The organism is Vasconcelosia minhoensis LEGE 07310 (assembly GCF_015207255.1).
Lineage (GTDB): Bacteria > Cyanobacteriota > Cyanobacteriia > Phormidesmidales > Phormidesmidaceae > Vasconcelosia > Vasconcelosia minhoensis.
The window spans coordinates 1-43,077 of the sequence record NZ_JADEXG010000048.1; the positions used below are offsets into that span (position 1 = coordinate 1).

Sequence of the window (43,077 nt, forward strand, 5' to 3'; positions counted from 1 at the left end):
GCTCTGCCGCACATTGCCCCCATTTGTCGACCTTCACTCTCAGCATGGCTTCCCTGACTCATTCAGTTGATGGATACCTATTTTGACCCATTCTTAAAACTACTGGTTCCAAGTTGGACGGGGTTTATCTAGGGCCAGTGCTGATAGAAAAGTGGACAGACACCAAGCATCCACCCACTCTTTTTATCAAAATGACAGTTGCTGGCCGCTGTCGGCTTAGACAACGACGGCTTCGCTGTTGTCCAGAGCAGCTTCTGAAGACTCTTCTAGATCCTGCACCTGGCTCAGCATCTGGCGCAGGGCGGAGCCTTCGATCACCTCATCTTCGAGCAGCTGTTGGGCAATTGTTTCCAGCAGGTCGCGGTTTTTGCGCAGCAGCGCTAGCGCGGTCTCGTGGGCTGCTTCGACGATGCCTTTGACCTCGGCGTCGATTGCTCTGGCCGTTTCTTCGCTGACCGATCGGCGGGCGTTGGGCATCATGCCGTTGTCCAGGAAGTTGTTTTGCTTACCGCGCTCGTAGGCTAGCGGTCCCAGCACCTGGCTCATGCCGTAGGTCGTCACCATTTGCTCGGCTAGGTCGGTAGCCCGCTGGAGGTCGTTCGAGGCACCGGTGGTAATCGAGCCAAAGACGACTTCCTCGGCCGAGCGGCCTCCCAGCATCATGGCAATCTGCGCCTTGAGTTCGGCCTCATCGCGCAGAAAGCGATCTTCGGTCGGCAGCTGCAGGGTATAGCCCAGGGCGGCCATGCCCCGAGGGACAATCGAGATTTTTTCGATGGTGTCACCGCCTGCGATCACAGCTCCGACCATGGCGTGGCCGACCTCGTGATAGGCGACGATTTCCTTTTCCTTATCGTTCAGCACGCGGCTCTTTTTCTCCAGCCCGGCCACCACTCGCTCGATCGCTTCGGCAAAGTCGGCCTGGGTAACCGACTGGCGGTGGTTGCGGGCGGCCAGCAGGGCAGCCTCATTCACTAGGTTAGCTAGGTCTGCCCCGGCAAAGCCCGGCGTGCGGGTGGCAATGGTCTTCAGATCGACGCCCTCGCCCAGCTTGACTTCTTTCGCATGGATTTCCAAAATCGCCAGGCGGCCCTTCAGGTCGGGCCGGTCTACCAGCACCTGGCGGTCAAAGCGCCCGGGACGCAGCAGCGCCGGATCCAAAGTCTCGGGTCGGTTCGTCGCCGCCAGCACGATGATAGTGTTCTCGCTGGCGTTGAAGCCGTCCATCTCGGCCAGCAGCTGGTTTAGCGTCTGCTCGCGCTCATCATTGCCGCCGTAGAAGCCACCGCTGGAGCGGGACTTACCGATGGCATCGAGCTCGTCGATAAAGATGATGCAGGGAGCCTGCTTTTTGGCCTGCTCAAACAGGTCGCGAACGCGGGAAGAGCCCACACCGACAAACATCTCGATAAATTCAGAGCCGGAAATGCTGAAGAAGGGAACGCCTGCTTCGCCAGCGACGGCCTTGGCCAGCAGCGTCTTACCGGTTCCCGGCGGCCCCACCAGCAGCACGCCCTTAGGAATGCGAGCGCCAATATCCTTGAAGCGCTTGGAATCTTTGAGGAAATCGACGATTTCGACCAGCTCTGTTTTCGCTTCTTCGACCCCGGCTACGTCCTCGAAAGTGGTTTTGGTGGCCTCATCCTCGACGTAAACTTTGGCTTTGCTCTTGCCGATCGACAGCGCCCCACCGGCTCCGCCCGCGCCGCGCGTCAGGAAAAATCGCCAGACCGCGACGAAGATCAGCGGCGGGATCACCCAGCCCAACAGGCTGGTAAACCAGCGGTTGGCCGGGGGCGGCTGGGCCGAAAACTCTACTCCGTTCTCCTGAAGCACGGTCGGCAGCTGTAGGTCAAGAATCGGCGTGGTCGAATACACCTGCCCCGGCTCGCCGCTCTCATCTTTTACCTGGTAGCGAATTTCGTTTTCTCCTACCTGGGCGCGTACCACCTCATGTTTTTCAACCTGATGGATAAACATGCTGTAGGGCGTTTTAGGGACGGATTCCCCAAACGACCCCGGTAGAAACAGGCTGATTACGAGCAGCCCGCTCAGCGCCAAGAAAACCCAGTTGAGAATCTGGCGCGATCGCGGGGGCCGCGAGTCCTTGATTGGCATTGGTTTTGCTCCTGAAATAGATGCTTTTAGCCTAGCAAGTGGGGCCAGGCGGGCAGTCTATCGAAGGGGGATGATTACCGTACCGGCGGCAGAATTGTCTACCTGACCAGCAGCGGGGCTGCCTTCAGCAAAGTTTGCGTGTAGGGATGCTGCGGTCGGCTGAACAGGTCTTCGGTGGGGCCGAGTTCGACAATTTTGCCCTGGTTCATGACGGCGATGCGATCGCACAGAAAACGGGCCACCCAAAGATCGTGGGTAATAAATAGATAGGTCAGGTCGAGTTCGGCTTTGAGCTGGAGCATCAGCGCTAGCACCTGGGCCTGAATGCTGGCGTCGAGCATACTCACCGGCTCATCGCAGATCACCAGTTTAGGATGAGTGATCAGGGCGCGGGCGATCGCGACTCGCTGCTGCTGGCCGCCGGAGAGGTCGCCGGGGTAGCGGTCGTAATAGTCTGCCGTCAGGCCTACCCGCTCTAGCATGGCATGAACCTGCTGCGCCGCCTCGGCAGGCGTAGCTAGCCTATGGATTAACAGCGGGTCGGCAATTCCCCGACCAACGGTCATCATCGGGTTGAGGCAGGCGTGGGGATCTTGAAAGATCATCTGCATCTGCCGCCGCTGGGCCTGGAGGGCGCTGCGGGAAAGATCGATCAGATTGGTGCCCAGGAATTCGACCCGACCTGAGGTGGGTTTGATTAGCTGGAGTACCGTGCGCGATAGGGTACTCTTGCCGCAGCCCGACTCGCCCACCAAGCCGAGGATTTCGCCGGGGTAGAGGTCTAATGAAACATCATCGACGGCCCGGATCGTCTCCGAGGCGGACTGGCCAAAGTAGCGCATCAGGCCGGGCTCAATCCGGTAGTGCTTGGTCAGCTGATCCAGCCTCAGCAGCGGCTGACCGTCCGTAGTGGACTGCGACAGACCAGCCAGGGAGCGCTCGGCCCCTTCGGTTTGCAGCTGGTGAGCGGCTTGCAGCAGCGATCGCGTATAGTCGTGCTGCGGCTGAGAGAAAACTTCCGTCGTCAGCCCCACCTCAACCAGCTTGCCCTGGTGCATCACGGCGATGCGATCGCAGTATTCCCCCACCAGCGGCAGGTCATGGGAAATCAGGATCAGCGCCATCTGGCGGGCCTGACACAGATCCGTCAGCAGCTCTAGAATCTGGGCCGAAACCGTCACGTCCAGGCTGGTGGTCGGCTCGTCGGCCACGATCAGCTTGGGGTCGAGCAGCAGGGCCAGCGCGATCGCCACCCGCTGCCGCATGCCGCCGCTGAATTCGTGGGGATACTGGCCCCAGCGGCTCGCCGGGATGCTGACCGATTCCAGGGTTTCCAGGGCGATGGACTTAGCGGCTTTGGAACTGAGCTCGGGGCGGTGCGATCGCAGTGTCTCAACGCAGTGATCCCCGATTGTCATCAGCGGGTCGAGCCGGGTCATTGGGTCTTGAAAAATCAGCGCCACGGCCTCGCCGCGAAACCGCCGCAGCTGCCGGGGCGAATAGTCAAAGACCGACTGGCCCTCAAACAGGGCGCGACCCTCAATCTGGCTGCTGGCGGGCAGCAGCCGCAGCGCCGCCCGGCCCAGGGTAGACTTGCCGCAGCCCGACTCGCCCACCAGCCCCAGCTTTTCGCCCTGGCGCAGGGCCAGCGAAACCCCATCGACGGCCCAGACCGATTGCCCCGGGTAGGCCACCCGAAAATCTTCGATTGCAAATAGCGACTCTGCCATGGGCCTAGCTTACTTCGGTCTGGCCGGTTTCTAGCTGGATTTCTGGCCAGCTCATTTTTGTAAATGCCGCATCAGGTAGGCGACGCCAAAATCGCCCTGGGGATGAGCCTCTAGCAGCGCCGCCAGCTCAAAGATGCGATTGGCAATCTCCGGCCCCAGCTTTTCTACCGTGGCCTGACGCTCGCGAGCGGCGGTTTCCAGCCGTCGCAGCTGGGCCTGCCGTTCGGGTAGAAAAATCGATCCAATGTGGGTATCGATGCCGAGCTGTTCTAGAATTGGCCACTCGCCGCGATCGCACCAGATTCCCTCGCAGGACCGACAGCGCTCGACGTAAAAGGGCACCTTGCTGAGGTTAATCCGGGCTCGGACTAGGTAATAGCCGCATTCTGGGCAGAGACCGGCCCGGCCATCTAAAGGAGCAGGCTGAAAGTCGGTTTCCAGCGAGCTGGGCAGCACCTTAGGCGCGGGCACCGCGTCGGGATTGGTGCGTTCGGCCTGCCAGCGTTTGTAGTCTGTCGCGGCAATCCAGGCTCCGCCGCAGTCCGGGCAGTCTTGCGTCGGTAGACCGGGGATCATTTGCCCCGCAGTCAGTTCCGTCTCTTCCTTTGGGCAGCGCACCGGCTCAACCCTCCCCCTCTGCTGATGTCCTGATTTCCAGGATTTCTAACGCACTCCCGCCGTGATCAAAGACGGTGATGTTCTTTTTTACTGGCAAAGCGACCGTTTGCGCAACTGCTGGGTTTTAGCCCAGAGCGGTTTGTCCCGCCTGGCAAAGGGTTTGCAGCTGGCTCAACCGCTCCCCAATCTGGGCCAGGCGAGCCTGTAAGGTTTGAGCCTGCCGCGCAGTTTTGAGAAAAGCCGCATCGAGAGCAATCAGCCGTACCAATCGATTGCTCTCAGTTAGATAGGGCCTGATCTGAGACTCGGTCCCCGGCGGCAGAGGCGTTTCCGCCGCTAGTGACAGGATTTTTTGAAACTGCGGCTGGAGCGATCGGCACTGATCCTGGAGGGTTGAGAGGTCAGGCGCGTCCTCACCAGGGCCGGACTGGAGTATAGTCTGGAGCCCCGATTGAAGCTTGACCAGCTGCTGCAAAAATTCGTCTATGCGCGTCCGTAGGATGGAAGTAGAGTCTGTCATCCGCCGGACTTTAGCTGAACTTCAAAGACTGCGCAAGCTGAAAAGGAAGTGCCCAGGGTAACCATAGCAGAATTCAGATTTTTCTTGAGTCGTTTGCCCGCTGTAGGCGCAGTTTTGTCTATGATTGACTAAATGTATTTATTGCAACGTTTAACCTTAAGACAGGCATGACGCAGGGAACATCTGGCGGGCGGTATAGAGCACCCTTACCGCGTCAAAGCCTTTTTTCAGCCCCGCTCGTGTCCTCAAGACAGTGCTCAGCAGTTTAGTACCGGACGGGCGCTGTGCTTTTTTATTTTTAGTTATTTGTAGTGAATTATTGACAGCCTTCTGAACCCTAGTTCCGTCAATCCCGCCGTCAACCCCATCCAAAGGCTATGAACGTAACCGCGCCCGCGCTTCCCTCCGACTGCACCCTGCCGAACTGGCTAGAAGACTGCATCCTGGATCAGCATCAGAGCGCTGACGGCCAATCTGCCGAGGGCGGTGCCGAGGGCTCAGCTCACAAAGACAATAATCAGCTGGTCTGTCGAGCCTTTGAATTTGCCTATCAGCTGCATAAGGGGCAGATGCGGGCGTCGGGGGAGCCCTACATCGCTCATCCGGTGGCGGTGGCAGGGCTGCTGCGCGGGCTGGGGGGCGACAGTGCCATGATTGCCGCGGGCTTTTTGCACGACGTGGTCGAGGATACCGAGGTCACCGCCGAAGAAATTGAGAATCTGTTTGGGGCTGAGGTGCGGCAGCTGGTGGAGGGCGTCACCAAGCTGTCTAAGTTTAATTTTCGCAGTAAGAGGGAACGCCAGGCTGAAAATTTTCGCCGCATGTTCCTGGCGATGGCCCAGGACATTCGGGTGATTGTAGTAAAGCTGGCTGACCGGCTGCACAACATGCGGACGCTGGAGCATCTACCGCCAGAAAAGCAGCGCCGGATTGCCCGGGAGACGGCTGAGATTTTTGCGCCCCTCGCCAACCGTCTGGGGATCGGGCGGTTTAAGTGGGAACTGGAGGATCTGTCCTTTAAGTATCTAGAGCCGGAAGCCTATGGCCAGCTGCGCGGGCTGGTGGTTGATAAGCGGGCCGACCGCGAAAATCGGCTAAAGCAGGTGGCCGCAGCCCTGCGCGATCGCCTCAGCGACATTGGCATTCAATGCCACGAGGTCAGCAGCCGTCCCAAGCACCTCTACAGCATCTATCGCAAGATGGAGCGGCAGCAGAAGGACTTCCATGAGATTTACGACATTGCGGCTGTCCGGCTGATTGTCGGCACCAATGATGAATGCTACCGGGCGCTGGCCGTCGTCCATGACCTCTATCGCCCCATTCCCGGTCGGTTCAAGGACTACATCGGCCTGCCCAAGCCGAATCGCTACCAGTCCCTCCATACGGTGGTGATCGGCAGCCACGGTCGCCCGATCGAAGTGCAGATTCGCACAATCGAGATGCATCACATCGCCGAATACGGGATCGCGGCCCACTGGAAATATAAGGAGACCGGCAATAGCAACATTCAGGTCAGTTCTGACGATGAGAAATTTACCTGGCTGCGTCAGCTGCTGGACTGGCAGAGCGACCTCAAGGACGCCCAGGAATATCTCACCGATGTCAAAGACAACCTGTTTGACGAAGAGGTCTACGTCTTTACCCCTGACGGCGATGTGCTGCCGCTGAGCCGCAATGCAACACCGGTGGATTTTGCCTACCGCATTCATACCGAGGTCGGCAATCACTGCTCCGGGGCCAAGGTCAACGGCCGTATGGTCACCCTCGACACCGAGCTGCAAAACGGCGATATCGTCGAGATCATTACCCAAAAGAACGCCCATCCCAATCTGGACTGGCTCAACTTTGTCGTCAGCGCCGGGGCCAGAAATCGGATTCGGCAGTGGTATAAGCGCTCCCATCGAGACGAAAATCTGGCTCGCGGACGCGACATGCTAGAGAAGGTGATGGGCAAAAACGGTCTGGAGGCGCTGCTGAAGTCAGCCTCCGCTCAGGCCGCTGCCGAACGCTGTAACTACAGCAGCGTCGAAGACCTGCTGGCGGGCCTGGGCTACGGCGAAGTCACGCTCAACTCTACGGTCAACCGGCTGCAAGAAGCAGTCAAAGCGGCCCAGCCGATTCAAACCGAGAGTCAAACCGCCGAGAGCCCGGTCGAGAGTTTAGAAGAAGAGCTGGCGGTGAGTAAGTCAACTCTGCTCAACAAGGCTTCTCGCTCGGCGACGAGCCAGAGCCCGATTATTGGGGTTGAGGGTCTGCTGCACCATATTGCCGGCTGCTGCAATCCGCTGCCCGGCGAGTCGATTATCGGCGTCGTTGCCCTCGCTAGCCGGGGTATTGCCATCCATCGGCAGGGCTGCCCCAACCTGGAGAGTATGCCCGGTGAGCGGCTGATCCCAGTCAGCTGGAACTCGACTGAATTCAACACCGGACGGCCCAACACCTATCCCGTTCAGGTCAAGATTGAAGTGATCGACCGAGTGGGCGTCCTGAAGGATATTCTGTCCCACCTATCGGATCTCAAGATCAACGTCCACAAGGCGGGGGTCAAAACGTTTCCCGGCCAGACTGCCGAAATCGAGCTGGGGATCGACGTCCGGGATCACGCTCACCTGAATAAAACTTTCAATCAGATTCGCAAAATGTCAGATGTGCTGAAGCTGCGGCGGGTGAGCGAGTTAGAGTAGTCACAAGTCGTAACGCTGCCCCCCTGAATGCCCGCCAATCCCCTTTTATCGCTGCCCTACGAGTCTGCCCTGGTCGAGCTGGGCGACGATTATTTTGATCCGGTAGCCGCTGCCAAGTTTCCCCGATGTCATCTGCGCTTTCGTAACGATCGGCTGCTCCAGCAGCTAGGGCTGGAGGCCAGTCAGGTGACCGACGAGGACTTTATTCAAGCCTTTGGCCGCTTCGAGGGCTGCGCCCCGTTCTTAGCCCTGCGCTACCATGGCTACCAGTTTGGCGAGTACAACCCGTTTCTAGGCGATGGTCGCGGCTTCCTCTACGGTCAGCTGCGCAATCCGGCGGGGGTGCTGTACGACCTGGGCACGAAGGGGTCGGGGACGACGCCCTACTCGCGGGGGGGAGACGGTCGGCTGACCCTCAAGGGCGGCGTGCGGGAAGTCCTCGCCGCCGAGGCGCTGCACGCACTAGGGGTGAGAACCAGCCGCTGTCTGAGCCTGGTTGAGACCGGCGAGGCCCTCTGGCGCGGTGATGAGCCATCTCCCACCCGCTCCGCCGTGATGGTGCGCTGGAGCCATACCCACATTCGCTTTGGCACCTTTGAACGGCTGGACTATCTGGGCCGACCCGATCTGATGCGCCAGCTGCTGGATCACGCGATCTCAACTTACTACCCCCACCTCAAAGACCAGCCGGCCGCCGAGCGCGATGCCCAGTTTTTTGCCGAGCTGGTGGCGCGCGTCGCCAGCCTAGTCGCGCAGTGGATGTCCGCAGGCTTCTGCCATGCCGTACTCAACACCGACAATATGTCGATCGTCGGCGAGAGCTTTGACTATGGCCCCTATGCCTTTATTCCAGAATACGACCCCAAGTTTACGGCGGCTTACTTTGACTACTCTGGTCGCTACAGCTACGGCAATCAGCCTGCGGTCTGCCGGTGGAATTTGCAAATGCTGGCGAAAGTGCTGTCGAGCATAGTCGATCGGGCCGATTTAGAAGCCGGGCTGGCCCCGTTTGAATCGCACTATCAGACCGCCTACCGGCAGCGAATGCTGCAAAAGCTGGGCTTTGAGCTCCTGCCGCTAGAATTAGCTGAGTTGCTATTACAACAGACGATTGAGCTGCTGAGCGAAGTTCGGGTGGGCTATCACGAGTTCTTTGCCGGGCTGGCTCAGCAGTTCAGCCCCGACTGGCGATCGCATCCCCAAACCATCCTCCAGGCCACGCTAGAACATTCCGATCCCGCCGCTGTCGCCCTGCTCAAGCAGTGGCGGCAAACCTACCAGCGCGGACTCAGCCAGCTTCCGGCTGATGCCATGGCCGCAGTTGGTCAGCGCCTCCGTCAGCACAATCCGAGCCCGGTGCTGCTGCGACCCCTGATTGAAGCTGTATGGGAGCCAATTACCACAGCCGACGACTGGCAGCCCTTCTACGACCTGATCGAAAGAATTCAGCCTTCATGACTGAAGCCGCCCTTTAAAGCCCTGCCAGACCAACCAGACAAGGCCCAGCCCCCCCAGCAGCGGCGTCAGCCAGTCGCCCCAGCGCACATACAGAGTGCGGGTCTGACGGCGATAAATGGTGGCAATATGTGTGACATACTGATTGGGCTCGGACAGCCAGCGGGTATGGCCGTGGGGGTCCACAATCCCCGAAAGACCCGTGTTAGTTACCCTCACCGCCCAGCGATCGGTCTCTATCGCCCGCATCAGGTCCTGGGCATGGTGCTGGGCCATCATCCGCGGCGGATAGGGGTCGTTATTAGAAGCCGTCAGGATGAACCGGCCGCCATCCGCCACCTGTTGCCGGAAGAGCTGGCTGTAGGGCGACTCGTAGCAAATCCCGACCGCCGCCAGCCCCAAAGAGGTCTCAAAGCGCTGACCAAAGCTACCGGGGCTGAGGCTGCTGTCGATGGGTGAAAGGCGGCCAATGATCTGACCCAGCAGGCTGGCCAGAGGAATATATTCGCCCAGCGGCACCAGCTTCACCTTGTTGTATCGGCCCACCGTTTCGCCATCGGGCGCGATTGCGAACAGACTCTGCGTCAGCGGTGCTTCAGCCGCATTGCTAGCTTTGGCAAATGTCCCCAGCCAAAGCGCCACCCGGTTTTCCAGAACGGCTTGATAAATGGGGCTCCGAGCCTGAACCGAGGGATCCCAGACGGTTGGCAGAGCCCCCTCCGGCGTAGCAACAGCGTCTACCCCCCGAGCGGCCAGACTTTCGTAGCCATTCAGATAGATCTGGTAGGCCCGCAGAACGCCCTGGCGGGTAAGCTTTTCTCGAGTGGGGATGTTGCCCTGAATCAGCCCCACTCGCAGGGCCGTTTCAGCCGGTTCGACCAGCGGCTGGCTGTACAGCCAGCCCCCGAGCAGGTGAGCGACGAGCAGTAACGCGATCGCGGTCCCGCCCCAGCGCGAAACATTTAGCCGGGACTGGGGCCAGCGGACTGCCGCGATCGCCTCGGCCAGCAGCCCGTTCACCACCACGATCGCCGCTGTGACCAGCAGCGGCCCCGAGAGCTGCCCTAGGTGTAAAATCGGCAGGTTGTAGGGGCTTTGGGTATAGGCCAGCGACGTCCACCACAGCGGCCCTCGGCTCCAGAGCGACTCAATCGCGCACCATAGGGCCGTACCGACCAGCAGCCGACCCATAGCATTGCCTAGCCAAGGCCGCAGGAGGCTCATCCCCAACATCCAGCTCCCCCCAATTGCCGTGCCCCAGAGGGTGATAAAGACCCAGGCAAAGGCCGCGATCGCAATGCTGCCCAACCAGGGAATGCCCATCCACATCAGCGGATGCAGGCCGGTAATCCAGAACAGAGCCAGGCCGTGATAGCCCAGCCCCCAGCAGCCCGCGAGCAAAAGTCGGTAGCCGTCATTAATTGGCCCAGCGGGCCGACTTGGGTGAATCAGCAGCCACAGCGGTATCAGCGCTAGCCAGGCTAGCGGCCAGGCATGGAAGGGAGCCGGGGTCAGGCCCATCAGTCCACCGCTGAGAAAAAACAGACTGGCGAGCGGGAGTAATTTTTTGGGACGGGGGTTGAACAAAAATCCCGGGGCCGGTTTGGCCAGTAGCGATTAGCCCCTATGCTAGCGCTGAGCGAACGAATGACGGCTCTCAGCGCCTGATATAATTGCCTCTCAAGGCGACCGTTGGCGCGTCTGGTCACGCATGCGAGGGTTAGAGATGGCAGACTGGCAGGTCGTAGCAGGCGGCGTCACCGCGCCAAAGGGATTTCAAGCGGCGGGAATTGCGGCTAATCTAAAGCCGTCGGGTGCCCCCGACCTGGTGCTGATTGTGTCAGAGAGCGACGCGATCGCGGCGGGGGTTTTCACCAAGTCGCAGGTGCGAGCGGCCTGTGTAGACTATTGCCGCCAGCGGCTAGAGGCCAAACCCAACGCCCGGGCGATTCTGTGCAATGCTGGTCAGGCCAATGCCTGCACTGGAGCGCAGGGCTGGCAAGACGGGCTCGACAGTGCGGCGGCAGCGGCCAAGGCGCTGGGAATTTCAGCCGGGCAGGTGCTGATCGCTTCAACCGGGGTGATTGGCCAGCGGATCAGGATGGAGGCGCTTCAGGCCGGGATTCCTAAGCTGATCGAGCAGCTGTCACCCCAGGGCTCAGCGGCGGCGGCCCGGGCCATTGTCACCACCGACCTGGTCGCTAAGTCTATTGCCCTGGAAGCCGAAATCGGCGGTCGGCCTGTTCGCGTTGGCGGCATTGCCAAGGGCTCGGGCATGATCCATCCCAACATGGCTACGATGCTCTGCTTTGTCACCTGCGACGCGGCGGTCTCACCCCCGCTCTGGCAGGATATGCTGCGGCGGGCGGCAGACCGCAGCTTCAATCAGATCACCGTAGACGGCGATACCAGCACCAACGACTGCATCCTGGCCCTGGCCAATGGCGAATCGCGCACGCCTGCCATCACCGCCCCCGGCCCCGACGCCGACCGGCTGGAAACTCTCCTCAGCCAGGTCTGTATCCATCTGGCTAAGTCGGTTGCCCGCGATGGTGAAGGGGCCACCTGCCTGTTTGAGGTGACGGTGACCGGTGCGGCCAGCGATGCCGCAGCGCGCCAGGTCGCCCGTACGATCGCGGGCTCATCCCTGGTTAAGTCCGCCCTATTTGGCCGCGATCCGAACTGGGGCCGACTTGCCGCCGCCGCTGGGCGAGCGGGCGTTCCCTTCGAGCAGGACAATCTTCGCATTCAGCTGGGCGATATTCTGCTGATGGAAAACGGGCAACCCCTCCCCTTTGACCGCGTCGCCGCCAGTCAGTATCTCCAACAGCAGGCCGATCACAGCACCCACGCTATGACTCAGCAAATCAAAGCGGGTAGCGCAGACGCCGCTGCCGCCCTGGCTCAGCCCGTCCAGGTTACGCTCAGCTTGGGTATGGGTGCAGGGCAAGGAACTGCCTGGGGCTGCGACCTGAGCTATGACTACGTAAAAATTAACGCAGAATACACGACATAGAACGACCCCATCACGCATTTCACGCGCTTGAGTACAGCTCTAGCCTCTCATCAACGGTCATCTCAGTAGTCTCACCGATCTTGATAGTGACGAAAAAACGTCATATCAGGATTCGATAAGGAATCATTTGGGAAAAATAAAAATTGAGTAAGCCTACCGAGCTATTAGCACCAGGCAGCGTTCATCGAGGGTATTCTCAATAAATACAGCATAAATACAGCCTCAATAATCTACCAGCAACTTAAAATCTATCGACACCTTAGTCAAATCATCTATCGACACCTTAGTCAAATCCTCAGGTGGCGGCTGCTGATGCGCTCTGGACCATTGCTATCTTTATAAAAGATGAAAACGTACCGTTTCTGGATTCTATCGAGCCGCAAGCTGGTGGCTTCACCTGCCTGGGCAGGCAGTTTTGAAATAGAAAACCTGTTTATAAAGTGGTGCAAGGCACACCTAGTAGCCCCTGAAGCAAAATTTACCTATCGCTATGCGACCCTCAACTGCAGCTTTTGGTCAAAGGCCGTAGAAAAAATGGGTAGAATTGGTGGTTCCTTCTATCCAACTCACATCGAGCCCTCACCGCAAGACTGTAATATCTTGCTGATGATGGATACTTCTGCCAATGCTTTAAAGAAAGTAGCCTCGATTGCTAACTGGCGACAAAAGTTTGATATTGTCGCGGCCTATGTAGAGGACTGCTGGCTACTAGACTCATTTCCGCACGCTGTCAAGCAGTTTGATCGTCTTTTTATTCCCCACGTTGAGTTTCAATCTCAGCTCGAACAGCAGCTTAATATTCCAGTTTCTGTTCTTCCCTGTGCGTTTGACGTACTGACTCATGGGGCGGGTATTAAGCCAAGAACGGTTGATGTCTTTAGCTATGGTAGAACGCCTCGAAATTATTATTTAGAGCTACAGTCAATCCTCAACGCAGCGGGTTCCGGCTGTTTCTACTACCATCAAACCTTTGACCAGAAGGAACTTTTCCCCAAGCTAACTTACTGCAGCGAGCGATTTGACTATCTCCATCGGCTTCAGCTCAAAAAGCTACTTAAGCGAAGTAAACTCACGCTAGCCTTCGATTTCAGCTACACCGTTCCCAGAGCGGCTCTGCATGAATCGATGAAGTTTCATCCGTCTCATAAGTGCGGTCAGTCTGTGCTGAACAGACGGTGGTTTGAGGGTGCCGCTGCTGGCACCGTATTGGTCGGAAAGCGGCCTCAGACCGAGATGATGAGCCAATACTTCGATTGGGAAGATGCCACAATTGAGCTGCCGGACCAGCCGGCTGAAGGCGCCGAATTGATTCAAGACCTACTGAGCGACCGGGAGCGCCTAGAGGCCGTTAGCCAACGCAATTACGTTCAAAGCCTCGCCAAAAATGACTGGCGGCTGAGAATCCGCGACATGCTCAAGCAGTTGGATATTCCCCTGCCGTCTGGATTAGAGCTAGAGCTGGAGCAGCTGCAGCGCAAGATTCATTCGCTGAGACCTTCCTTGGCAACCTGAGCTAGGGGCTGGACGGGGGCTGTCGGCGGGCAGGGAACGACGATATAGCCGGATGACCGATCGCCGAGCACCTGATTTCGTAAATGCCCCCAATACCACCAGTGGGCGGCCACGTAGGCACAAATGAGGCTGTCGAGCCGATCCTCAACTGCCTTCAGCTCTACCCCACGGTGGGGAATCTCAGGTAGGTCGGCCAGCAGCAGCGGTGGCGACAGTCGCGGCAGATCCGTCAGTAGGTAGGCGCGGAGCTGGAGTAGTCCCCGACGGCGCTCGGCTACGCGACCTTTTTTATACTTCAAAATCTGCGGCAGGCTGAACAGTTGAACCATTGCCGGATGGGGGAAAACCTCAATCTGATAGCGCCCCGGCCGCTGTGGAGCAACGGTCGGGGCATGGGAAAATCCCCGGCGTTCGAGCTCGTGGCCAAACTGAACTAGCCGCTGAGCAAAAGGTCGAGCCTGATTGGCTGGATAGGCCCCGGCGTGGTATTTACCAAAGTGGCGGTGGGCCAAGCGGTCGGGCAGCCTCATGCCGGTAGCGTTGGGAATTAGGGTAGGCGCATCTACAGCGACCATAGCCGCCGTCTCGGCAGGCGCGATCGCATCGACCCAGGCCAGTGTTTCCGTCAGGCTGGACAGCCGGTCGAGCTGCTCTAGCCGCAGCTGGCCAGATTGCTCGCCGGCTTGTAGGCTGAGACAGCACAGTCCGCTCGGCCCGCTCTGCCAGCCCAAATCAATGCCGATAAATTTCATCTTGCCGTCCTCGCCACCAGCCTAGACCCGTCGCTAACGCCTCTTAGCTTAGTCGGCGCTTAGTCGGACTGGGCCAGGCTGCCAGTGTCTATGGGCCAGATTCATCAGCCATGCTAATAGGCCGGGCTGAGCTCAACGACGTTTTCGCGATCGCGAATGGTCATGTCATAGCCGCTGAGGAAGTCATTCCCCAGCAGCCCAATTTCGATGGTATCGCCAATGCTGATCTCCGGATTTGACAGGGTGATGTCGCCTACCGAAATCGACTGCAATCGGCCGGTTTCGAAGATCACTTCTTCATGGCTGGCGGTGGTTGCCCGCATCTGTCCGGTGGTGACCACGCCAAGCTGCTGGGCCATGGCTCGGGTGAGCAGGGTACGGCTGGCTCCCGTATCTAAAATCATTTCGTAGGTTTGCCGATCGTTGAAGACTACCCGGATGACGGGCGTTCCATGCTGACGGCGGACAATCGGAATGGTTTGAGTCCCAGCTGGGGCTGAGGGCGCGACCGGTTTGGGCGCGACAGGCACCGGGGCCGGACGGGACCGCACCCCCGGCACTGACGCGATTGCAATATCTGGGGGATGATTGAGCTGCTCAATCCGCTTTTGAGCATAGGTGACCTGGTGGGCATAGTCAGCGAGCTTAGTCTGCGCCACCGCATACTGAGGATCTTCCGGGGGGACAGCCTTCAGTTTTTCAATCGCCCTTTGCCAACGCCCCGACACCAGCAGCCAGTCATCGGGGGAGGCCGCTTTCTGGCCTAGTAGATAGGCGCTAGAGGCCAGGTTAATCGCTTCGGCGTAGGCCGCCTGGGGCGCGGCGGGCGCCGGCGGCTCGGCCGGCCGGCCGGCTTCAACCGGTTCAACCGTAGCTGAAACCGGCCTGGAACTAACCGGATCCTCTGACAAAGCGCTGCAGCCGTAGAGCCCTAAAGCGACAGAACTAGGCAATAATATGAGGCGGTAAAGATATCGGCAGCCCATAGCAGCGACTGTCCATTGAGACAGCCCTAGGTCACCTGTCTATTTTTCCCAGCCCCTGGCGTACCGATATCGCATTCACCGTAAAACTTATGTTTGCTTCATCTGCTCACCCACCTGCCCTGCTCGTTCTAGAAGACGGCTCGATCTATCGCGGCTGGTCCTTCGGTGCGGCAGGTACGGCCCTGGGTGAAGTCGTCTTCAATACGGGCATGACCGGCTATCAAGAAGTCCTCACCGATCCCAGCTACCGCGGCCAGATTATTACCTTCACCTATCCTGAGCTGGGTAATACCGGCGTCAACGCCGGCGATGAAGAATCGGCCCGTCCCCAGGTCCAAGGCGCGATCGCGCGCAACATCTGCGATCGCCCCAGCAGCTGGCGCGCGACTCAATCCCTACCGGCCTACCTGAAGCAGCACAACATTCCCGGCATCTATGGCGTCGATACGCGAGCCCTGACGCGCAAAATTCGCACCGCTGGCGCCATGAACGGTGCTATCTCCAGCGAGGTGCTCGACCCTGAAGATCTGCTGCAGCGGCTGCAAGATGCCCCGTCAATGGCTGGGCTCAACCTCGTTAAAGAGGTGACTACCGATCAGGTCTACGAATGGGCGGAAGCGGACGAGGATATTTGGGAATTTGGTCCGGCGGCAGACCCGACCACCGACCCGCTGACTGTGGTGGCGATTGACTTTGGCATCAAGCGCAATATCCTCCGTCGTCTGACTCGCTATGGCTGTCGGGTGATTGTCGTACCGGTCGATACGTCGCCCGAAAAAATCCTCAGCTACCAGCCCGACGGCATTTTTCTGTCCAATGGCCCCGGCGACCCTGCCGCCGTCACGGATGCGCCCGAGCTTGCCCGAGCGCTGATGGAGACCCAACTGCCGACCTTTGGGATCTGCATGGGGCACCAGATCCTGGGCCTGTCCCTGGGAGCAAAGACCTTTAAGCTCAAGTTTGGTCATCGCGGCCTCAATCAGCCCTGTGGCCTTACCCAGCAGGTCGAAATTACCAGCCAGAACCACGGCTTTGCGCTCGATGCCGATTCCATTGGCGATGCCGACGTAGAGATTACCCATCTCAATCTGAATGACCGCACCGTAGCGGGCATTCGACATAAAAAGCTGCCGCTATTTTCGGTTCAATATCATCCCGAAGCCAGCCCAGGCCCCCACGATGCCGACTATCTTTTTGCACAGTTTGTCCGTACTATGCAGGAACATCAAGCTAACAATCGGGCCGAGAGTAGCTAAATTTTCTTTAATAGCTGCTTAATCTTGCGGTTGACCTGGGTATTATCTGGGCAGGCTAGGGTTAATCAATTTATCTTGCAGTTCGCAATGAGTTGACCTATACTAAAACGTCAGATTGTGCTCTATATATGTATTGTAGGAGGTTCCCATCGCTGAGTCGCTTAATCTAACGGTTAGTTTAAGAGGCACCCGCGACGTAAGGGGGAAATGTCAGATTTTTCGTCTGACAGGTCTCCTCGATGCATTTTCTGAACCTACTTTTCGTAAAGTCTTGGGTAAATGCATCGAAGACGGGCCAGCCCATATCATCCTAGATCTGTCTACTATTGACTTCGTCGATAGCTCCGGTCTAGGTGCGCTTGTGCAGTTGGTCAAAAAGGCCAAGGGCGAAGGCGGTAGCGTTCAAGTCGTTTCCAATCCCCGCGTCACTCAAACTGTCAAGCTCGTACGTTTAGAGCAGTTTTTATCGCTTCAGCCCAATGTAGACGCCGCTGTTGAGAATTTAAAAGATACCTAAATAATCCTGAGGCTCAATTCCCTGAATGTCGCGGTGTCAAAGCTCAGGTCGGCTAAACTTGGTAGAGCTTCAGGCGTTCCAGGGCTTACTAACTCAGCTGGAGTTCATGTCCAGTCGAGATAGTTTGCCATCGGTGTCGGCCGTCAGTCCGCTCGCGCTCGCATATTTAGGCGACGCGGTCTACGAACTCTATATGCGCAGTCAGCTGCTGATGCCGCTGAAGCGAATTCGCGACTATCATCAGCAGGTCGTAGACCAGGTCAAAGCAGAGCAGCAGGCTGACTATGTCGATGTTCTTCTGCCCTATCTTTCCCCTGTCGAGCACGATATTTTGCGTCGGGGGCGAAATGCCTCTACCCGGCGCCATTCTAGAGTCGATAGTCAAACCTACCAAAAGGCAACCGCCTTTGAGGCGCTGCTGGGCTATCTCTATCTGCACGATCAGCCGCGGCTGTTTGAGCTCCTCAATCAGCTCAGCCAGCCCACTTAAGCTGCCAGGGCGTCAGCATCGCTCAGAGTTAGATAGGATTAACCGAGGCGGTTCATTGCCGCTCACCACGACTGCGCGGCTGATGCCAGAGCCCGCAGCTAGCCAGTAGAGGGAGTTGAACATGACGAGACCGCAGCAGCCATCCAACCGCAAGCCAGGCAAACCCTTTAAGCGAGCCGGTGGTCCAAAATTGCGTCAGACCGCTGGGGGAGCTGCCTCGTCAGATCGACCCAAGCGATCGTTCAAGCGCACCAATCGGGCCAAGCCAGAGGGCTCATTTGAGCGCCCCATTGTTAAACCCTCGGGTAAAGGGCACTCGGGTAAAGGCGATACAGGCGAGGAATTTTCTGCCCCCGTGCCCAGACGCGCCCCGCGACCTTCAAACAGACGCCGGGATAGCGCTGCGCGCGATCGCTGGCGTGCCCCGTCCCCACAGCACCCATCAGAACTAGAAGCGGATTCCCGGCCCGACCTAATCTACGGCCGCCATCCGGTAGAGGCAGCGATTGAAAGCCAGCGATCGCTCAACCGGATTTGGGTTAACGCTAGATTAAAGTATGATGCTCACTTTCGTCCCCTGATTTTAGCCGCCAAGGCCAATGGGGCGGTGATCGACGAAGTTGACAATCAGCGCCTCAATCAGCTGACCCAGGGAGCTAATCACCAGGGGATCGCCGCTCAGGTTTCCTCCTATGAATATGTCGAGCTAGACCCGCTGATTCAGCAGGCTAAGGCCGCTGTCCGGCGACCGGTGATTGTGGCCGCCGATGGGATCACCGATCCCCATAACCTGGGCGCCATTATTCGCTCCGCCGAGGCCGTTGGCGCTCAGGGGATCGTGATCCCGCAGCGGCGGGCGGTGGGGATCACCTCTACCGTCGCCAAAGTTGCAGCAGGCGCTCTGGAAACTATGCCTATTGCTAGAGTTGTGAATCTAGGACGGGCGTTAGAACAGTGTAAAGAAGCTGGTTTTTGGGTCTATGGCCTGTCCAGTAAGGGCTCGCAACCGGTCTATAGGGCGGCTTTCACAGCGCCTGTTGTACTTGTCGTAGGAGCAGAAGGAGATGGCCTGAGCCTGTCGATTCAGAATCTATGTGATAGTTTGGTAGCAATTCCGCTTAAGGGTAAAACTCCGAGCTTAAATGCATCCGTTGCTACAGGCATGGCGCTGTACGAGATCTATCGTCAAGAGTGGGTGGATCAGCCGCCTCCTCTATCCATTAGCCCTCAACCGACTGGCCCAGAAACAGGCCCAGAAACAGGCCCAGAAACAGGCCCAGAAACAGGCCCAGAAACAGGCCCAGAAACAGGCCCAGAAACAGGCCCAGAAACAGGCGATGGGGGCGAAGAACTGTGAGGAGTCTAAAAAGAGATGGAAGAGTTTCCATTTCTCTCATCTTTCTTTGATAATTTCATTTCTGTAGAATACTGAGATTTTTTTACTCGTATGAATAGTATTTTGGACAGCTTGCTTGGGCTGCTGGGTTTTTCCTCTAAAGATTGGTGGGTCAAACTCACCACCGTCAGTCCCGACTGCATCTATTACTTTGGCCCCTTTGAGACCGAGGCTGAAGCGATGCAGGCTAAGCCCGGCTACATCGAAGATCTAGAAGCTGAAGGGACTCAGGAAATCCTCACGGCTGTGCTCCACTGTAAGCAGCCCGATCAGCTTACGATTGAGCTAGCGGGCTCGACGAGCAATCTTTCCCCGGCCTGGAGCAACCGATAGCTGACGGTTCAGCGCGCAGCTAATCTCCATTTCTCCTAGCGGCTGACGGCCATTGATCAGACCGTACCGCTAGCCAGTTCGCAATATCTTGCTGAACCTGCTGGGGAATCTCCCAGGGAAAGAGGTGAGCAACGTCGGGATAGCGGATGGTTGTGCAGTTAGGCAGCGCTGCCGCGGTCTCCAAGCTTGAAGCCAGCGTAATATGACAGTCGCCCTCAGCGCAGAGCATCAGGCAGGGAATCTCCAGCTGCTTCAGATCGTCCAACCGGCTATAGCCTTGGCGAATGGCTTGATTTAAGGCCCGAGTCGCATAGCCTGAGGTCCTCAAATAGGCAGGCGCCCCTTGGTAAGCCAAATAGCGATAGGCGGCAGGCGTATGCTGCCGGATTAGGTAGCGAAAGAGCGACTGTTGCCCCCAATCCCGCGCCCAGGCGTTGCCCGGGCTAATTAGGTTAGCTGCCGAGGCCAGTCCGGTCATCAGGTTGTCTTGCCAGGACAGCGGCGGATGGGCGCTATGGGGCCGGGCTGCCGTCGCTACCAGGATCAGTCCGCAGACCCGCTGGGGTAGCCGGAGCGCTAGTTCCAGCGCGAGGATGCCGCCCAGCGACCAGCCCAGCACCAGACATTGAGAAACCTCGAAACGGTCGAGTACCGCTTCGAGGTCATCCAGGTGGTCCTGCATTTGGAAATCGGCGCTGGCGCGGCTGCGGCCATAGCCCCGCAGGTCGGGGGTGAGCGTCTGGAACTGCTGCGAGAGCGGATCGGTAAACACGCTCATACTGCGGCTGTCGCCGGGATGCCCGTGCAGACAGAGAATCGGCAATCCCTCCCCTCGAACCTGAACCGCTAGCACCGCCGCCTAACCTTTTGGCGCGGCGACATTGGCGGGCTCAAAAGCGAGCGCCACACCATTCAGGCAGTACCGCTGTCCGGTGGGCTGGGGGCCATCGTTGAACACGTGGCCGAGGTGGGCATCGCATATCGCGCAGACAACCTCAGTCCGGAGCATAAACATGCTCAAGTCCCGACGGGTATCAATATTTTCCGGCTTGCTAGGCGCCCAAAAGCTAGGCCAGCCGGTTCCTGAATCAAACTTGGTTGCCGAAGAAAACAGCTCCGAGCCGCAGCAGACGCAGTTGTAAATGCCTTCTTCTTTGTTATCGTGCAGCGGGCTGCTGTAGGGTCTCTCAGTACCCTTTTTGCGAGCGACCTCATATTGCTCAGGCGTGAGCTGAGCCTTCCATTCGGCGTCGGTTTTACTGATCTTAGCTGCCATAGTTTAATCTCCAATTTATGCTTATCCTAACGTACTGATTCTGGCTCAGCAGGTGGGATAACCCCACAGTTGGGGCCAGGGCTCAGGTCGATGATGACGGCGGCCGTAGCCAGGGAGTATGCTGCGATCCCAGCCATTTCCGCCCAGTCCGGCCAGCTCCAGGGTAGAGGCCGCTCGTCGCATGGGCTTATTCAAGCGCGGAGTCGCACGCTTTGATTTTACTGCCTGGTCTAGCGCTCAGCAGGCAAAGGCGTCGGTGGCTTCAACCAGGGCACTGGCAATGCCGGGTTCGGTGGCGGCGTGACCGGCATTCGGCACAATCACGAGTTTGGCTTCTGGCCAGGCCCGGTGCAGTTCCCAGGCTGAAACCATGGGGCAAACTACGTCGTAGCGGCCCTGGACGATTACAGCAGGGATCGTCCGAATCCGGTCTACGTTTTCCAGCAGCTGGTCGTCCTGGGTCAAAAAGCCACCGTTGATAAAATAGTGGCATTCAATCCGGGCGAAGGCTTCGGCAAAGCGATCGCCGCTGAAGCGCTGCACCAGCCCCGGGTCGGGCGTCAGTTTGCTGGTGCTGGCCTCCCAAACCGACCAGGCCCGGGCCGCCGCCTGTCGCACCGCAGGGTCAGGACTGGTCAGCCGCCGATAGTAGGCCGCGACCAGGTCATCGCGCTCTTCTGTAGGAATTGGGCTCAGATATTCTTCCCAAGCGTCAGGAAAGATAGCGCTAGCGCCTGCTTGATAAAACCAGCGAATTTCTTTACGGCGCAGCATGAAAATACCGCGCAGGATCAGGCCGCTACAGCGCTCGGGGTGGGTTTGGCTATAGGCCAGAGCTAAGGTACTGCCCCAGCTGCCGCCGAAGACCGTCCACTGAGGAATGTCGAGGTGCGATCGCAGCCGCTCAATATCGGCGACCAGATCCCAGGTCGTATTCTCGGCCAGCTCTGCATGGGGCGTACTCTGACCGCAGCCGCGCTGGTCAAACAGCACGATCCGCCAGCGCTGGGGATCAAAAAATTGACGATAGGTGGCGATCAGTCCGCCCCCCGGACCGCCGTGCAAAAAGACAACCGGCTTGCCTTGGGGATTACCTGCTTCCTCAAAGTACAGCCGGTGTCGGTCTGAAACGGTCAGGGTAGACTGTCGGTACGGCTCAATCGGTGGGTACAGGGAACGCATGCTTGGGCTCGGCTAGTTCACAGGGCTATAAGCCACTATGACAGAAGCATTTGCCTGGCTGCGCTGCTGGGCCGATTATTGTATTGACTATCTGACTTGACCACGTACCACTGACCCGTTTGGGGATCGCGATGGGACGTGAACGGATTTGGCTTCAGAGGCTTGCTACAAGCTTTTGGCATCATAGGAGGAAGTCAACGCTGTGCCTCTTATGGTATTGGGGCAGGGATAGAACACCTGTGATGGTTGCTGGCCTCCCATAGTGATCTATGTCACAAGAATAGGGATTGCCCATCGTTGTCCTAGCAGGACTACATCGCCTGCCGGTAAATCGCTGCTTAGCGGGGAAAGCTGCCACAGGGTTGAGAAACCTATCCTTTCCTGTCTCTGGAATAGGCATAGCTTGATAAGATGAATTTTTCAAGTTCGCTCTCAGATATATCTGCTGGATTTATCGAGCTAACATCGAATCCAATTAAAGGCGCATCTAGAGCATCGCCGCGAGATCTATGGATTGGGAAATTTGGCCAGGGCGGGCACATCCGCTGGGAGCAACATGGGACGGGCAGGGCACGAACTTCGCCCTATTTTCTGAAAATGCCACCGGCGTTGAGCTGTGCCTGTTTGACGATAGGGACCAGGAAACCCGAATACCGCTGCCGAAAGTCACGAACTATGTCTGGCATGGCTACCTGCCAGGTATCGGCCCTGGGCAGCGCTACGGCTTTCGGGTGGACGGTCCCTACAAGCCGGAAATGGGGCATAAGTTCAACCCCCATAAGCTGCTGATCGATCCCTATGCGCGCGCGATCGCGGGCGACCTCAGGTTTGGTCCTGAAATCTTTGCCTACCCTATCGATCACTTCAGCGAAAGCGATAGAGACCTAGAATTTTCCGATCTTGACAGCGCCCAAGCCATTCCCAAGTGCGTCGTCGTCGATTCACAGTTTGACTGGCAGGGCGACCAGTATCCCGATACGCCCTGGCATCGCACGATCATCTATGAGATGCACGTGAAGGGGTTCACCCAGCAGCATCCCGACATTCCCCCGGAGCTGCGAGGCACCTATGCTGGGCTGGGCCATCCGGCAGCGGTTGACTATCTAAAAAATCTTGGCGTAACTGCCGTTGAGCTGCTACCGGTACATCATTTCAACGTAGTGCCGGGTCACCTGGTCGCCGCCGGACTGCATAACTATTGGGGCTACGACTCGCTCGGCTTCTTTGCCCCTCACGCCAGCTACAGCGCCGCGGGTCATGGTGGCGAGCAGGTCAACGAATTCAAATCGATGGTCAAAGCCCTCCACGCCGCCGGAATCGAGGTCATCCTCGACGTGGTCTACAACCACACCGGCGAAGGCAGCCACCTGGGGCCGATGCTGTCTTTTCGCGGCATCGACAATGCGGCCTACTACCGGCTAGTCGAGAGCGATCCGCGCTACGACATGGACTTTACCGGCTGCGGCAACTCGCTCAACGTGCGCCATCCGCAGGTGCTAAAGCTGATTATGGACAGCCTGCGCTACTGGGTGCTGGAGATGCATGTCGATGGCTTTCGCTTTGACCTGGCCTCGGCCCTGGCCCGGGAGCTGTATGAGGTGAATCGACTCTCCAGCTTTTTCGACATTATTCATCAGGATCCGGTGCTGTCTACCACCAAGCTGATTGCCGAGCCCTGGGATCTGGGCGAAGGCGGCTACCAGGTGGGAAATTTTCCGCTGCTGTGGTCGGAGTGGAATGGCAAATACCGCGATACGATGCGCGACTTCTGGCGCGGTGAACAATGCGGCCTGGGCGAGTTTGCCTTTCGCTTTACCGGCAGCTCCGACCTGTATCAGGACGATGGTCGCCTGCCCCACGCCAGCGTCAACTTCATTACGGCCCATGACGGATTTACGATTAACGATCTGGTCAGCTATAACGAAAAGCACAATGAGGCAAACGGCGAAGACAACCGCGATGGCGAAAGCTACAACCGCTCCTGGAACTGCGGTGCCGAAGGCGAAACAGACGACCACGAGATTCTGGCGCTGAGGGCGCGACAGCGGCGCAACTTGCTCGCAACGCTGCTGCTATCTCAGGGCGTGCCGATGCTGCTGGGCGGCGATGAGCATGGCCGGACGACATTGGGGAACAACAACACCTACTGTCAGGACAACGAGCTGTCCTGGTTTGACTGGCGCTGTCAGCAACAGAATTCCGACCTGTTCAAGTTTACTCGGCAGCTGATGCAGTTTCGTCAGCAGCATCCGGTCTTCTGCCGCCGCGAGTGGTTTCTCGGTCGCGAGATTCATGGTTCTGGTGTGGTCGATATTGGCTGGTTTAGCCCAGATGGGACGCCCATCGATGGTGAAGAATGGCAGAACGGAGAGCTTAAGTCGATCGGCATTTTCTTAAACGGTGAAGAACTGATCAGTCCCGACAGCAAGGGCAACCGAATCGTAGACGATAGCTTTCTCCTGCTGTTCAACGCTTCCCCAGAACCCTGTATTTTTGTCATCCCGCCTGCCATCGACCGGCAGCAGTGGCAGGTGCTGCTAGACACTCAGTCGCCAACGGGCTTTGTTGACAGCGGTCGAACCTATGAAAAAAAACAGGGCGTGTTGGTTGAGGCGCGATCGCTGATCATGCTGCACTGCCCCCACTGCTTCCAGGAGTCAGAAATCAGCTGCGATCTGCCCGTGTCAGCCTAGTCCCCATGTCCTGCTATCCCCGCATTTACGACATTGTTCGGCAGATTCCCCATGGCAAAGTCGCCACCTACGGCCAGGTTGCAGAGCTCGCCGGACTCTTTGGCAAACCCCGAGTTGTCGGCTACGCCCTCTACCGGGGCGCTCCTGAGCAGGAGATTCCCTGGCACCGCGTGATCAATGCTAAAGGAGAGGTCTCTCGCTCTGCCTTCAGAGACGGCAGCGACGACCTGCAACAGCTGCTGCTGGAGTCAGAAGGAATTGTCTTTGAACTGGGGAAGCTCAGCCTGGCTCAATATCGCTGGCAGCCGCCGCGATCGCTGCTAGCGCAAATTCAGCAAATCCCAAAATCTGACCCAGGCTAAGGGCAGATCAGCTGCGATTGCTCGATAATAGAGTCAGTATGCCAGCCGAGTAGACTACGATGACGACCGCCGTTCAAAAACTGACTTTTGAAGCATACCTGAGCTATGACGACGGCAGCGATACCCGTTACGAACTGGTCGATGGAGAACTCGTGCCTATGAGCCTGGGGACGGGTCAGCATGGAGCCGTCATCGAGTTTTTGAACGATCAATTTCGGGAGGAAATCAAGCGCCAGCAGCTTTCGTGGACGGCGAAGGCGATGATGGTTGGGGTGAGATCGCCCCGGGGGCGACGCTGGGATACCTCCCGGATTCCAGACGTAGTCGTCCTGCCATCGGCCCAGTGGGAAGCTATGGCTGACCGGGAAGCGGTGATTAACTTCAACGAACCGCCACCGCTGCTAATTGTCGAAGTCGTCAGCCCCTCGACTAAAACCGACGACTACCGCTCCAAACGCTCCGAATATGGCCTTTTGGAAGTACCCGAATACTGGATCGTAGACCCCCAGGCGGCAAAAATAACCCTCTGCAACCTGGATCACCAGTTCTACGATTTGGCTGAATTTCAAGGCGATCAGCGGCTTCAGTCGCCGACCTTCCCCAATCTCAGTCTCACCGCCGCGCAGATTTTGGCTGCTAAGCTGTAAGCGCCTATCTCAGGGCTAGTCCTATGCCTTCCATCCCTACAAAGGCCCTTACCTTTGAAGATTTTGTGGCCCAATACAGGAACGACTTTCGCTACGAGCTGGCCGACGGAGAGCTGATCGACACGGAACCTACCGGCCCTCACGAAATGGTCAGCGGTCAGCTAGCTGGCTATGTTGGCATTGCCATTAACAACGCCCAGCGCCGCTGGTTCATTCCCCGGAGCTGTCTGCTGAAACCTTTTGCGGGTATCGCCACCGCTCGCCGCCCTGACGTCATCGTTTTGGACGAAACGATGCTGGCTAATGAGCCCCTGTGGGACCAGGAAGCCGTGATTATCCGGGCAAAATCAATCAAGCTAGTCGTAGAAGTGGTCGGCAATGGCTGGGAAAATGACTACACCCGCAAGGCTGAAGAATATGCCCTGCTCGGCATTCCTGAATATTGGAGCGTCGATTTTCGCGGACGGGGCGGCATGGACTTTATCGGCAAACCCAAACAGCCTACCTTTACCGTCTGTCAGCTGAGCGGAGATGAGTATCGTCAGCAGCAGTATAGATTAGGGGACGTAGTTTCATCCCCTTTGCTACCCAACTTACAGCTGCGTTTAGACGACGTTCTTCCCCAATAGTCACATGACTATCGTGACGGAAGGATGACTGCCCTGCTGCGAAGAGCAGAGTGACTCATAATAGAAGAATTCGGAGCTAGGGAGCTAGAGCGAGCTGATGACTGCCGTTATCTCAGAGCATATTGAAATTACTCCCGGCACCTGTGGCGGTAAACCACGGATTGCCGGTCATCGTATTCGAGTTCAAGATGTCGTCATCTGGTACAAGCATCAGGGCATGACCTCTGACGAAATTGTATATCAGCATCCCAGCATTACATTGGCAGATGTTCACGCGGCGCTGGCCTATTACTACGACCATATGGAAGAGATTCGGCAGCAAATCCGCGAGAGCAAAGCGTTTGCTGCTCAGATGGCTGCAAAAACGCCATCTATCTTTCAACGTCAAAACAGACAAGAACACTCCAGTTAAAGGGTTAGGGATTACACTCGGGGTAAATTCTCGTAGCGCATTGCTCCCCCACCTAGCATGAAGATTGTCATTCCCGATTCCTTTGACCTGCTGGAGTCTGACCGGCAGCAGCTAGAGGCGATGGGGGCTGAAATTTATGATGACATTCCCGACTCGGAGCAGGTCGTGATTGAGCGGATTGCAGATGCAGACGCGATCGCGGTCGGCTGGGTCGATATCACTCAGGCCGTCATTGAGCAAAGTCCGCAGTTGAAATACATCATCGTGGCTGCGGTGGGCTACGACCAGATCGACCTGGCCGCTGCCAACGCGCGAGGGATTCCGGTGATCAACTGCCCGACCCACAATTCGCGGGCGGTGGCGGAATATACGATTGGCCTAATGCTGGCGGTGACCCGGCAGATTGGGGCGGCCCAGAACGCGATCGCGCAGGGCAAATGGAATCCGCGCGCCCACTGCGGCCTGGAACTGCGGGGCAGGCGACTGGTGCTGCTAGGGCATGGTCACATCGGTCAGCAGGTCGCCCAGCTCGCCAAAGCCTTTGGCATGACGGTGGATTGGACCGACTCTCGCACGCCCGCCGCCGAACTCGACCGGCTGATCGCCAGCGCCGATATCCTCAGCCTGCACCTGCCGCTGAACGAGCAGACCCGTCAGCTGCTAGACGCCCGCCGCATTGGATTAATGCAGACCCATGCCTATCTGATTAATACGGCGCGGGGAGACATCGTTGACCAGGCCGCCCTATTGGACGCGCTTCAGCAGGGCCAGATTGCCGGGGCCGCGCTGGACGTGTTTGCCAGTGAGCCCGCCACCGGTGCGCCACCGCAGATTGAAGCCTTTCTGGAATTGGAAAACGCGATCGCGACGCCCCACATTGCCTACAACACGGCTGAAACCACCGACCGACTGGGCAAAGAGCTGATTGCCAACCTGGAAGCCTGCCTCAGCGGCGAGCCGATCAACGTCGTGAATCAGCCCCGGGGCTAGCCCGAATAGCGGCGGCTTCGCGCCAGCAGCGGCGATTGTAAAGTTTATGTTGCTGCTGGGCTGAGAGTAACTAAACGTAATAAAAAAGTGAGCAAACCCCTCAGGCCGCTCCTTGAGGCAGCGGCACCGTCAGGCATCGGGGGCAGTCAAAGCCGCGTTTGGCCATATGGCTAAGGATTGGGGGCTTTGATGTCGCCGAGTTTGGATGGAGTCAAGTCTTTGTCTTTTGTACCGCTTTTTATAGATAAGGATTAGACAAACTTGACCTGAGGCGATTTTCTGGATTCTGCCAGCTTTAGAGCGGGATGGGTTCAATCCAGGCAAATTTGAAGCTTCAGGCAGTCTTTTTCTATTGCGTTTGATTAAGACCCCCCTTCCGTATGCCCGGGGGTTTGACGATAATGCTTAGCAGCGAAGAAAAACCCAATCCAAAGCCCAGTCAAAAGATTAAAGAAGTCCAGTATCTGAGGAAACTGCTTGTGAAACTCTCTGTTTATGGAAAAGGCGGTATCGGCAAATCCACCACGAGCTGCAATATTTCGGTAGCGCTGGCCAAGCGGGGTAAGAAAGTCCTCCAGATTGGATGCGACCCGAAGCACGACAGCACCTTTACCCTGACCGGGTTTCTGATCCCGACCATCATCGACACGCTGCAAGAGAAGGACTACCACTACGAGGACGTCTGGCCCGAGGATGTGATCTATAAGGGCTACGGCGGCGTGGACTGTGTAGAAGCGGGCGGCCCCCCGGCGGGCGCGGGCTGCGGCGGCTATGTGGTCGGCGAAACGGTGAAGCTGCTGAAGGAGCTCAACGCCTTTGACGAATATGACGTCATCCTCTTTGACGTGCTGGGCGACGTGGTCTGCGGCGGCTTTGCGGCCCCGCTGAACTATTCTGACTACTGCATGATCGTCACCGACAACGGCTTTGACGCCCTGTTTGCCGCCAATCGGATTGCCGCCTCGGTGCGCGAAAAGGCCCGCACCCATACGCTGCGGCTGGCTGGCCTAATCGGCAACCGCACCACCAAGCGCGACCTGATCGACAAATATATTGAAGCGGTGCCCATGCCGGTGCTGGAAATTCTGCCGCTGATTGAAGACATTCGGGTGTCGCGGGTGAAGGGCAAGACCATCTTTGAGATGGCCGAGACCGATCCCTCCCTAGAGCCGGTTTGTCAGTACTACCTGAATATTGCTGACCAGGTGCTGGCCAACCCCGAAGGCGTCGTGCCCAAGGATGCGGCTGACCGCGACCTGTTCTCGCTGCTGTCTGACTTCTACCTGAATCCGCCTGAGGATGCCCCGGCCCAGGCTCAGGTCGAAGAGCTGATGATGGTTTAGACCGGCGAGCCGACGGAGCTTTGATGCGCCATGGGATTAGGCCCACATAAACCTGGTCAGAACGGGATTAGAGTGATAGATTGCTGCGAGGTTAGGGTGTACGCACTTTAGGTATATCTTTTCTGTAGCAGTCTTACCGGGTTGAAACCGTGGCTTTCTTTGAAAACTTCACTTCCGTTATTAGAGACAAATGGCTGGACTACGTTCGCGCCAACCGGAACTGGCTAGAGGTACAAATGCGCGGCACCTCAGTCAGAACCCCGGAGGGCGGACGGCGGCCTTCTTCGTTTCTGATTTTGGGGGTCGTCAATGCCCTAGAGCCCAAGCTATCTAACCTGATGACGCCGTTCTACCAGCTCAATTCCGATGAAGATGCCCTAGTTGAGGTGCTCGGCCTCAACTTCGATCCCGAAATGGTATTAGACAACGGCAGCGTAAAACAAACGATTGATGCCTCAAGCGAGGATGATATGCCGCTCCTGACCGACGGCTGATCCGACCAGACCATAACATAAGGAACTCGATTGCTATGACCCTTGCCAATACTCAACCTCAGGCCCTGGAGTTTGACTGCGACACCGGCAACTACCATACCTTTTGCCCGATTAGCTGTGTCGCCTGGCTGTATCAAAAGATTGAAGACAGCTTCTTTCTGGTCATTGGCACGAAGACCTGCGGCTATTTCTTGCAGAACGCCATGGGCGTGATGATCTTCGCCGAGCCTCGCTATGCCATGGCCGAGCTGGAGGAGGGCGATATTTCTGCCCAGCTCAACGACTATGAGGAGCTGAAGCGGCTGTGCTTGCAGATTAAGCGCGATCGCAACCCCAGCGTAATCGTCTGGATCGGCACCTGCACCACCGAAATCATCAAAATGGACCTGGAAGGGCTGGCCCCGCGCCTGGAAGCCGAGATTGGCATCCCCATCGTCGTCGCCCGGGCGAACGGTCTGGACTATGCCTTTACCCAGGGCGAAGACACGGTGCTGGCGGCGATGGCCCACCGCTGCCCCAGCGAAGCTCCCCAGCTGGAATCTGAGAAAGAAGAGCGGGGCGGGATTACCAAGCTGCTCAACTTCGGTCGCAAAAAAGAAGACGTGGCCGCCGAGCAGTCTGACTATGTAGACCATCCGCCGCTGGTGCTGTTCGGCTCTATCCCCGACCCGGTGGTGACCCAGCTGTCTCTAGAGCTGAAAAAGCAGGGCATCCAGGTTTCGGGCTGGCTGCCTGCCAAGCGCTATACCGAGCTACCGGTGATTGCGGAAGGCAACTACGTCTGCGGCATCAACCCCTTCCTCTCACGCACCGCCTCCACGCTGATGCGCCGCCGCAAGTGCAAGCTGATCGGCGCGCCCTTCCCGATTGGCCCCGACGGTACTCGGGCTTGGATTGAGAAAATCTGCTCGGTATTTGGGATTGAGCCCCAGGGGCTGGAAGAGCGCGAGGCTAAAATTTGGGAGTCGGTGGAAGACTATGTCAAGCTGATTCGCGGCAAGTCGGTCTACCTGATGGGCGATAACCTGTTGGAAATCTCCATGGCCCGCTTCCTGGTGCGCTGCGGCATGACCGTTCACGAAATCGGCATCCCCTATATGGATAAGCGCTATCAGGCGGCGGAGCTCAACCTGCTGGCCCAAACCTGCGCTGAGATGGGCGTCCCGGCTCCCAAGATTGTGGAGAAGCCGGACAACTACAACCAGATTAAGCAGATTATGGAACTCCAGCCGGACCTAGTCATCACCGGCATGGCCCATGCTAACCCGCTGGAGGCGCGCGGCATTACCACCAAGTGGTCGGTGGAGTTTACCTTCGCCCAAATCCACGGCTTCGGCAATACCCGCGACATTTTGGAGCTGGTGACTCGTCCGCTGCGCCGCAATGAGAATCTGAAAGGGCTGGGCTGGAATCAGCTGGTCAAGGAAGAGGCAAACGTTTAATCTCCCATGACGTCTCAGTGGCAGCGTCTGCTGAAAAATACCGGCACCTGGCAGGGGTCCTTTACTCGACTGTCGCCCCAGGGTCAGGTGCTGACCGACACGCCCAGCGAAGTGCTGCTGGAGCCCTATGACGACAACCAGGCGATGCGGCAAATCGTCTGCCGCTGGCCTGCCGCTCAGCCGGTGCAGGAGCAGACGCTGGACTATCGCAGCGTTAGCCGTGCCACCCTGTTTTGTGAAAATGGGGCCTTTTCCTATGGCTCGATGCAGTGGTCGCCCTTTTCTGAATTTGGGGCTGAGCTGGGACTGATCGACCGAGATCGCCGTTTGCGCCTGGTGCAGCTCTTCGAAAAAGGCCAGCAGCTCCAGTCCATTACCCTGATCCGCGAAGTCCTCAAGGGCACTGACCCGCCAGAGATTCCGCCGCTTCAGCTGGAGGAGCTGCTGGGCACCTGGCAGGGCGAAGCGGTGACGGTCTATCCTGACCTGAGTCCTGATAGCAGTCAGGCGACGATGCTGACGATTGAGCGGGTGAGCGATCGCGAAATTCAGCAAACCCTCGAATTTGATTCAGGCGCTCCCATCCGCTCAGTCGGCCAGGTAGAGGGCAACCGCATCCGCTTCGAAGTCGGCTCTCAACCGATTCAGGTGCTACTGCTCTCCTATGGCGCATCCTCCACCTGCCCAACCCAGATCCAACCCCGCCAGCCGCTCTTCCTAGAAGCCGGTTGGCGACTAGAGCCGGGCCGCCGCCAGCGCCTGATCCGCCGCTATGACGCCAGCGGAGCCTGGAGCAGCCTCACCCTGGTTACCGAGCAAAAAGTTTAGACTGCCTTGAGAGCGCCAGGGTATTGACCCTGAAACTAAGGCAGAATTGAAGTAGCTGATTGAGAAACTCCGGAAGCCATGGCGATCGCATCCTCCCCGACTGAAATCTATACCGCTGAAGAATATCTGGCTTTAGAGGTCGAGTCAGACCTTCGCAGCGAATATCGAAATGGAGCCATCGTCCCCATGACTGGCGGCACGCCTGAACACAATCGCATTACGAGCGCATTGAATGCATTGCTGTGGTTTGGCTTGCGGGGTAAGCCCTACAGCATTTTCATCACCGACCAGCGCCTCTGGATTCCTGCGGTGGATCGCTATACCTATCCAGATGTGATGGCGATCGCAAATCCGGTAGAGCTTAAACCAGGCCGTAAAGATACAGTTACCAATCCGGTGCTGATTGCAGAAGTTCTGTCAGACTCGACCCGGGCCTATGACCGGGGTGACAAATTTGAGGCGTATCGGACAATTCCTACCTTTCAGGAATATCTGTTAATCGACCCATATCGACTTCACATAGAGCAGTTCGTGAAGCAGTCCAACAATCAGTGGTTATTCACAGAATACAGCGGTTTAGACGATCGGATCAGCCTGTCATCATTGCCAGCTGAGATCAGCCTACGAGATCTTTATGAGGGAGTTTTAGAAGCTGATGGAGAGCTAGAACAATAATTATCCGAGCTATGAGTGGCAGCGCCTAGCATCATGACTGAAATAGGGTACTACCTAGGTATCAATTACCGTCCGATAATCTGTTCAAGAGCGATAGCTCAGCTGATTCAGCTGAGCTATCGCTCCTACCGTTAAGCTGCTAGCTTACGCTTGAGGCCAGTGCCAAGGCCAAAAACCATCGCTAAGCCTAAAATAGTTGCGGGTTCGGGCACCGCTTCACTGGGAGTAGTACCGACCTTAAATTGATAGGCCAGCTGGCTGCCACTAGGCGTAGCATTACCAAAAGTAAAGGTCGATTTTCCGGTCAGAGTGAAGGGCGAAGTAATGTCTGTGATAGCCAAATAGTCTACATCTGCCCCGCTATTGGTGCCGTTAGAAGTCAGTCCCGGTGTGTAGGCTTGCCCATTGAAAAACAGATTGGTGAGGGCAACTGATCCCAGGGGTTTATTACCTCCAGACCCGCGAGTACGGATGAAAATTTTGCTGACGTCGCCAGTAAAGGCCATGCTGCTCAGCGCTATGCCGTCAACGGAGTAGGTAACCTTGCTACCGTCGTACTGGAGCAAAAAGTCGCTGGCTGTGCCGCTCAGCCATTTGTATTGACCCTGGGCAACAGGTGCGCCAGTCGCGGTGTTGATGCCCAACTCGCGATCGCCATTATTGGCGTTATTCCCAATGCGGCTTTCGGTCACGAATAGCTCAGTAAATGCTCCTGAGCTCACTTCGTTTTGAAAATCAGAATCAGTGAAACTAGTCAGCGGTGTGAAGCTAAAGGCTTGAGCAGCGGTGGGTAGTACCGCATTTCCCAGGGTAGCTAACAGGATTGGCAAAGCGTATTTGAGGCTTTTCATGATGAACATCCTATACAAAGCAGTAGATTTACTGTTTCGATAGTAAGCTCAGGATTTTGAAAGGTCAGTGGGTAAACTGCATTTTTCACTGACTTCTCATATTGGCAAAAAATATCTCGTACATATTTTCAAAATATCAGTAAATTCACTTAGCTTTGATGCGGCATGATTGCGCCTTGTTCAAAACTGAGCAATCAAAGGCCGAGCAACTGTCGTGTGGTCTCACTGGAAAATCCACCAGGCAAATCCACGATGCCAATAGCAGGTTCAGTTGCTATGTAAACTGAAATGAGCAACACCCTAAACTCCGGAGGTTTTTTATGGCTGGGATGAATCAGTTGAAAACCCTGCTGCTGCTGGCATTACTCAGCGGCCTGATCGTACTGGCGGGCTATCTGCTGGTGGGCAATGAGCAGGGCCTGTACTACGGGCTGGGCTTTGCGGCCCTGAGCAGCTTTGGGTCTTGGTATTATTCCGACCGGGCGGCGCTGTCTGCCTTCAAGGCCAAGCCGACGCCGCGCGAGCAGGCTCCCGAGCTGTATGAGCGAATTGAGCAACTGAGCGATCGCGCTGGCGTTCCCAATCCCGCACTCTACATTGTGCCCTCAGAGTCGCCCAACGCCTTTGCCACCGGGCGCGACCCCAACCATGCCGCGATCGCGCTGACCGAAGGCATCATCGAGCTTTTGCCCGCCGACGAACTCGACGCTGTAATTGCCCATGAGCTAACCCACGTGCGCAATCGCGACACCCTCACCCAGGCGGTGGCCGGCACCCTAGCCGGGTCGCTGACCTATCTGGGCCGCATTCTCACCCTGGGCGCACTGTACTTTCCCGTAGCGCGGGTGGGGCGGCGAGGCAATAATCCCCTCGCAATTTTATTTTTGTTAGTGATTGGTCCCTTCAGTGCCGGACTGCTGCGCATGGCGATTTCTCGAACCCGAGAATATGCCGCCGATGCGGGAGCCGCCGAGATTACCGAGAATCCGCTAGCGCTGGTGCGTGCCCTCGAAACCCTGGAGGCGACCGGTCAAAAAAATCCGATTCACGGCAATCCTGCCTTTGCTGCGCTGTTCATCGTGAATCCGCTCTCCAAGGAAGGCTTGATGAAGCTATTTATGACCCATCCGCCAACCGAAGATCGGATCAAGCGTCTAAAGGCGCTGGCAGAAGGTACCGATGCTTCTGCGGATAGTTCTGAAAAACTGAGCCCGGCCTAGATCCTGGCCTGAGGGCGCGATCGCGAGCCCAATCCGGAAGCACTGGTGCCCTATGAGGTGAGCTCAGAGGTTCTAGTTGATTAAGATAGGGTAGTGGATTGGTTTTCTCTCAAGAAATGGCTTTACTGACTCGCCCGCTCACGCTACAAGCATTTTTGCGTTTACCTAACATCGAGGAATCGCCTGCCTGGGAGCTGATTCATGGCCAGCCTTTGCAAAAGCCTATGCCAGCTCTGCATCATAGTCGTCTACAGAAGCGATTAGTGGCAGCAATCGAGCAGGTAGATAGCCCTTTTTGCCCGAAATTGCACTCAGGCTGACGGCAAATCAGGTTTTTGGCTGGTTGGGTGCGTAGCTTGAGGGGTTTCTGAGAAACCTGAGAGGGCTATTGCTCGCCGGTGGGCTGCTGACAAAGCCCTCTCAGGTCTATCCGTAGGAAGCTGTTAGGCGTTCAAATCGAAGCGGTCAAGGTTCATCACCTTGTCCCACGCCGCTACAAAGTCCTGCACAAACTTCGGCTGTGAGTCCCTACATCCATAAACTTCCGCGATCGCGCGCAGCTGCGAGTTCGATCCGAAGATCAGGTCGACCCGGGTACCCGTCCATTTGAGTTCGCCCGTTGCGCGATCGCGGCCCTCAAACAGCTCGTCAGCGTCCGAGGTTGCCTTCCAGGTCGTGCCAAGGTCGAGCAGGTTCGCGAAAAAGTCATGGGTGAGCGTCTCTGGCCGCTCGGTAAAGACCCCGTGCTTAGCGTCTCCGACGTTCGCGCCGAGAACGCGCAGGCCGCCCACGAGAACCGTCATCTCAGGTGCGGATAGCGTCAGCAGCTGCGACCGATCGACCAGCATTTCTTCCGCAGATAGGGTATGTTCCCCTCTGAGGTAGTTACGGAAGCCGTCCGCGGTGGGTTCGAGTACGGCGAAAGACTCGACATCTGTTTGCTCCTGCGACGCATCTGCCCGTCCCGGCGTGAAGGGAACGGTCACCTCATGGCCGGCGTTCTTCGCGGCTTGCTCAACGCCTGCACAGCCCCCCAGCACGATTAGGTCAGCGAGTGAAACCTGCTTTCCACCAGACTGCGAGTCGTTGAACTCTTTTTGGATTCCCTCCAGGGTTTGTAGCACAGTGGCTAGCTGCTCCGGCTGATTAACCTGCCAATCCTTCTGCGGCGCCAGACGAATGCGGGCTCCGTTTGCCCCACCGCGCATATCAGAACCCCGGTAGGTCACCGCCGAGGCCCAAGCAGTTGAAACGAGTTGAGATACAGACAGCCCCGCAGCGAGAATTTTGGCCTTGAGCGCAGCAATGTCTTGCTCGTCAATCAACTCATGCTCGACTACAGGGATGGGATCTTGCCATAGGAACTCTTCTTCTGGAACCTCGGGGCCGAGATAGCGAAATTTCGGACCCATGTCGCGATGCGTCAGCTTGAACCAGGCCTTGGCAAAAGCCTCGTCGAGCTGATCGGGGTTCTCACGGTAGCGCCGCGAAATGGGCTCGTAGACCGGGTCCTTCTTCATCGCCATGTCCGCCGTGGTCATCATCGGGGCGTGCCGCTTTGACGGATCGTGCGCGTCCGGTACCGTGTCTGCGCCAGCGCCATCCTTAGGTTTCCACTGCCATGCGCCAGCGGGGCTCTTCTTCAGCTCCCAGTCATATTTGAACAGGGTTTCGAGATAGCTGTGGTCCCACTTTGTGGGTGTGGGTGTCCAGGCTCCTTCAATACCGCTGGTGATGGCATCGACGCCAACACCCGTATTAAACGTACTCTTCCAGCCGAGGCCCTGATCCACAATGGTCGCGCCCTCGGGTTCAGGACCGACGTGGGCCGCATCGCCCGCACCGTGGCATTTACCAAAGGTATGTCCACCAACGGTGAGCGCGACCGTCTCCTCATCATTCATCGCCATCCGCCCAAAGGTTTCGCGAATGTCGCGACCAGAGCCAACCGGATCGGGCTCGCCATCCGGCCCTTCCGGATTCACGTAAATCAGGCCCATCTGAACGGCGGCGAGAGGATTCTGAAGAACGCGATCGCCGGTGTATCGCTCGTTCTCGAGCCAGACTTCCTCAGCGCCCCAGTAGATGTCTTCCTCCGGCTCCCAAACATCCCTGCGCCCACCGGCAAAGCCGAGCGTTTTGAAACCCATCGACTCTAGAGCACAGGTACCAGCCAGGACCATGAGGTCGGCCCAGGAGATTTTCTCACCGTATTTCTGCTTGATGGGCCAAAGCAACATCCGCGCCTTGTCGAGGTTAGCATTGTCGGGCCAGCTGTTGAGCGGCGCAAACCGCTGGCTACCCGAGCCTGCACCGCCGCGACCGTCACCGATGCGGTAGGTGCCAGCGCTATGCCACGCCATGCGGATGAAAAGCGGCCCGTAGTGGCCATAGTCGGCTGGCCACCAGTCTTGGGAAGTGGTCATGAGCTCGAAAATATCCGCCTTCAGGGCCGGAAAGTCGAGACTTTTGAAAGCCTCAGCGTAGTTGAACGCCTTGTCCATGGGGTCGGACGAGGGGGAGTGCTGGTGCAGGATTCTCAGGTTCAGCTGATTCGGCCACCAGTCTCTATTTAACGTGCCGCCACCGGCTGTAAACTTTTGGGGGCTCCCCATAAACGGACATTGGCTGGCGCTGCTCCTGGCGTCGGTGGTCATGGCCTGTGGGCTGTTATTTCCTGAGACTTCTGCGCTATTCGCTTCTATTCTGCTGGCTTCTAGAAAAGAGCGCATCGCCCGCCACATTTCCATTAGTTTCCCGCCCATGATCGGGAATGGACATCTCATCTGGCTACTCGTCATATTTTCCTTCCTTCTGAAAAAGGGTAATGGCATTTAAGTCGTACTCATTACGACTTCTTTTAGGATGATAGGCTAAGCTTACACCAGCCCACCCTGTTTCGGAATGTCAAAGCGGCATTTCGGTTACAATGCTTAATGTCAGCGCGAAAACTGATATGTCGCGCGAAAGTAGGCTCCTGACAGAACGGAAACCGTTAACGCTGTTGCAAGACCTGAAAGCGAAAATTTTCGAGTTGCCGTTCGCAGGTCGGCCTGCGTCGGTGAGCGCCATTGTTGAGCCCTGATAGAACACGTCAGTCGTTTAGCCTGAACGCTGATCAGTCTCGATTCGACCTGCTATGTCCCGCTGCAAATCTTGAGGCCAGCGGTTTGCCTAAGCAGAGAGCATCGCTCGGCACATTTGCATCAGCACAGCCGTCTGCTCGGGTTTCTCGGCTGCCGGGTTGAGATAGGACAACATCGTCTCAGCATTAGAGACTTCGGGTATCGACTCAAAACCATCTCGTTCAATGAACATTTTTTCAATCATCCTGTTCTTGACTAGCATAGAATAGCGCCAAGAGCGCTGCCCCATCCCTTTGTCAGAAAGGTTCACCATCATGCCCATGGCGCGGGTAAAGTCGCCATTTACATCGGGAATGAAGCGTACCCGATCGGCCTTTTCTTCCTTAGCCCAAGTCGCCAGCGAAAACGGATCATTCACCGAAATACAGATAATGTCATCGACCCCGTTGGCTCGAAAGACCTCGGCGTACTCGTTGTATCCTAGCAATTGAACAGGAGAGTATGGACAGGTAAAGGCTCCCGTAACTGCAAACACGACTACGGTTTTGAAATCAAAGAGATCTACCGTTGAAAGATCGTAACAACCCGTCTCTGACAGCATCCGAAAGGTGACTTGGGGGACAGGCTGTCCCTCACGGTTGAACAGCATTTTCCCAGCTCCTGACTCACAGACAACATCCATACCGTTTGCCTAGAATGTAGTCACTACTCGTTTGTTATATCTAGCATAGTCAGTGCAGCTCGAAGGGCGGGTTGGCGATTCAGGATCTGTCGCAAAAATTAATGATTGCATCCATCTGGACAGGTTCCGGCTTCGTTAATGGAAAGCGTCCTGCCGCTGACCGCTGACGACGGTGGCCTGTTCTGCCGTGACACCCGTATCACTGGCTCATACAGCGGGTGGTCGGCTGCTGCATCCACAATCCCTGATGAAACCTTTGGGTTTATTCGGCAGGCCCGCCCGCTGCGGCAGTGATGCTGTTGACGATATAGGTGAGCGCGGCATAGGCCCCGTAAACGCCTTTACCCAGCTGGTCTAGCTGATCTGATTCGCTCGCGGCTTCGATCAGGGCGTTGAACTGGTCGATGGCGATCGCAATATCGCTGGGGCTAGTGCCGTCGATCTCGATGGACTGGAGGGCAACGGCCAGCTCGGTCGCGAGCTGAACCAGCGTGGCATCCAGGCTAACGGCATCTGTATTCAGGAAGCTTTGGATCGTGCTGTTCAGGACATTGTCGGGCAGGCTAGTGATTTGCGCGATCGCGACCTGCCCCTCGCCATCGGGCGTAAAGGTAGGCGCTTCAAAACTTTCAGCTGATGCTGAGCCAATTAGGCTGCTGATCAGGTTGCCATCGGCAAAGCTAATGGTCTCCGCCTGACCAGCCGAGTTAACCAGCGTGACCTGATCGATCTCGACAGTTTCGCCCGATTCGAAACCCAGCAAGGTCCGTTCGGCATAGCTGCCGTCGCTGACTAGCGCAACAGAATCGCTCACCGTCTGTTGCACTGCGGCTGAGTCCCAATCGCGGCGAATGAGGATTACCATAAAAGGCTCTGACCGGAGACGCCACGTAAACGATTCCTTCTATGAGTTCTGCTTTGAAGTTTTCCGGAGTTGCTGCGTAGCGGCGTTTGATCCATGAGCCGCTATGGCAGCAGGAACCCGCGATCACGTCGGGAGCTTCGATCGACAGCTGAGACCCATGGCTATGCCGGAGAGTCTACGTCAGGTCGTCCGCTTCCGCTGCTTTCCAAACGCCAGCAGGCCGGTTCCCAGGGCCAGGCCCATCGCCAGTCCCGTCATCGGCTCAGGCGTAGAGACGGCCACCGTTTTAAAGTCAAACTCAGTTGTGATATTCGTATCCGAGCCCTGGCGCAGCCAGAACGTATAGGTACCTGCCCCCAGCGGAATCTCAAACCCCTCTGCGCCGGGCACCCACTGGTCCCCCAGGGCAAGTAGCCGCGCTGGCAGCTCCGGATCGGCCGCTAAGAGATCATCTGGGTAAGAATCGGCTTCCTCCGCATAGAAGTCATCGACCCCATTCTGACTGGGGGCGCTATCCGAGACCGACATCTCAACAAGCACTTTGTTCGTTCCGACCTGGGTACTGCGCAGATGAGACCATCCTAAGAGGCCGTTGGCATTGCTGCGGTCGGCAGGAACGACAAAGTCAAAGACTGACCCCTTCTGCACAGCCATAAAAGCAATATCTTCAAAACTCGGCTCAGCCTTCCAGCTGAGCAGCTCAACTGCCGACAGCGCTAACCCTTTGGGCACTTCAACGGTGAAATAGTCCGGTGACGGGTCGGCAGCTCCGGCGTTGAAGGTGGCCTTCAAAAAATTAGATCCAGAAACCAGGGGGGACAGCTGGGTGGGATTGAGACCGACATCGGACAGGTCGCCATCGGTAGACTCGTTCCACAGAATGGCTGCCGAGGCTGCGGGCGCAGTACTCAGCACAACTGGTGCAGCCATCAGGGCTGCAATACATAGGCTCAAACCAGTGAATTTCATAGGAAATGCTTTAAAACGTTCCTAGAAAGTATCACGGTATACGTAGAATCACTGGCCCGTTTTATGTTTTTATCGCTGAGATGGGTCAAGAAATAGTAAAGATTGTGCCGGCAGGGGTGCTGATCGGGAGTTGTAGGCTTTGCAGATTCTCCTGTGTAGGCGTGACAGAAACGCAAATGATGACTTCGACTTTCATAAAACCGGTAGGTAAACTCGCTATTTTAACGGCGGCCTAAAGCATGGGGAAACTCGCTATTTAGATTGCGGATTCCGGACAGCTAGAAGCGTCTCTACGATCTCTGTTTTGAGGCTGCCCGATGCCGACCGTTTAAGCCGCTTGAGACTGACTCTCACCTCTGGAGACTGCTCCAACTGATCTAGAATAAAATCCCCATAGTAGGCTTCCATAGCCTGCTTAGCCTGCCTGATATTTTTCCAAACCTGGGCCTCTTCTAGCTCACTCGTGATACCGATAAAAGGGCCTTCTTCGCCTCTAAAGTCAAGCGACAACTTAGCCGCATAGGCGTTCACCGCCGGCATCAAGTCCAAAACATACCCGAACTGCTGATCTGTCTGAGTTCCAAATCCTTTTGCCATCGTTCGTCGCCGATACCTTACCTAGCTCAAGGTTATACAGAATTCAGTAAAACCAGTACCCGATCGCTCAACCTTTCGCCTGCCCAATTCGCTGCAAAATCTGCAAAGTGCTGTAGAGTTCCCCCGCTGACGTGAATGGCGCAAATACCCGGGATAGAGCATATTGCGGCTGCGATCGCGTCGCCAGTTTCACAAACAGAATATCGTCATCGTTCGTCACCATGCCAAAGCTCGGCTGCTCGGGCTGAGGGTTGGCCATCAGATAGGCCAGCGTTTGAGGCAGGGCCGCCCAGACTGAAAGGGCCGTTTTCTTCGATTCCAGCACCACAACCCACAGCTGATCCAGTAGGACTAACACGTCTATTCGTCCCTGGAGCACCTCTTCGCCATCATCTAGCGTCAGCTGCACCGATTCTTCTGCCCTAACCTTGAAGGGTGGATCGTAGAAGCCCGCGATCGCGAGTAATGGAGAGGCCAGCAGTAAAGTAACGGTTCCTTCTAATAGCTGCCCTTCAGACCGCTGATAAAGGTACCTTCTCCGCAGCTCATCCAGTGCTACCTTTTCAGCCTGTGAAAGCTCTGGCAAACCCGTCTGCCATTCTGAGAAAAAAGCTTCGTCTTCAGTTCGTGACAGGCTAAACCGGCGCTCTGCCTCGGCCAGGGTTTTAATCGCTTCGGTAATGGCGGCTGTCATCAGATATTCGGGCGATGTAGCGGTTAGATATCTAGAGTTTACCTGCCAAAACTTGAGCTGCCCTGAGCCATAGGGTGGTAAAAGTTGGCGACTGAATCTGCCGATCGCCGCTGAACTCAGCGGAATCATAGAGCTGATGCGCCAGCTCGCATAGCGTTATCTGCTCTGCTACAGGGTCTACGATCCAATATTCAGAAATCTCCAGCAGGCCGTACTCTGCCCGCTTAGAGCGATAGTCATCGGTTTTCGTAGACGGGCTGACGACTTCGACTACCGCCAGCGGCGGCGGCTCGTTAAAATCAATCACCGCTTCCCGGTCGGCCATTGACTCCCACTGGGCCAAAGGCAAGACCGTCACGTCAGGAATTCGGGACGTCTCCCAGCGTCGGCCCCGCGGCGACCGCACCCCCACCAGCCCAGGCAACGCTACCCAGTCCCGACCGGCTTGAGCCGAAGCCTGCTCAAACTGACGCACTAAGAATCGGATGATGGCATCATGCTGACCCGTGCCTAAGCTGATTGGGATGAGCGCCCCATCGACCAGCTCTTAGCGAGTGTCGGTTCCGTCCTCATAGCTGAGGTATTCCTCAAAGGAAAATTTTTGAGCTACGGTCGTCATCACAGCCGTCCAGTTGCGCTTCATTCATTATGCAATACCCCCGCTACCAGTCGTTTTTTCAACTGCCGTAGTAGGCTTAGCAGAACTCAGTGAGAATACTAGCTTGCAAGGTGAGTGGGACGCAAAATGCAGGTTTCGCCAAATTTTGCCTTGCTGCGGGACGAAAGCCTACAGTCAGCGGAGGATCTGCCAGAGCCAGACGCGATCGCAGCCGCTATCCTAGAAAGGTTACAGACGGCGATGGAGGAAATGGAAGCCCTAAAGGAGCTTTTGGAGGCGGAGTAGGCATGACGGTTCAGCGACAGCCGGGGCTGCAAAGTATTCTGCAAACGCGCTTGCGGGTGACTCAGGCTGAAGTCGTCGAGTTTTGCCAGCGGTGGAATATCGTTGAGTTGGCGCTATTTGGCTCGGTGCTACGGGACGATTTTCGGGCTGATAGCGATGTGGATGTGCTGGTCACCTATGGGCAGGGGCACCATTTGCGATTTCAGGACTGGTTGACGATGAAGACAGAATTGGAACGGCGGTTTGGGCGCTCCGTTGACGTGGTGGAGAAGGCGCTTTTGAAAAATCCCTACCGCCGGTCAGAAATTCTCCGTACCCATCAGGTGATTTATAGCAAACCGTAATCGAGATTCTGCTGAGAGCACCGTTCGCTTCGCTCAAAATCAAGCGGCGAATGACGCTAGGGCTACTTTGGGACAGCGGCTGAGGGAACTGCGATCGCAAATCGTCGCCTCTGGAGAAAAGCTGCTGACGCCTGAAGAATTCGAACAGGAAATCGCTGAGCAGCGCGATCGCCTAGCAAAGTTTGAGAAATGACTCGAACACTTATAGATTCAAGAGACTTGGAGGAATAAATGAAAGCTAACTTATCTGAGCGAATCACTTACGATCCAGACATTCTCTGCGGCAAGCCGATCATTCGGGGTATGCGCATATCCGTAGAGATGATTCTAGAACTGCTCGCTAATGGAGCAACCTCTCAGGAAATTCTAGAAGACTATCCAAGGGTATCAACTTAAAGCGGGACAAAAAGCGCTTGGCAAGGATGTATCAATAAGCACAACAAACAAAAAGCTCTGCGGCAGAGCCCAGAGCCATGTATCGTCACCCTAACAAGTTCAAAACATGGGTA

At 56.8% G+C, this 43,077-nt stretch carries 44 protein-coding genes; 25 read left to right on the plus strand and 19 right to left on the minus strand.

All coding sequences use genetic code 11. The features are described from left to right. Positions 1 to 216: 216 nt before the first annotated feature. The 4 genes from ftsH to patD form a co-directional block, all read right to left on the minus strand. A complete protein-coding gene (gene ftsH, locus IQ241_RS17740; RefSeq protein ID WP_193909740.1) occupies positions 217 to 2,118 on the minus strand; it encodes an ATP-dependent zinc metalloprotease FtsH in 1,902 nt (633 codons plus the stop codon). Between the two features lie 98 nt (positions 2,119 to 2,216). Beyond that, positions 2,217 to 3,848 carry a dipeptide ABC transporter ATP-binding protein gene (locus tag IQ241_RS17745; protein ID WP_193909743.1) on the minus strand — a complete coding sequence of 544 codons (1,632 nt, stop codon included), beginning with the start codon at positions 3,846 to 3,848 and terminating at the stop codon, positions 2,217 to 2,219. Between the two features lie 51 nt (positions 3,849 to 3,899). Next, positions 3,900 to 4,466, minus strand: coding sequence for a zf-TFIIB domain-containing protein (locus IQ241_RS17750; RefSeq protein WP_193909745.1), 567 nt, complete (start codon positions 4,464 to 4,466; stop codon positions 3,900 to 3,902). A gap of 124 nt (positions 4,467 to 4,590) precedes the next feature. After that, on the minus strand, positions 4,591 to 4,986 hold the full coding sequence (patD, locus tag IQ241_RS17755; RefSeq protein WP_193909748.1) for a heterocyst frequency control protein PatD: 396 nt from the start codon (positions 4,984 to 4,986) through the stop codon (positions 4,591 to 4,593). Positions 4,987 to 5,363: 377 nt separating this feature from the next. Between patD and IQ241_RS17760 the strand changes: the two genes are divergently transcribed. Beyond that, positions 5,364 to 7,670, plus strand: a complete 2,307-nt coding sequence (locus tag IQ241_RS17760) for a RelA/SpoT family protein (protein ID WP_193909750.1) — start codon at positions 5,364 to 5,366, stop codon at positions 7,668 to 7,670. A gap of 27 nt (positions 7,671 to 7,697) precedes the next feature. After that, positions 7,698 to 9,128 carry a protein adenylyltransferase SelO gene (locus IQ241_RS17765; RefSeq protein ID WP_193909752.1) on the plus strand — a complete coding sequence of 477 codons (1,431 nt, stop codon included), beginning with the start codon at positions 7,698 to 7,700 and terminating at the stop codon, positions 9,126 to 9,128. Here the strand turns inward: IQ241_RS17765 and lnt are convergent. Beyond that, a complete protein-coding gene (lnt, locus tag IQ241_RS17770; protein WP_228021810.1) occupies positions 9,123 to 10,712 on the minus strand; it encodes an apolipoprotein N-acyltransferase in 1,590 nt (529 codons plus the stop codon). The genes IQ241_RS17765 and lnt overlap by 6 nt on opposite strands. Positions 10,713 to 10,851: 139 nt before the next feature. Between lnt and argJ the strand changes: the two genes are divergently transcribed. Further along, entirely contained in the window at positions 10,852 to 12,141 is a 1,290-nt protein-coding gene (gene argJ, locus IQ241_RS17775) for a bifunctional ornithine acetyltransferase/N-acetylglutamate synthase (protein WP_193909756.1), read from the plus strand. A gap of 534 nt (positions 12,142 to 12,675) precedes the next feature. Further along, the gene (locus tag IQ241_RS17780; protein WP_193909758.1) at positions 12,676 to 13,653 is read left to right on the plus strand and encodes a glycosyltransferase; all 978 of its coding nucleotides are present in this window, start codon (positions 12,676 to 12,678) and stop codon (positions 13,651 to 13,653) included. On the opposite strand, the gene IQ241_RS17785 is transcribed toward IQ241_RS17780, so the two are convergent. Then, the gene (locus tag IQ241_RS17785; protein ID WP_193909760.1) at positions 13,623 to 14,405 is read right to left on the minus strand and encodes a DUF429 domain-containing protein; all 783 of its coding nucleotides are present in this window, start codon (positions 14,403 to 14,405) and stop codon (positions 13,623 to 13,625) included. The two genes, IQ241_RS17780 and IQ241_RS17785, sit on opposite strands and share 31 nt — an antisense overlap. Positions 14,406 to 14,518: 113 nt before the next feature. Continuing rightward, complete coding sequence (locus IQ241_RS17790; protein ID WP_193909762.1) at positions 14,519 to 15,316, minus strand: retropepsin-like aspartic protease family protein; 798 nt, start codon at positions 15,314 to 15,316, stop codon at positions 14,519 to 14,521. Between the two features lie 164 nt (positions 15,317 to 15,480). Here IQ241_RS17790 and carA point away from each other — a divergent pair, with 164 nt between their 5' ends. From carA to IQ241_RS17815, 5 genes are all read left to right on the plus strand, one after another. Beyond that, a complete protein-coding gene (gene carA / locus IQ241_RS17795) occupies positions 15,481 to 16,647 on the plus strand; it encodes a glutamine-hydrolyzing carbamoyl-phosphate synthase small subunit (protein WP_193909765.1) in 1,167 nt (388 codons plus the stop codon). A gap of 148 nt (positions 16,648 to 16,795) precedes the next feature. Next, a complete protein-coding gene (locus IQ241_RS17800) occupies positions 16,796 to 17,164 on the plus strand; it encodes an STAS domain-containing protein (protein ID WP_193909823.1) in 369 nt (122 codons plus the stop codon). Positions 17,165 to 17,270: 106 nt separating this feature from the next. Further along, the gene (locus IQ241_RS17805) at positions 17,271 to 17,654 is read left to right on the plus strand and encodes a Mini-ribonuclease 3 (protein ID WP_228021811.1); all 384 of its coding nucleotides are present in this window, start codon (positions 17,271 to 17,273) and stop codon (positions 17,652 to 17,654) included. Between the two features lie 121 nt (positions 17,655 to 17,775). Next, the gene (rlmB, locus tag IQ241_RS17810) at positions 17,776 to 19,011 is read left to right on the plus strand and encodes a 23S rRNA (guanosine(2251)-2'-O)-methyltransferase RlmB (RefSeq protein WP_193909769.1); all 1,236 of its coding nucleotides are present in this window, start codon (positions 17,776 to 17,778) and stop codon (positions 19,009 to 19,011) included. A gap of 90 nt (positions 19,012 to 19,101) precedes the next feature. Further along, positions 19,102 to 19,383, plus strand: a complete 282-nt coding sequence (locus IQ241_RS17815) for a DUF1816 domain-containing protein (protein ID WP_193909771.1) — start codon at positions 19,102 to 19,104, stop codon at positions 19,381 to 19,383. Positions 19,384 to 19,402: 19 nt separating this feature from the next. On the opposite strand, the gene IQ241_RS17820 is transcribed toward IQ241_RS17815, so the two are convergent. From IQ241_RS17820 to pip, 4 genes are read right to left on the minus strand one after another with little or no spacing between them, the layout of a single operon-like run. Continuing rightward, positions 19,403 to 20,236 carry an alpha/beta fold hydrolase gene (locus IQ241_RS17820; protein WP_322743693.1) on the minus strand — a complete coding sequence of 278 codons (834 nt, stop codon included), beginning with the start codon at positions 20,234 to 20,236 and terminating at the stop codon, positions 19,403 to 19,405. A 6-nt stretch (positions 20,237 to 20,242) separates the two neighbouring features. Next, positions 20,243 to 20,659: a peptide-methionine (R)-S-oxide reductase MsrB gene (gene msrB, locus IQ241_RS17825; protein ID WP_193909773.1), complete on the minus strand. Its 417-nt coding sequence runs from the start codon at positions 20,657 to 20,659 to the stop codon at positions 20,243 to 20,245. A 45-nt stretch (positions 20,660 to 20,704) separates the two neighbouring features. Beyond that, on the minus strand, positions 20,705 to 20,842 hold the full coding sequence (locus tag IQ241_RS17830; protein ID WP_193909776.1) for a hypothetical protein: 138 nt from the start codon (positions 20,840 to 20,842) through the stop codon (positions 20,705 to 20,707). 54 nt (positions 20,843 to 20,896) lie between these two features. Then, positions 20,897 to 21,841, minus strand: coding sequence for a prolyl aminopeptidase (gene pip / locus IQ241_RS17835; RefSeq protein ID WP_193909778.1), 945 nt, complete (start codon positions 21,839 to 21,841; stop codon positions 20,897 to 20,899). 509 nt (positions 21,842 to 22,350) lie between these two features. Between pip and glgX the strand changes: the two genes are divergently transcribed. From glgX to IQ241_RS17890, 11 genes are all read left to right on the plus strand, one after another. Next, positions 22,351 to 24,534, plus strand: coding sequence for a glycogen debranching protein GlgX (gene glgX / locus IQ241_RS17840; protein WP_193909780.1), 2,184 nt, complete (start codon positions 22,351 to 22,353; stop codon positions 24,532 to 24,534). 5 nt (positions 24,535 to 24,539) lie between these two features. Beyond that, positions 24,540 to 24,896, plus strand: coding sequence for an MGMT family protein (locus tag IQ241_RS17845; RefSeq protein ID WP_193909782.1), 357 nt, complete (start codon positions 24,540 to 24,542; stop codon positions 24,894 to 24,896). Positions 24,897 to 24,955: 59 nt separating this feature from the next. Next, positions 24,956 to 25,543, plus strand: a complete 588-nt coding sequence (locus IQ241_RS17850) for a Uma2 family endonuclease (RefSeq protein ID WP_193909784.1) — start codon at positions 24,956 to 24,958, stop codon at positions 25,541 to 25,543. Positions 25,544 to 25,566: 23 nt separating this feature from the next. Further along, positions 25,567 to 26,172 (plus strand): Uma2 family endonuclease, encoded by a 606-nt coding sequence (locus tag IQ241_RS17855; protein ID WP_193909786.1) that lies wholly within the window; start codon positions 25,567 to 25,569, stop codon positions 26,170 to 26,172. A gap of 97 nt (positions 26,173 to 26,269) precedes the next feature. Next, positions 26,270 to 26,584 (plus strand): DUF433 domain-containing protein, encoded by a 315-nt coding sequence (locus IQ241_RS17860; RefSeq protein ID WP_193909788.1) that lies wholly within the window; start codon positions 26,270 to 26,272, stop codon positions 26,582 to 26,584. 57 nt (positions 26,585 to 26,641) lie between these two features. After that, entirely contained in the window at positions 26,642 to 27,574 is a 933-nt protein-coding gene (locus IQ241_RS17865) for an NAD(P)-dependent oxidoreductase (protein WP_193909791.1), read from the plus strand. 479 nt (positions 27,575 to 28,053) lie between these two features. Further along, entirely contained in the window at positions 28,054 to 28,917 is an 864-nt protein-coding gene (bchL, locus tag IQ241_RS17870) for a ferredoxin:protochlorophyllide reductase (ATP-dependent) iron-sulfur ATP-binding protein (protein ID WP_193909794.1), read from the plus strand. Positions 28,918 to 29,066: 149 nt separating this feature from the next. After that, positions 29,067 to 29,411, plus strand: a complete 345-nt coding sequence (locus IQ241_RS17875) for a DUF5331 domain-containing protein (protein ID WP_193909796.1) — start codon at positions 29,067 to 29,069, stop codon at positions 29,409 to 29,411. Between the two features lie 35 nt (positions 29,412 to 29,446). After that, positions 29,447 to 30,853, plus strand: a complete 1,407-nt coding sequence (locus IQ241_RS17880) for a ferredoxin:protochlorophyllide reductase (ATP-dependent) subunit N (RefSeq protein WP_193909799.1) — start codon at positions 29,447 to 29,449, stop codon at positions 30,851 to 30,853. A gap of 6 nt (positions 30,854 to 30,859) precedes the next feature. Next, a complete protein-coding gene (locus tag IQ241_RS17885; RefSeq protein ID WP_193909801.1) occupies positions 30,860 to 31,681 on the plus strand; it encodes a DUF3598 family protein in 822 nt (273 codons plus the stop codon). Between the two features lie 78 nt (positions 31,682 to 31,759). Then, positions 31,760 to 32,356, plus strand: coding sequence for a Uma2 family endonuclease (locus tag IQ241_RS17890; RefSeq protein WP_193909803.1), 597 nt, complete (start codon positions 31,760 to 31,762; stop codon positions 32,354 to 32,356). Positions 32,357 to 32,487: 131 nt separating this feature from the next. Here the strand turns inward: IQ241_RS17890 and IQ241_RS17895 are convergent, their stop codons facing one another. Then, entirely contained in the window at positions 32,488 to 33,207 is a 720-nt protein-coding gene (locus IQ241_RS17895; protein ID WP_228021812.1) for a PEP-CTERM sorting domain-containing protein, read from the minus strand. 320 nt (positions 33,208 to 33,527) lie between these two features. On the opposite strand from IQ241_RS17895, the gene IQ241_RS17900 reads away from it, so the two are divergent. Beyond that, positions 33,528 to 34,427 (plus strand): M48 family metalloprotease, encoded by a 900-nt coding sequence (locus IQ241_RS17900; protein WP_193909807.1) that lies wholly within the window; start codon positions 33,528 to 33,530, stop codon positions 34,425 to 34,427. A 443-nt stretch (positions 34,428 to 34,870) separates the two neighbouring features. On the opposite strand, the gene katG is transcribed toward IQ241_RS17900, so the two are convergent. The 7 genes from katG to IQ241_RS17940 form a co-directional block, all read right to left on the minus strand. Next, the gene (gene katG, locus IQ241_RS17910) at positions 34,871 to 37,084 is read right to left on the minus strand and encodes a catalase/peroxidase HPI (RefSeq protein WP_390622470.1); all 2,214 of its coding nucleotides are present in this window, start codon (positions 37,082 to 37,084) and stop codon (positions 34,871 to 34,873) included. A 517-nt stretch (positions 37,085 to 37,601) separates the two neighbouring features. Continuing rightward, the gene (locus IQ241_RS17915; protein WP_193909829.1) at positions 37,602 to 38,162 is read right to left on the minus strand and encodes a redoxin family protein; all 561 of its coding nucleotides are present in this window, start codon (positions 38,160 to 38,162) and stop codon (positions 37,602 to 37,604) included. Positions 38,163 to 38,457: 295 nt separating this feature from the next. Next, complete coding sequence (locus tag IQ241_RS17920; RefSeq protein ID WP_193909811.1) at positions 38,458 to 39,060, minus strand: hypothetical protein; 603 nt, start codon at positions 39,058 to 39,060, stop codon at positions 38,458 to 38,460. Positions 39,061 to 39,240: 180 nt separating this feature from the next. Then, positions 39,241 to 39,990, minus strand: a complete 750-nt coding sequence (locus IQ241_RS17925) for a PEP-CTERM sorting domain-containing protein (RefSeq protein WP_193909813.1) — start codon at positions 39,988 to 39,990, stop codon at positions 39,241 to 39,243. Between the two features lie 291 nt (positions 39,991 to 40,281). Next, on the minus strand, positions 40,282 to 40,626 hold the full coding sequence (locus IQ241_RS17930; protein ID WP_193909815.1) for a hypothetical protein: 345 nt from the start codon (positions 40,624 to 40,626) through the stop codon (positions 40,282 to 40,284). 67 nt (positions 40,627 to 40,693) lie between these two features. Beyond that, complete coding sequence (locus IQ241_RS17935) at positions 40,694 to 41,320, minus strand: type I restriction endonuclease (protein ID WP_193909817.1); 627 nt, start codon at positions 41,318 to 41,320, stop codon at positions 40,694 to 40,696. 31 nt (positions 41,321 to 41,351) lie between these two features. Next, complete coding sequence (locus tag IQ241_RS17940; RefSeq protein ID WP_228021818.1) at positions 41,352 to 41,864, minus strand: Uma2 family endonuclease; 513 nt, start codon at positions 41,862 to 41,864, stop codon at positions 41,352 to 41,354. Between the two features lie 201 nt (positions 41,865 to 42,065). On the opposite strand from IQ241_RS17940, the gene IQ241_RS17945 reads away from it, so the two are divergent. The 4 genes from IQ241_RS17945 (at position 42,066) to IQ241_RS17955 (ending at position 42,964) form a co-directional block, all read left to right on the plus strand. Further along, positions 42,066 to 42,224: a hypothetical protein gene (locus IQ241_RS17945; protein ID WP_193909831.1), complete on the plus strand. Its 159-nt coding sequence runs from the start codon at positions 42,066 to 42,068 to the stop codon at positions 42,222 to 42,224. 2 nt (positions 42,225 to 42,226) lie between these two features. Continuing rightward, entirely contained in the window at positions 42,227 to 42,568 is a 342-nt protein-coding gene (locus IQ241_RS17950; protein ID WP_193909819.1) for a nucleotidyltransferase family protein, read from the plus strand. A gap of 67 nt (positions 42,569 to 42,635) precedes the next feature. Further along, on the plus strand, positions 42,636 to 42,761 hold the full coding sequence (locus IQ241_RS26035) for a hypothetical protein (protein WP_265579913.1): 126 nt from the start codon (positions 42,636 to 42,638) through the stop codon (positions 42,759 to 42,761). Between the two features lie 38 nt (positions 42,762 to 42,799). Continuing rightward, positions 42,800 to 42,964 carry a DUF433 domain-containing protein gene (locus IQ241_RS17955; RefSeq protein ID WP_193909821.1) on the plus strand — a complete coding sequence of 55 codons (165 nt, stop codon included), beginning with the start codon at positions 42,800 to 42,802 and terminating at the stop codon, positions 42,962 to 42,964. Positions 42,965 to 43,077 lie beyond the last annotated feature (113 nt).

What these genes read in the sequence shown, in the direction of transcription:
- ftsH (WP_193909740.1), bottom strand. Translation starts at nt 2,118, where the DNA reads ATGCCAATCAAGGACTCGCGGCCCCCGCGATCGCGCCAGATTCTCAAC.
- IQ241_RS17745 (WP_193909743.1), bottom strand. Translation starts at nt 3,848, where the DNA reads ATGGCAGAGTCGCTATTTGCAATCGAAGATTTTCGGGTGGCCTACCCG.
- patD (WP_193909748.1), bottom strand. Translation starts at nt 4,986, where the DNA reads ATGACAGACTCTACTTCCATCCTACGGACGCGCATAGACGAATTTTTG.
- IQ241_RS17760 (WP_193909750.1), top strand. Translation starts at nt 5,364, where the DNA reads ATGAACGTAACCGCGCCCGCGCTTCCCTCCGACTGCACCCTGCCGAAC.
- IQ241_RS17765 (WP_193909752.1), top strand. Translation starts at nt 7,698, where the DNA reads ATGCCCGCCAATCCCCTTTTATCGCTGCCCTACGAGTCTGCCCTGGTC.
- argJ (WP_193909756.1), top strand. Translation starts at nt 10,852, where the DNA reads ATGGCAGACTGGCAGGTCGTAGCAGGCGGCGTCACCGCGCCAAAGGGA.
- IQ241_RS17780 (WP_193909758.1), top strand. Translation starts at nt 12,676, where the DNA reads ATGGGTAGAATTGGTGGTTCCTTCTATCCAACTCACATCGAGCCCTCA.
- IQ241_RS17785 (WP_193909760.1), bottom strand. Translation starts at nt 14,405, where the DNA reads ATGAAATTTATCGGCATTGATTTGGGCTGGCAGAGCGGGCCGAGCGGA.
- carA (WP_193909765.1), top strand. Translation starts at nt 15,481, where the DNA reads ATGTTTGCTTCATCTGCTCACCCACCTGCCCTGCTCGTTCTAGAAGAC.
- IQ241_RS17805 (WP_228021811.1), top strand. Translation starts at nt 17,271, where the DNA reads ATGTCCAGTCGAGATAGTTTGCCATCGGTGTCGGCCGTCAGTCCGCTC.
- rlmB (WP_193909769.1), top strand. Translation starts at nt 17,776, where the DNA reads ATGACGAGACCGCAGCAGCCATCCAACCGCAAGCCAGGCAAACCCTTT.
- IQ241_RS17815 (WP_193909771.1), top strand. Translation starts at nt 19,102, where the DNA reads ATGAATAGTATTTTGGACAGCTTGCTTGGGCTGCTGGGTTTTTCCTCT.
- msrB (WP_193909773.1), bottom strand. Translation starts at nt 20,659, where the DNA reads ATGGCAGCTAAGATCAGTAAAACCGACGCCGAATGGAAGGCTCAGCTC.
- IQ241_RS17830 (WP_193909776.1), bottom strand. Translation starts at nt 20,842, where the DNA reads ATGCGACGAGCGGCCTCTACCCTGGAGCTGGCCGGACTGGGCGGAAAT.
- pip (WP_193909778.1), bottom strand. Translation starts at nt 21,841, where the DNA reads ATGCGTTCCCTGTACCCACCGATTGAGCCGTACCGACAGTCTACCCTG.
- glgX (WP_193909780.1), top strand. Translation starts at nt 22,351, where the DNA reads ATGGATTGGGAAATTTGGCCAGGGCGGGCACATCCGCTGGGAGCAACA.
- IQ241_RS17845 (WP_193909782.1), top strand. Translation starts at nt 24,540, where the DNA reads ATGTCCTGCTATCCCCGCATTTACGACATTGTTCGGCAGATTCCCCAT.
- IQ241_RS17850 (WP_193909784.1), top strand. Translation starts at nt 24,956, where the DNA reads ATGACGACCGCCGTTCAAAAACTGACTTTTGAAGCATACCTGAGCTAT.
- IQ241_RS17855 (WP_193909786.1), top strand. Translation starts at nt 25,567, where the DNA reads ATGCCTTCCATCCCTACAAAGGCCCTTACCTTTGAAGATTTTGTGGCC.
- IQ241_RS17860 (WP_193909788.1), top strand. Translation starts at nt 26,270, where the DNA reads ATGACTGCCGTTATCTCAGAGCATATTGAAATTACTCCCGGCACCTGT.
- IQ241_RS17865 (WP_193909791.1), top strand. Translation starts at nt 26,642, where the DNA reads ATGAAGATTGTCATTCCCGATTCCTTTGACCTGCTGGAGTCTGACCGG.
- IQ241_RS17880 (WP_193909799.1), top strand. Translation starts at nt 29,447, where the DNA reads ATGACCCTTGCCAATACTCAACCTCAGGCCCTGGAGTTTGACTGCGAC.
- IQ241_RS17885 (WP_193909801.1), top strand. Translation starts at nt 30,860, where the DNA reads ATGACGTCTCAGTGGCAGCGTCTGCTGAAAAATACCGGCACCTGGCAG.
- IQ241_RS17890 (WP_193909803.1), top strand. Translation starts at nt 31,760, where the DNA reads ATGGCGATCGCATCCTCCCCGACTGAAATCTATACCGCTGAAGAATAT.
- IQ241_RS17895 (WP_228021812.1), bottom strand. Translation starts at nt 33,207, where the DNA reads ATGAAAAGCCTCAAATACGCTTTGCCAATCCTGTTAGCTACCCTGGGA.
- IQ241_RS17900 (WP_193909807.1), top strand. Translation starts at nt 33,528, where the DNA reads ATGGCTGGGATGAATCAGTTGAAAACCCTGCTGCTGCTGGCATTACTC.
- katG (WP_390622470.1), bottom strand. Translation starts at nt 37,084, where the DNA reads ATGACCACCGACGCCAGGAGCAGCGCCAGCCAATGTCCGTTTATGGGG.
- IQ241_RS17915 (WP_193909829.1), bottom strand. Translation starts at nt 38,162, where the DNA reads ATGCTGTTCAACCGTGAGGGACAGCCTGTCCCCCAAGTCACCTTTCGG.
- IQ241_RS17920 (WP_193909811.1), bottom strand. Translation starts at nt 39,060, where the DNA reads ATGGTAATCCTCATTCGCCGCGATTGGGACTCAGCCGCAGTGCAACAG.
- IQ241_RS17925 (WP_193909813.1), bottom strand. Translation starts at nt 39,990, where the DNA reads ATGGCTGCACCAGTTGTGCTGAGTACTGCGCCCGCAGCCTCGGCAGCC.
- IQ241_RS17930 (WP_193909815.1), bottom strand. Translation starts at nt 40,626, where the DNA reads ATGGCAAAAGGATTTGGAACTCAGACAGATCAGCAGTTCGGGTATGTT.
- IQ241_RS17935 (WP_193909817.1), bottom strand. Translation starts at nt 41,320, where the DNA reads ATGACAGCCGCCATTACCGAAGCGATTAAAACCCTGGCCGAGGCAGAG.
- IQ241_RS17945 (WP_193909831.1), top strand. Translation starts at nt 42,066, where the DNA reads ATGCAGGTTTCGCCAAATTTTGCCTTGCTGCGGGACGAAAGCCTACAG.
- IQ241_RS17950 (WP_193909819.1), top strand. Translation starts at nt 42,227, where the DNA reads ATGACGGTTCAGCGACAGCCGGGGCTGCAAAGTATTCTGCAAACGCGC.
- IQ241_RS17955 (WP_193909821.1), top strand. Translation starts at nt 42,800, where the DNA reads ATGAAAGCTAACTTATCTGAGCGAATCACTTACGATCCAGACATTCTC.